The 55,387-nt window shown below is 70.6% G+C and carries 55 protein-coding genes and 2 pseudogenes (2 of these 57 only partly in view); 35 read left to right on the top strand and 22 right to left on the bottom strand.

All coding sequences use genetic code 11. From position 1 onward, the window contains the following. Positions 1-2,269 carry the 3' portion of a DUF5682 family protein gene (locus ACIQ7M_RS18565; protein WP_403645261.1) on the top strand. The gene continues 1,436 nt to the left of window position 1, outside the view, so only the last 2,269 of its 3,705 coding nucleotides appear in the window; its start codon lies beyond the left edge, outside the window; it ends in the stop codon at positions 2,267-2,269. After that, on the top strand, positions 2,266-4,332 hold the full coding sequence (locus ACIQ7M_RS18560) for a hypothetical protein (protein ID WP_403645258.1): 2,067 nt from the start codon (positions 2,266-2,268) through the stop codon (positions 4,330-4,332). The genes ACIQ7M_RS18565 and ACIQ7M_RS18560 overlap by 4 nt, the downstream gene beginning before the upstream one ends. Here the strand turns inward: ACIQ7M_RS18560 and ACIQ7M_RS18555 are convergent, their stop codons facing one another. The 3 genes from ACIQ7M_RS18555 to ACIQ7M_RS18545 all read right to left on the bottom strand — a co-directional run bounded on the left by ACIQ7M_RS18555 (position 4,333) and on the right by ACIQ7M_RS18545 (position 7,690). After that, positions 4,333-4,782 (bottom strand): response regulator, encoded by a 450-nt coding sequence (locus tag ACIQ7M_RS18555; protein WP_355771838.1) that lies wholly within the window; start codon positions 4,780-4,782, stop codon positions 4,333-4,335. Next, complete coding sequence (locus tag ACIQ7M_RS18550) at positions 4,779-6,389, bottom strand: ATP-binding protein (RefSeq protein WP_403645255.1); 1,611 nt, start codon at positions 6,387-6,389, stop codon at positions 4,779-4,781. Before ACIQ7M_RS18550 ends, ACIQ7M_RS18555 begins: the two co-directional genes overlap by 4 nt. A gap of 83 nt (positions 6,390-6,472) precedes the next feature. Continuing rightward, the gene (locus ACIQ7M_RS18545; RefSeq protein WP_403645252.1) at positions 6,473-7,690 is read right to left on the bottom strand and encodes a PP2C family protein-serine/threonine phosphatase; all 1,218 of its coding nucleotides are present in this window, start codon (positions 7,688-7,690) and stop codon (positions 6,473-6,475) included. A 165-nt stretch (positions 7,691-7,855) separates the two neighbouring features. Between ACIQ7M_RS18545 and ACIQ7M_RS18540 the strand changes: the two genes are divergently transcribed. The 4 genes from ACIQ7M_RS18540 to ACIQ7M_RS18525 all read left to right on the top strand — a co-directional run bounded on the left by ACIQ7M_RS18540 (position 7,856) and on the right by ACIQ7M_RS18525 (position 11,064). Continuing rightward, a complete protein-coding gene (locus ACIQ7M_RS18540; protein WP_355771830.1) occupies positions 7,856-8,488 on the top strand; it encodes a TOPRIM nucleotidyl transferase/hydrolase domain-containing protein in 633 nt (210 codons plus the stop codon). 34 nt (positions 8,489-8,522) lie between these two features. Next, entirely contained in the window at positions 8,523-9,488 is a 966-nt protein-coding gene (locus tag ACIQ7M_RS18535) for an NAD(P)H-dependent flavin oxidoreductase (protein ID WP_403645249.1), read from the top strand. A gap of 333 nt (positions 9,489-9,821) precedes the next feature. Next, positions 9,822-10,427, top strand: coding sequence for a hypothetical protein (locus ACIQ7M_RS18530; RefSeq protein ID WP_355771825.1), 606 nt, complete (start codon positions 9,822-9,824; stop codon positions 10,425-10,427). A 100-nt stretch (positions 10,428-10,527) separates the two neighbouring features. Beyond that, positions 10,528-11,064 carry a 2'-5' RNA ligase family protein gene (locus ACIQ7M_RS18525; RefSeq protein WP_403645245.1) on the top strand — a complete coding sequence of 179 codons (537 nt, stop codon included), beginning with the start codon at positions 10,528-10,530 and terminating at the stop codon, positions 11,062-11,064. 43 nt (positions 11,065-11,107) lie between these two features. Here the strand turns inward: ACIQ7M_RS18525 and ACIQ7M_RS18520 are convergent, their stop codons facing one another. Then, complete coding sequence (locus tag ACIQ7M_RS18520; RefSeq protein WP_403645242.1) at positions 11,108-11,539, bottom strand: hypothetical protein; 432 nt, start codon at positions 11,537-11,539, stop codon at positions 11,108-11,110. A gap of 512 nt (positions 11,540-12,051) precedes the next feature. Here ACIQ7M_RS18520 and ACIQ7M_RS18515 point away from each other — a divergent pair. The 3 genes from ACIQ7M_RS18515 (at position 12,052) to ACIQ7M_RS18505 (ending at position 14,955) form a co-directional block, all read left to right on the top strand. Further along, positions 12,052-12,525 carry a carboxymuconolactone decarboxylase family protein gene (locus ACIQ7M_RS18515; protein ID WP_355771817.1) on the top strand — a complete coding sequence of 158 codons (474 nt, stop codon included), beginning with the start codon at positions 12,052-12,054 and terminating at the stop codon, positions 12,523-12,525. A gap of 70 nt (positions 12,526-12,595) precedes the next feature. After that, positions 12,596-13,519, top strand: coding sequence for an RNA polymerase sigma-70 factor (locus ACIQ7M_RS18510; RefSeq protein ID WP_403645239.1), 924 nt, complete (start codon positions 12,596-12,598; stop codon positions 13,517-13,519). A 149-nt stretch (positions 13,520-13,668) separates the two neighbouring features. Further along, positions 13,669-14,955: an MFS transporter gene (locus ACIQ7M_RS18505; protein WP_403645236.1), complete on the top strand. Its 1,287-nt coding sequence runs from the start codon at positions 13,669-13,671 to the stop codon at positions 14,953-14,955. Here ACIQ7M_RS18505 and ACIQ7M_RS18500 read toward each other — a convergent pair. Then, positions 14,950-15,795: a hypothetical protein gene (locus ACIQ7M_RS18500; protein ID WP_403645233.1), complete on the bottom strand. Its 846-nt coding sequence runs from the start codon at positions 15,793-15,795 to the stop codon at positions 14,950-14,952. The two genes, ACIQ7M_RS18505 and ACIQ7M_RS18500, sit on opposite strands and share 6 nt — an antisense overlap. A gap of 379 nt (positions 15,796-16,174) precedes the next feature. Between ACIQ7M_RS18500 and ACIQ7M_RS18495 the strand changes: the two genes are divergently transcribed. Beyond that, positions 16,175-16,432, top strand: coding sequence for a hypothetical protein (locus ACIQ7M_RS18495; protein ID WP_389842481.1), 258 nt, complete (start codon positions 16,175-16,177; stop codon positions 16,430-16,432). A gap of 144 nt (positions 16,433-16,576) precedes the next feature. Here ACIQ7M_RS18495 and ACIQ7M_RS18490 read toward each other — a convergent pair whose 3' ends face one another. After that, on the bottom strand, positions 16,577-17,512 hold the full coding sequence (locus ACIQ7M_RS18490) for an alpha/beta hydrolase family protein (protein WP_403645230.1): 936 nt from the start codon (positions 17,510-17,512) through the stop codon (positions 16,577-16,579). Between the two features lie 393 nt (positions 17,513-17,905). Here ACIQ7M_RS18490 and ACIQ7M_RS18485 point away from each other — a divergent pair, with 393 nt between their 5' ends. Then, positions 17,906-18,463, top strand: a complete 558-nt coding sequence (locus ACIQ7M_RS18485; protein ID WP_403645226.1) for a pyridoxamine 5'-phosphate oxidase family protein — start codon at positions 17,906-17,908, stop codon at positions 18,461-18,463. Between the two features lie 34 nt (positions 18,464-18,497). Here ACIQ7M_RS18485 and ACIQ7M_RS18480 read toward each other — a convergent pair whose 3' ends face one another. After that, the gene (locus ACIQ7M_RS18480) at positions 18,498-18,707 is read right to left on the bottom strand and encodes a hypothetical protein (RefSeq protein ID WP_403645223.1); all 210 of its coding nucleotides are present in this window, start codon (positions 18,705-18,707) and stop codon (positions 18,498-18,500) included. 56 nt (positions 18,708-18,763) lie between these two features. Next, positions 18,764-19,975 carry an RNA-guided endonuclease InsQ/TnpB family protein gene (locus ACIQ7M_RS18475; RefSeq protein WP_403645913.1) on the bottom strand — a complete coding sequence of 404 codons (1,212 nt, stop codon included), beginning with the start codon at positions 19,973-19,975 and terminating at the stop codon, positions 18,764-18,766. A gap of 92 nt (positions 19,976-20,067) precedes the next feature. Here ACIQ7M_RS18475 and tnpA point away from each other — a divergent pair. Continuing rightward, positions 20,068-20,489, top strand: a pseudogene (gene tnpA / locus ACIQ7M_RS18470) (IS200/IS605 family transposase); the annotation flags it as partial. 102 nt (positions 20,490-20,591) lie between these two features. Here the strand turns inward: tnpA and ACIQ7M_RS18465 are convergent. The 3 genes from ACIQ7M_RS18465 to ACIQ7M_RS18455 form a co-directional block, all read right to left on the bottom strand. After that, the gene (locus ACIQ7M_RS18465; protein ID WP_403645220.1) at positions 20,592-21,155 is read right to left on the bottom strand and encodes a PQQ-binding-like beta-propeller repeat protein; all 564 of its coding nucleotides are present in this window, start codon (positions 21,153-21,155) and stop codon (positions 20,592-20,594) included. Positions 21,156-21,176: 21 nt separating this feature from the next. Further along, positions 21,177-22,091: a MerR family transcriptional regulator gene (locus ACIQ7M_RS18460; RefSeq protein ID WP_403645217.1), complete on the bottom strand. Its 915-nt coding sequence runs from the start codon at positions 22,089-22,091 to the stop codon at positions 21,177-21,179. Positions 22,092-22,385: 294 nt separating this feature from the next. After that, the gene (locus tag ACIQ7M_RS18455) at positions 22,386-23,201 is read right to left on the bottom strand and encodes a DUF427 domain-containing protein (RefSeq protein ID WP_403645214.1); all 816 of its coding nucleotides are present in this window, start codon (positions 23,199-23,201) and stop codon (positions 22,386-22,388) included. Positions 23,202-23,599: 398 nt separating this feature from the next. On the opposite strand from ACIQ7M_RS18455, the gene ACIQ7M_RS18450 reads away from it, so the two are divergent. From ACIQ7M_RS18450 to ACIQ7M_RS18425, 6 genes are all read left to right on the top strand, one after another. Then, the gene (locus ACIQ7M_RS18450; protein ID WP_386976754.1) at positions 23,600-24,139 is read left to right on the top strand and encodes a toxin-antitoxin system, toxin component; all 540 of its coding nucleotides are present in this window, start codon (positions 23,600-23,602) and stop codon (positions 24,137-24,139) included. Positions 24,140-24,142: 3 nt separating this feature from the next. Next, positions 24,143-25,354 (top strand): MAB_1171c family putative transporter, encoded by a 1,212-nt coding sequence (locus ACIQ7M_RS18445; RefSeq protein WP_403645211.1) that lies wholly within the window; start codon positions 24,143-24,145, stop codon positions 25,352-25,354. A 79-nt stretch (positions 25,355-25,433) separates the two neighbouring features. After that, positions 25,434-26,669 (top strand): hypothetical protein, encoded by a 1,236-nt coding sequence (locus ACIQ7M_RS18440; RefSeq protein WP_403645208.1) that lies wholly within the window; start codon positions 25,434-25,436, stop codon positions 26,667-26,669. Positions 26,670-26,772: 103 nt separating this feature from the next. Beyond that, positions 26,773-28,170 (top strand): FAD-dependent oxidoreductase, encoded by a 1,398-nt coding sequence (locus ACIQ7M_RS18435; protein WP_403645205.1) that lies wholly within the window; start codon positions 26,773-26,775, stop codon positions 28,168-28,170. Positions 28,171-28,196: 26 nt separating this feature from the next. After that, positions 28,197-28,763: a GNAT family N-acetyltransferase gene (locus tag ACIQ7M_RS18430; RefSeq protein WP_403645910.1), complete on the top strand. Its 567-nt coding sequence runs from the start codon at positions 28,197-28,199 to the stop codon at positions 28,761-28,763. A 113-nt stretch (positions 28,764-28,876) separates the two neighbouring features. Beyond that, positions 28,877-29,290, top strand: a complete 414-nt coding sequence (locus tag ACIQ7M_RS18425; RefSeq protein WP_403645202.1) for a pyridoxamine 5'-phosphate oxidase family protein — start codon at positions 28,877-28,879, stop codon at positions 29,288-29,290. Between the two features lie 159 nt (positions 29,291-29,449). Here ACIQ7M_RS18425 and ACIQ7M_RS18420 read toward each other — a convergent pair whose 3' ends face one another. Together ACIQ7M_RS18420 and ACIQ7M_RS18415 are read right to left on the bottom strand one after the other, a co-directional pair. Then, on the bottom strand, positions 29,450-30,280 hold the full coding sequence (locus ACIQ7M_RS18420) for a transglutaminase-like domain-containing protein (protein WP_403645199.1): 831 nt from the start codon (positions 30,278-30,280) through the stop codon (positions 29,450-29,452). Positions 30,281-30,375: 95 nt separating this feature from the next. Next, positions 30,376-31,455 (bottom strand): DUF6215 domain-containing protein, encoded by a 1,080-nt coding sequence (locus tag ACIQ7M_RS18415; protein WP_403645196.1) that lies wholly within the window; start codon positions 31,453-31,455, stop codon positions 30,376-30,378. 175 nt (positions 31,456-31,630) lie between these two features. Here ACIQ7M_RS18415 and ACIQ7M_RS18410 point away from each other — a divergent pair, with 175 nt between their 5' ends. The 3 genes from ACIQ7M_RS18410 (at position 31,631) to ACIQ7M_RS18400 (ending at position 33,300) form a co-directional block, all read left to right on the top strand. Continuing rightward, entirely contained in the window at positions 31,631-32,071 is a 441-nt protein-coding gene (locus tag ACIQ7M_RS18410; protein ID WP_403645193.1) for a VOC family protein, read from the top strand. A gap of 194 nt (positions 32,072-32,265) precedes the next feature. Then, a complete protein-coding gene (locus tag ACIQ7M_RS18405; RefSeq protein WP_403645190.1) occupies positions 32,266-32,628 on the top strand; it encodes a MazG-like family protein in 363 nt (120 codons plus the stop codon). A gap of 150 nt (positions 32,629-32,778) precedes the next feature. Continuing rightward, positions 32,779-33,300: an SMI1/KNR4 family protein gene (locus ACIQ7M_RS18400; protein ID WP_403645907.1), complete on the top strand. Its 522-nt coding sequence runs from the start codon at positions 32,779-32,781 to the stop codon at positions 33,298-33,300. 91 nt (positions 33,301-33,391) lie between these two features. Here the strand turns inward: ACIQ7M_RS18400 and ACIQ7M_RS18395 are convergent, their stop codons facing one another. After that, entirely contained in the window at positions 33,392-35,014 is a 1,623-nt protein-coding gene (locus tag ACIQ7M_RS18395) for a glycoside hydrolase family 76 protein (protein WP_403645904.1), read from the bottom strand. A 594-nt stretch (positions 35,015-35,608) separates the two neighbouring features. On the opposite strand from ACIQ7M_RS18395, the gene ACIQ7M_RS18390 reads away from it, so the two are divergent. From ACIQ7M_RS18390 to ACIQ7M_RS18360, 7 genes and pseudogenes are all read left to right on the top strand, one after another. Beyond that, positions 35,609-35,833, top strand: coding sequence for a hypothetical protein (locus ACIQ7M_RS18390; RefSeq protein ID WP_403645188.1), 225 nt, complete (start codon positions 35,609-35,611; stop codon positions 35,831-35,833). A 337-nt stretch (positions 35,834-36,170) separates the two neighbouring features. Beyond that, positions 36,171-36,635 carry a hypothetical protein gene (locus tag ACIQ7M_RS18385; protein ID WP_403645185.1) on the top strand — a complete coding sequence of 155 codons (465 nt, stop codon included), beginning with the start codon at positions 36,171-36,173 and terminating at the stop codon, positions 36,633-36,635. 85 nt (positions 36,636-36,720) lie between these two features. Continuing rightward, entirely contained in the window at positions 36,721-36,993 is a 273-nt protein-coding gene (locus ACIQ7M_RS18380; RefSeq protein WP_403645182.1) for a hypothetical protein, read from the top strand. A gap of 142 nt (positions 36,994-37,135) precedes the next feature. Then, positions 37,136-37,249, top strand: a pseudogene (locus ACIQ7M_RS18375) (S1 RNA-binding domain-containing protein); the annotation flags it as partial. Positions 37,250-37,388: 139 nt separating this feature from the next. After that, positions 37,389-37,901: a GNAT family N-acetyltransferase gene (locus tag ACIQ7M_RS18370; protein ID WP_403645179.1), complete on the top strand. Its 513-nt coding sequence runs from the start codon at positions 37,389-37,391 to the stop codon at positions 37,899-37,901. Positions 37,902-37,977: 76 nt separating this feature from the next. Further along, positions 37,978-39,750: a serine/threonine-protein kinase gene (locus tag ACIQ7M_RS18365; RefSeq protein ID WP_403645176.1), complete on the top strand. Its 1,773-nt coding sequence runs from the start codon at positions 37,978-37,980 to the stop codon at positions 39,748-39,750. A gap of 129 nt (positions 39,751-39,879) precedes the next feature. Next, positions 39,880-40,239, top strand: coding sequence for a hypothetical protein (locus ACIQ7M_RS18360; RefSeq protein ID WP_403645173.1), 360 nt, complete (start codon positions 39,880-39,882; stop codon positions 40,237-40,239). 56 nt (positions 40,240-40,295) lie between these two features. Here ACIQ7M_RS18360 and ACIQ7M_RS18355 read toward each other — a convergent pair whose 3' ends face one another. Both ACIQ7M_RS18355 and ACIQ7M_RS18350 read right to left on the bottom strand, forming a co-directional pair. After that, positions 40,296-41,279, bottom strand: a complete 984-nt coding sequence (locus ACIQ7M_RS18355; protein WP_403645170.1) for a phosphotransferase family protein — start codon at positions 41,277-41,279, stop codon at positions 40,296-40,298. Between the two features lie 105 nt (positions 41,280-41,384). Next, positions 41,385-42,521 (bottom strand): FAD-dependent oxidoreductase, encoded by a 1,137-nt coding sequence (locus tag ACIQ7M_RS18350; RefSeq protein WP_403645167.1) that lies wholly within the window; start codon positions 42,519-42,521, stop codon positions 41,385-41,387. Positions 42,522-42,776: 255 nt separating this feature from the next. On the opposite strand from ACIQ7M_RS18350, the gene ACIQ7M_RS18345 reads away from it, so the two are divergent. Next, on the top strand, positions 42,777-43,403 hold the full coding sequence (locus ACIQ7M_RS18345; protein ID WP_403645164.1) for a TetR/AcrR family transcriptional regulator: 627 nt from the start codon (positions 42,777-42,779) through the stop codon (positions 43,401-43,403). Positions 43,404-43,459: 56 nt separating this feature from the next. Here ACIQ7M_RS18345 and ACIQ7M_RS18340 read toward each other — a convergent pair whose 3' ends face one another. Continuing rightward, positions 43,460-44,200, bottom strand: a complete 741-nt coding sequence (locus ACIQ7M_RS18340; RefSeq protein WP_403645161.1) for an alpha/beta fold hydrolase — start codon at positions 44,198-44,200, stop codon at positions 43,460-43,462. 169 nt (positions 44,201-44,369) lie between these two features. Between ACIQ7M_RS18340 and ACIQ7M_RS18335 the strand changes: the two genes are divergently transcribed. Beyond that, complete coding sequence (locus tag ACIQ7M_RS18335; protein WP_403645158.1) at positions 44,370-45,227, top strand: GNAT family N-acetyltransferase; 858 nt, start codon at positions 44,370-44,372, stop codon at positions 45,225-45,227. Positions 45,228-45,310: 83 nt separating this feature from the next. On the opposite strand, the gene ACIQ7M_RS18330 is transcribed toward ACIQ7M_RS18335, so the two are convergent. Beyond that, complete coding sequence (locus ACIQ7M_RS18330; protein ID WP_403645155.1) at positions 45,311-45,829, bottom strand: adenylate kinase; 519 nt, start codon at positions 45,827-45,829, stop codon at positions 45,311-45,313. Between the two features lie 173 nt (positions 45,830-46,002). Further along, entirely contained in the window at positions 46,003-47,397 is a 1,395-nt protein-coding gene (locus ACIQ7M_RS18325; protein ID WP_403645152.1) for an MFS transporter, read from the bottom strand. 464 nt (positions 47,398-47,861) lie between these two features. On the opposite strand from ACIQ7M_RS18325, the gene ACIQ7M_RS18320 reads away from it, so the two are divergent. Then, a complete protein-coding gene (locus ACIQ7M_RS18320; RefSeq protein WP_355775566.1) occupies positions 47,862-48,233 on the top strand; it encodes a hypothetical protein in 372 nt (123 codons plus the stop codon). A 194-nt stretch (positions 48,234-48,427) separates the two neighbouring features. Further along, positions 48,428-49,462, top strand: coding sequence for a helix-turn-helix transcriptional regulator (locus ACIQ7M_RS18315; RefSeq protein ID WP_403645148.1), 1,035 nt, complete (start codon positions 48,428-48,430; stop codon positions 49,460-49,462). Positions 49,463-49,489: 27 nt separating this feature from the next. Here the strand turns inward: ACIQ7M_RS18315 and ACIQ7M_RS18310 are convergent, their stop codons facing one another. Further along, positions 49,490-50,857, bottom strand: a complete 1,368-nt coding sequence (locus ACIQ7M_RS18310) for an MFS transporter (RefSeq protein ID WP_403645145.1) — start codon at positions 50,855-50,857, stop codon at positions 49,490-49,492. A gap of 372 nt (positions 50,858-51,229) precedes the next feature. On the opposite strand from ACIQ7M_RS18310, the gene ACIQ7M_RS18305 reads away from it, so the two are divergent. Further along, positions 51,230-52,171, top strand: coding sequence for a helix-turn-helix domain-containing protein (locus tag ACIQ7M_RS18305; protein ID WP_403645142.1), 942 nt, complete (start codon positions 51,230-51,232; stop codon positions 52,169-52,171). Positions 52,172-52,231: 60 nt separating this feature from the next. Here the strand turns inward: ACIQ7M_RS18305 and ACIQ7M_RS18300 are convergent, their stop codons facing one another. After that, positions 52,232-53,128 carry an arginase family protein gene (locus tag ACIQ7M_RS18300; RefSeq protein WP_403645139.1) on the bottom strand — a complete coding sequence of 299 codons (897 nt, stop codon included), beginning with the start codon at positions 53,126-53,128 and terminating at the stop codon, positions 52,232-52,234. A 258-nt stretch (positions 53,129-53,386) separates the two neighbouring features. Here ACIQ7M_RS18300 and ACIQ7M_RS18295 point away from each other — a divergent pair, with 258 nt between their 5' ends. Beyond that, entirely contained in the window at positions 53,387-53,743 is a 357-nt protein-coding gene (locus ACIQ7M_RS18295; protein ID WP_389843225.1) for a PRC-barrel domain-containing protein, read from the top strand. A gap of 28 nt (positions 53,744-53,771) precedes the next feature. Further along, positions 53,772-53,945, top strand: coding sequence for a hypothetical protein (locus ACIQ7M_RS18290; RefSeq protein WP_389842599.1), 174 nt, complete (start codon positions 53,772-53,774; stop codon positions 53,943-53,945). A gap of 76 nt (positions 53,946-54,021) precedes the next feature. Here the strand turns inward: ACIQ7M_RS18290 and ACIQ7M_RS18285 are convergent, their stop codons facing one another. Then, positions 54,022-55,387 carry the 3' portion of a pyridoxal phosphate-dependent decarboxylase family protein gene (locus tag ACIQ7M_RS18285; protein WP_403645135.1) on the bottom strand. It continues 137 nt past the right edge of the window, so the window shows 1,366 of its 1,503 coding nt (coding positions 138-1,503); the start codon falls outside the window, past its right edge; its stop codon occupies positions 54,022-54,024.

Genomic DNA, 55,387 nt, shown 5'->3' with positions numbered 1-55,387 from the left:
CTACGGCGAGACCGTGGCGGTGGCCGGTACGGGCGACGCGTCCGCCCTCACCACCCGCTGGCGGGTGTCATGGGCGCCGGCCGTACCCGTACGGCTGGACCTGGCCGGGATGCGGGGGGTGACTCCGGCCCTGGCCGCCGAGGGCACCCTGCGGGAGACCTTCCGCCGGGAGTCCGCCGACGGCGGGCCCACCTGTGCCCTTGTCCTCACGGCGCTCGGCGCCGCCGCCCGCTGCGATCTGCCCGCGCTCGTGTCGGAGCGGCTCGCCGATGCCGCCGAACTGTTCCCCGCCGCGGCCACGCTTCCCGAACTCCTCGCCGCGCTCGACCTGTTGGAGGCCCTGTACCGCCGCCATCTGCCCGGGACCGGTCCGGAATCCCGGCAGGCCGCCGCCGAACTGGCCACCGATCTGCTGGAGTCGGCGGTACGTACGCTGCCCGGACTGGCGGGAAGTGACCGTCCGGAGGACACGGCCGCGCTGATCGAACTGGCCTCGCGTGCCGGTGAACACCGCCTCGGACTGCGCATGGACGACGCACTCGCCACCCTCGCCCGCACCGGCTCCCCGCTCGTCCAGGGCGCCGCGCTGGCCGCCCGGGTGCTGCTCGACCTCGACGACGCCACCGTGCTCGGCGCGCGGACCGCGGGCTGGATCGACACGGCCACCGGTCCGGAGGCACGGCACGCGCTGGGCCGTCGGCTCGGCGGGCTGCTCAGCGGCGCGGCCGCCTTGCTCCAGTCGGCGCCGACGGCCCTCGACCCGCTGCTCGACCGCGTCGACACGCTCGCAGACCAGGACTTCCTGGACCGGCTGCCCGCCCTGCGCGGAGGCTTCGACACGCTCACTCCCGCCGGGCGTGACCGGCTCCTGCACACCGTGACCGAGCGGCTCGGCGACCGTCCCGACCTGTCGCTCACCGCCTCACCGCACCTCCTGGCGCTGTGGACGGCCGCGGACGCGGCAGGACTCGCGGCCCTCCACGCACTGGGCCTGCCCGCCGACACCGGCCGCGCCGAACCGGATGACTCCGGGATCCGCGCGGTCCCCGGCCGGCCCGGGGCGGAGCCCACCGCGTCCGCACCCACCGCACCGCCGCACTCGGCGACCGCCGCAACCACCACGACACCGTCCTCCCCTGTCCGGATCACGCCCGCCGACCGCTGGCGGCTGCTTCTGGGCCGCGAGACCGACAAGCTCCCGCGGAACGCCCGCCGCTACGCCCACGCGCTCGACGAGCTGTACGGGACCGGCCGCGGCGAGGGCTCCTGCGACCTCGGCAGGGAAGGCGGTCCCTCCGGCCAGGGCGGCGGCCGGGAGGCGTCCTTCCCGACGGCCCGCGAGTGGTCCGAGGAACTGGAGGCGCTGTTCGGGGCTCAGGTCCGGGAAGAGGTGCTGGCCCGCGCCGCCGACCAGGGCCGCAGCGACGTACTGGCCGAACTCGACCCCGCCTCGGTCCGCCCCTCGGTCGACCTGCTGACCTCGGTGCTGTCCCTCGCCGGCGGGATGCCCGAGAAACAATTGGCCCGTCTGCGCCCGCTCGTACGCCGTCTGGTCGACGAACTGGCCAAGGAGCTCGCGACCCGGATGCGCCCGGCCCTCACCGGGCTCGCCACGCCCCGCCCCACCAGGCGGCCCGGTGGCCGGCTCGACCTGCCGCGCACCCTTCGGGCCAACCTCGCCCACACCCACCGCACGGCCGACGGACGAACCGTGGTGGTGCCCGAGCGGCCCGTGTTCAGCACCCGCTCGCGCAAGGAGGCGGACTGGCGCCTGATCCTCGTGGTCGACGTGTCCGGGTCGATGGAGGCCTCCGTCATCTGGTCGGCCCTGACGGCGGCCGTGCTGGGTGGCGTGCCCACCCTGTCCACGCACTTCCTCGCGTTCTCGACGGACGTGATCGACCTGACGGACCGGGTCGACGACCCGCTGTCGCTGCTGCTGGAAGTACGGGTCGGCGGCGGCACCCACATCGCGGCCGGGCTCCGCCACGCCCGCTCCCTGGTCACCGTGCCCAGCCGGACCCTCGTGGCCGTGGTGAGCGACTTCGAGGAGGGGTACCCGCTGGGCGGACTCCTCGGCGAGGTACGGGCCCTGGCGAGCTCCGGGGTGCACCTGATGGGATGCGCCGCTCTGGACGACACCGGCACCCCGCGCTACTCGGTGCCCGTCGCGCAGCAACTCGTCGCGGCCGGCATGCCCGTCGCCGCGCTCAGTCCCCTCGCCCTCGCCCGCTGGGTGGGCGACCGTCTCCGCGGAGAAACCCGTTGAACCCCGAACTGCCTCCGGTGGCGCCCGACGTGGTCGCCTCCGCCGTGGAGGGCCTGACCAGCAGGCTGCGCAAGAAGCTGGACGCCACGATCGCGTCGTACGCGGCCCTGCCGGTCGTCACCGACGGCGCGGTCCGGCGTGTCCGGTGCGGTGAGGACACGGAGGTCGCTCTCACTCCCGGCGCGTCCGGCTCCGTCACGGACGCGGACCAGGTGGTGTGCAGCTGCCTGCTCGCACCCCGGTGCCTGCACCGGGCGGCCGTCCTCGGCGCATGTCCGCTGGCCGATCCGGAAGCCGAGGCGGAGACCGCGGGTGCCGGCGGGGGCCTTGAGGACTCCGGGACGATCGCCGAAGCCGCCCTCGACGCCGCGCCCATCCTCCATTCCGGAGCATCTCCCGTCCGCGGTCCCGGAGCCCCTCGCACCACCGCTCCCGGTGCCCCTTCGACCACTGCTCCCGGCGATTCGCGCATCGCAGATACCGGTGCGTCGCGCACCGGTGATTCCGCGGCGTCGCCCACGGGCGTCTCCTCCGTGTCGCCCATCACCGAGGCAGTCGTCGAAGCCGGGGAGGTGGTCGCGCTCACCGAGGCGCAGCGGGCCGCCGCGTCCGAACTGTGGAGGGCGGCCGCGGCGCTGCTCGGTGCCGGGGTGCCCGCCGCGGGCGCTGTCCCTCAGGCCGAGTTGCTGAGGGCCGCGCACACGGCGAGGCTCGCCGGTCTGCACCGCGCCGAGGCGGCCGCGCTGCGGGTCGTACGAGGACTGCGTGGCGCGCGGGCCCACCAGGACGGCCACCGGCTGGCCGACCTCGTCGCACAGCTGCGGGAACTGCTGCTCACCACGGCCCTGTTGGGCGCGCAGGCCCCGGGGCCCGCGCTGATCGGCACCGCCCGCCGCGCCTACCGGCCGGGCGGCAGCCTGCGGGTCCACGGAGTCTGCAGTGAGCCGGTCATCTCCGCCACAGGCTACGGCGGCGTCGTCACCCATGTCGTCTCCGACGACGGCCGCTGGTACTCGGTCGCCGACGTCAAGCCCGGCGGACCCGCTCGCGCCCAGGGCGCGGCCACCGCGACCGTGGCGCTCGGTTCGGGAAACCTCGACCACGCCCAGCTCTCCCGCGGCGGGCTGCTGATCTCCGGCGCCACGGTGTCCTCGGACGGCCGTCTCGGCTCCGGGAAGGGGGTCCGGGCGACTCCGCTCACGGGTGGGTCGTGGACCTCGGGTCCGCTCGCCGCGCTGTTCGGGCGTCCGCTCGCCGAGGCCGTCGCCGAGCGGCTCGGCGCGGCGCCGGACGCCGACCCGGAGCACACCGAGCAGGCGGCCCGGGAGCTGGTCGGCTGTGACCTGGTCCTCGTCGGCGCGGTCGGGGATCACTTGATCGCCCGGGAGCTGCCCGCCGGACGGCCGGACACGGAGGGCGTCCTGATGCGGCTGGCCCCGGCCGCCGACCACCCGGGGCTCACCCACACGGCCAACTTCCGCCGGCTCGCTTCCCGGCCGGGGCTGCGGTTGCGGGTCGTCGGCCGTCTGGACCCGGACCGCGCCGCCACACTCCGCCCGCTGGCCGTGGCCCCGCTGCCGGGAACCGGGGCGACCCTTCGGCTGCCCGCGGAGTGGCAGGGTCACGCCGACCTGGGCTACAACCGGCTGGAGGGCTCCCACTTCCCGCCACCGGATGTCGTAGGCGCCCCCTCCCTGCCCGCTGGGGAGGCAGGGAGCGACGTCGCGCCGGATCCGCTGGCGCAGGCACCGCTGTGGCGGCTGCGGCGGCTGGTCGAGGTCGCCGTGTCGGGCGGCCGAAGAGCCGTCGCGGAGCCTGCTCGCGACGGCGATCTGCGCGGGGACGGGGCGGCCTTGCGGCGCGGTGGTTTCCCGACGGCCGCGGACCTGGCGGCCGGCCTCACCGCGGAGGCCGACCGGCGCACCCGTGACGTCTTCGGCCGCACCGGCGGGGGCGATCCGGACCGCTACGCGCGGGCCTGGCTGGCCGCGGCCGTCTACCTGGCGGGCGTCGAACGGGCCTTGGTGCAGGCCACCTGGCAGCCGACGGCAGCCGGTTCCTGATCAGCCGTTCTGGCGTGGCAGGCGCACCACCTGAACGAAGAAGTCGTCGATCTGGCGGACGGCCGCGATGAACTGGTCCAGGTCGACGGGCTTGGTGACGTAGGCGTTGGCGTGCAGTTTGTAGCTGCGCAGGATGTCCTCCTCCGCGGCCGAGGTGGTGAGGACGACGACCGGGATGTGGGACAGGGACGGGTCCGACTTGATCTTCTCCAGGACCTGACGGCCGTCGTACTTGGGCAGGTTGAGGTCGAGGAGGATCAGGTCGGGCCGGGGTGCGTCGGCGTGGGCGGCGCGCCGGTAGAGGAAGTCGAGTGCCTCCTCTCCGTCGCGCACCACGTGCAGGGTGTTGCCGATCTTGTTGTCCTCGAACGCCTCCCGGGTCATGAGCTCGTCGCCCGGGTCGTCCTCGACGAGGAGGACGTCGATGGGGGTGCCGGCGGGAGTTGTCATATCAGGGCCTTGTCCTCGGTGCTGTCGTGAAGGGCGTCCGCCGTGTCGGTGGACGGGAGGGTGAAGCAGAAGCGCGTGCCGTCGGTGTGGGTGGTGTCGATCCAGATGCGGCCGCCGTGGTATTCGACGATCTTCTTGCACAGCGCGAGGCCGATGCCGGTTCCACCGTAGGCATCGCGGGCGTGCAGCCGCTGGAAGATGACGAAGACCTTCTCCTCGAACTCGGCGGGGATCCCGATGCCGTTGTCGGTGACGCAGAAACGCCAGGCGTCGGAGTCCTCCGGGTCTCGCGCGCAGGTGATGCGGATGTGCGGAGGGCGGTCGGGGTGGCGGAACTTGATGGCGTTGCCGACCAGGTTCTGCCAGAGCATCGTGGCCAGGGTCGGATCCCCGACGACCCGGGGCAGTTCGTCCGGCCGGTCGACGCGCGCGCCGCTGTCGGTGACCGAACTGTCCAGGTTGGCCAGCGCCTTGCTGAGGGCCTGGTCCAGATCGAGCGGGAGGCGTGCGTCGTTGACGCGGCCGACACGGGAGAAGGTGAGCAGGTCGTTGATGAGGATCTGCATGCGTTTGGCGCCGTCGACGGCGAAGTCGATGTACTGCCGTGCGCGGTCGTCCAGTTGGTCGCCGTAGCGCTTCTCCAGGAGCTGGCAGAACGAGGCGACTTTCCGCAGCGGTTCCTGAAGGTCGTGGGAGGCCACGTAGGCGAACTGTTCGAGTTCGGCGTTGGAGCGGCGGAGCTCCACGGCCTGCGCGTCCAGGTCGGCGGTCTGCCGGGCCAGGATCTCCCGCTGCTCGCGGGACGATCCCAGCTCGGCGACGATGCGCTGGCGCATGTTCTCGACGTCGCCCGCCACGGCGGTGAGGTCGGTGGGCCCGCCGCCGGTGATGACGTGGTCGAAGTCGCCCTGTGCCACCCGGCGCGTGGCGATCCGCAGATCGTCCAGCGGGCGTGTGACGAGGGCGCGGATCAGGACCGTCAGCACCACTCCGGTCAGCAGGAACACCACGACCATCGCGACGAGCACCGCGTCGCGGACCTTCCGTGAGGACTCCAACTGGTCCTGGCCCTCGTCGACCGCCGCCGCCAGGCCGGCGATCTGCTTGGCCGACGCCCCGCGGATACGGTCGAAGGACTTCTTGCCGCGTTCGGCGGTAGCCGTGTCGATCGTGCGCGGCTCGCCCGGGGTGATGCCGTCGACGAGGGGTTCCGCGTAGGTGCGCCGCCAGTCGTCCGCCCGCTTCTCGACCCTCTCCAGGTCGCCGAGCAGTTCGGAGCGGTCACCGATGAGGGCACGCAGCCGGGTGACGGCATGCGCCTCGTCCTTCTGGCCCTGTGCGTAAGGATCCAGGAACTGCCGGTCCGCCGCGATGGCGTAGCCGCGGATCCCCGTCTCCTGGTTCACCAGGGCCGCCTGCAGCCGGTACGCCTCCGTCTGCGCGGGTTTGACGTCCAGCAGCAGATGGTCGGTGACGGAGGCCGTCCGCTGGAGCAGCCCGGCGCCGACCACGGCGCCCACGATCACCACCAGCGACATGAGCGCCAGTACCAGCCTGATCCAGCCCTGTACCGTCAGCCGACGTCCGGCCCATCGTGCGCCGGTCATGTTCCGTGCCCCATCCTCGAAGTCACTGTTCTCATGCTCGCTGTTCACCCGCTTGCTGTTCACGCGCTCGCCGTTCAACCGCGTCAGCCCCAGCGCAGATAGAGCACGGCGACGTCGTCGGCCAGGCCGCCCTGCGTCTCGGCCAGTGCCTCGGCCCGGTCGATGAGCCCGTCGACGAACGCGGCCGGGGGCAGGCCGGCCAGCTCACGGGCCATCGCGAGCAGTCCCTCCTCGCCCAGCCGCTCCGTGCCGCGGCCGACGCGCCCCTCGAAGAGGCCGTCGGTGAACAGCACCATCGCCGTGCCCTCGGGGAGCGCCACTTCCTCCACGGGCCAGCGGGCGCCGCCCGGAATGATGCCGAGCGCCGGGCCGCCCGGGACCTCCACCCACTCGACGCCGTCGGTCCCGCACAGCAGGACGCCGTGATGACCAGCGCGCATCATCCGGACGCTCCGCCCGCCGGGGCCGACACTGAGGATGATCAGCGTGGCGAAGACTCCGCTCTTGGCCCGCTCGGCCAGGAGGATCTCCTCGAGCCGGCCCACCTGGTCGGCTCCGGTCACGTTGCTGAGCACCAGGGTGCGCCAGGCTATGCGCAGCGCGACCCCGAGGGCGGCCTCGTCCGGACCGTGCCCGGAGACGTCACCGATCAGGGCGTGCACGGTTCCGTCGGCGCTCTGCACGATGTCGTAGAAGTCGCCGCCCAGCAGCGCGTGCGCCCGGCCGGGGCGGTAGCGGGTCACGACCTCGACACCGTCGCCGCGCAGCAGCGGGCGGGGCAGGAGTCCGCGTTCCAGACGGGCGTTCTCCTGGGCCTGCATCTGGCTCGCCTGCAACGCCACGGCGTCCCGTTCGGCCTGCTTGCGCTGGATCGCGTAGCGGACCGCCCGTCCGAACAGTCCGGGCTCGACCCGGCCCTTGACCAGGTAGTCCTGCGCGCCGGCGGCCACCGCCGCCAGACCGGTCCCTTCCTCGGCGAGTCCGGTGAGGACCACGACGGCGACGTGTTCGGCGCGCTCGCGCACCCTCGACACCGCTTCCAGGCCCTGCGCGTCCGGGAGGTGCAGATCGAGCAGTACGCAGTCGGGGACCTCGGACGCGAGCACGTCGCAGGCCTCGGCCATGGAGCGCACCCAGCGCAGGCGCATCCCGAGCGCGCTGTCGGCGACCATCTCCTCCACGAGCAGCGCGTCGCCCGGGTCGTCCTCGACCAGGAGCACCGACGGCTCTTCCGTCCCCCAGGCCGCCGCGCGCTCCAGTTCGGGAGAAGCCACGCCGGCAGCCCCGGGCTGCGACGTCATCATTGAATGAACCCCCACACCCGCCACCACTCCGCCGCTTCATGACGGACAACTCCGCGAGCATACTCACGCTCGCACGAACGTACGTGAGGCGGACTTCACGGTCGGCGCACCGCCGCCGGAAATTCGTTGCCCTGTCGGGCGGGAGGGGCTCAGACTCGGCGCATGACCGACATGGGGGCGTTCCGGGAGACAGTCACCGCCTGGGCGGCCGGTGGCCCCGGTGACCTCGCGCACGAGTCGGCCGCGGTGCTGTCCGTGAAGACGGTGGTCCTGCTCGAAGGGCCGAGCGATCTCGCGGCGGTCGAGGCCCTCGCCGAAAGCCGCGGCCGGGACCTGGAGGCCGAAGGAGTCTGCGTCCTGGCGATGAACGGCGCCATGAGCGTGGGACGCTTCGCCCGCCTCCTCGGCCCGGCGGGCCTGGGCCTGCGCCTCACGGGGCTGTGCGACGAGGCGGAGCGGGGCTACTACGCCCGGGCCCTGGAACAGGACGTCACGGAAGGCACCGGGCCACGGCGACGCGGGTTCTTCGTCTGCGCGGCCGATCTGGAGGACGAACTGATCCGCGCGCTGGGCGTGCCGCGGGTCGAGGAGTTGATCCGGGCGGAGGGCGATCTACGGGCACTGCGGACCTTCCTCCGCCAGCCCGCCCAGCGCGGCCGTTCCCCGCATCAGCAGGTGCGGCGCTTCCTCGGCACGAAGAAGGGCCGCAAGATCCACTACGGCCGCGTCCTCGTCGAGGCGCTCACGCCCGACCGCGTACCCGCCCCGCTCGACGACTTGCTCGCCGACGTGTGACTGTTCCGTAGGGCGCATGGGGATGATGGCCGTCATGGCCTTGTCGACCGCGTTCACGACGTTGTTCGGAGTCGAGCATCCCATCGCCCTGGCTCCCATGGGTGGATCGGCCGGAGGCGCGCTGGCGGCGGCCGTCTCCCGTGGGGGCGGGCTCGGTCTGCTGGGCGCCGGCGGGGGTGACCCGGACTGGTTGACGCGTGAGCTGCCGATCGTCGCGGGGGCCGGGAGACCGTGGGGTGTCGGTTTCCAGACCTGGGCGGTGGGTCCGGGGGTGATCGAGCAGGCGCTGGAGTACGGTCCGGCGGCCGTGATGTTCTCCTTCGGCGATCCCGGCCCGTACACCGAACGGGTCCGCCGGGCCGGCGCGGCCGTGATCGTCCAGGTCACCGATCTCGACGAGGCCGGACGGGCCTTGGACCTCGGGGCCGACGTCGTCGTGGCGCAGGGTACGGAGAGCGGCGGGCACGGCGGCCGGCACGGGCGGTCCACGCTTCCCTTCGTACCGGTCGTCGTGGACCTGGCCCAGGGTGTACCGGTGCTCGCGGCCGGTGGGATCGCGGACGGCCGGGGTCTCGCGGCGGTCCTGGCCCTGGGCGCCGCCGGGGCGGTGATCGGCACCCGCTTCCAGGCCACGGCCGAGGCCCTCGTCGATCCCTCGACCGCCAAGGCGCTCCTCGTCGGACGCGGTCAGGACACCGAGAGAAACCGCATCCTGGACATCGCGCGGAACTCCCGATGGCCGTCGAAGTACACGGCCCGCACCCTGGGCCACCCGTACCTCGACCGATGGCGGGGCCGGGAGGCGGAGCTCGCGGCGGACCCCGGGGCGGCACGCCTGGCGTATCAGGCCGAGGTCGCGAACGGGGACGTGCCCGCGCTGCCGGTCTGGGCGGGCGAGGGCGTCGACCTCGTCACCGATCTGCCGCCCGCGGCCGAGCTTGTCGCCACCCTCGCGTCCGAGGCCGGGCAGGCTCTGGCCCGAGCGGGACGCATGACCTGACCGAGGTGGCGCTTCGGCCGGAGTGCCCGCCACCGCCGCCGGGGCTCTTCCTCCCTCCCCCAGGCACCACGCCATGCACGACTTCACTAAAGACGGGAAGTCGTACTGACGGAATGTCACCATTGCCGCGGAAACCCGTTCGGGCCCCGCCTCTCCGACCCCCGTCGCCCCCGCCCTCCGTCGATCTCCGCCCCATCGCCCATGTCCTCCGTCGACCTGACCTCTGCCCCCGTCGCCCACATCCTCCGTCGATCTCTGCCCCCGTCGATCCCCGGCACAGTGCCACCGCTCGTCCCCCGCTCGCTCCCCCATCGCCGGAACAGGAGCACGCCCATGCGCCTCTACGCCCAGACCCCAGCGCGCCGGACCCGTCAGGTGGTCGCCGACCTGATCGCCGTGGCCCTGATCGCCGTCGCGGTGAAGTTCGCCCTGGTGGTCCACCACGCGATCATGCTGCTGGCCGAGCCGGGCCGACAGGCCCAGAGCGCGGGCGACAGCCTTTCCGACGGTCTCGACGACGCCGGCGACGCGGCTTCGAAGGTGCCACTCGTCGGGAACACCCTGAAGAAGCCGCTCCGGTCAGCCGCCGACGCGGCCACCGGCCTCTCCGACGCCGGGCAGTCGCTGGAGGACCTGGTGGGCCGGGTGGCCCTGCTGGCCGCGATCGCCCTGATCGTGCTCTCCGTGGCCTTCGTCCTGGTGCTGTGGCTTCCGCCGCGCGTGCGCTGGATCCGCCGCAGTGCCACCACCCTCCGTCTCCTGGACGCTCCCGGCGGCGCGGACCTGCTCGCGCTGCGCGCCCTGACCGGACCGCAGCGGGCACTCACCGCGATCCCCACCCCACCGGGCGGCCTTGCCGACGCCTGGCGACGCGGCGACCAGCGGGTCATCGCGGACCTGTCCAGGCTGACACTCAGGCAGGCGGGCTTGCGGTCGTGACGACAGCGGCAGCGGCAGCGGCAGCGGCAGCGGCAGCGGTGCCGAACGTCAACTTTGAAAATCGGTCGCGGACCTCCTCGTCCGCGGATAGACAGGGGCGATGACAGGCAACGACTCCAGCACCCATCAAGTTCCCCGGTCCGGGCTGGTGGTGACGGTTCCCGAGGCGGAGACCGCTGTTCGAGCGTGGCGGGACCGGCTGGATCCGACCGTCGCCTCGGGTATGCCGGCCCATGTCACCGTGCTCTTCCCCTTTCTCCCCCAGAACCGCATCGACGGCGACACCTTGGCCGCCATCGCCGATGTGATGAGGCGTCACAAGCCGTTCGAGGCGCGGTTCGAGCAGTGCGGGCGGTTCCCGGGGATTCTGTATCTCGCCCCGGAACCGGCCACCTCGTTCCGCGCGCTCACCGAGGCCGTCGTGGACCGGTGGCCCGAAACACCGCCGTTCGGCGGCCAGTTCGCCGAGATCGTGCCGCATCTGACCATCGCCCAGGGGCAGAACGACACCGACCTGGACGAGGCCGAGGCCGACCTTCAAAAGCGGCTCCCCGTCGTCACCAGCGTGGCGTCGGTCGATCTCATGGTCCATGACGGATCGCGATGGCGGCAGCGGGCGTCGTTCGCACTGGGGTGATCCGGGAAGGGGCAACCGGCCCGAGGGAACGCGGCGGGCGCGCTCAGTGGCCGAACGGTGGCTCGAAGCAACCCGTTTCTGGGTAGGGGCCGTTGGCGGACACCTGGTAGTTGGTCTTCTGCACGAAGGCCGTGACGCAGGCGTCCTCGTGGACGCGCAGGCCCACCCGCGCACCCTCGTGCGTGACCTCCCTGCCGTTCTCGAAACGGGCTTCCAGCGGCTTGACCAGCAGTGACCCGCCGAGCAACTTCCCCTTGGGATCGAAGCGTTGCTCGTTGTAGCCCAGCTTGAGCATCGCGGCTCGGACCGACTTCGGGTCCCATGTCCTCTTCTGCCACAGCCGCTTGAGCACGGGCTCGATACGCGCGGCCTCCCGCTGGGCGTCCAGGGCGCTCGCCGCCGACATCTCCCCCGAGATCCGGGAGCCGTTGTTCTCCCGGTAGTGCGGGGCTCCGTCGTTGGCTCCCGGTTCCACGTATGGAGACCCCGCCGAAGCCGTCGGAGTGGCTTCCGTGCTCGGCCGGGCGGTGGTCCCGCCGGACGCACCCGACGTGACCCGCTCCGTTCCGCATGCCGCGAGCGACACGGCCGCGAAGACGGCCAGAACCGCCGCCAGGGCACACTTTCCGCCCCGCCGGGGCCGCCGTCCGCTCGCGCCTGACGCACCGTTGACCACACATGCCTCCCGTACCTCTGCGTCCCCGCCCAAGATCGGGCCCAGGCTACGAGCCGCTCCGCCGGCCGTCGTGAGTATCCGTACTCAATTCGCCTCGGGGCACGAGATGTCCACCTCCTCCTCCCGCAGGTCCGCCTCGACGCCGTCGGCCGGCACACCGGTCAGTCCGTGCACCGGTCCGCCCAGGGTCGAAGTGACGCGGGTCGATGTGACGCGGGTCGATGTGACGCGGGTCGCATCCGTTCGTGTCACAGGTGGGCGGGCTGTCTCGTCTCGGGGGTGCAGCCACTGACGAACACGAGGAGTCCACGATGGAAGCGCGACTGAACTACTTCGCCGACCCGACCGCCGGCAAGGCCCTCAAGTACCTGATGTCGGCCGGGAAGGCGCTGAAGGGCTCGGCGTTGCCGGCCGCCACGCAGGAGCTGGTGTCGTTGCGGGTGAGCCAGATCAACGGATGTGCCGTCTGCATCGACATGCACACCAAGGAGGCAGCGGCCGCCGGTGAGACCTCGGTACGGCTGAACCTGGTCGCGGCCTGGCGGGAGGCCACGGTCTTCACGGAGGCCGAGCGCGCCGCGCTGGAGCTGGCGGAGGAAGGCACCAGGGTCGCGGACGCCGCCCAAGGGGTCGGTGACGAGGTGTGGGCACGCGCCGTCAAGCACTACGACCAGGAACAGCTCACGGCCCTGGTGATGCTGGTTTCCTTCATGAACACGGCGAACCGGCTGAACATCATCGCCCGGCAGCCGGCCGGCGACTACGAGCCGGGACAGTTCCACTGAACGAGATCGAACGAGCTGGAACGAGATCGGCGACCCGGGCTGGGCAGGAACGAGGGAAAGGGAAACCGGCGTGAACACGGCCGAGGAGTTCGAGGAGCTGCGAGGGCTGCTGTTCTCGATCGCCTACCGGATCCTGGGCAGCGTGAGCGAGGCCGAGGACGCCGTGCAGGAGACCTGGCTCCGCTTCGACCGCTCCACCACCCTGCCCACCTCGGCCAAGGCCTTCTTGTCGGCCACGGTGACGCGGGTCTCGATCGACGTACTGCGCTCGGCGCGCGTACGGCGGGAACAGTACGTGGGACCGTGGCTGCCCGAGCCGCTGCTGAATGATCCGTACGAGGATCCGGAGCGCTCGGCGGAACTGGCCGACTCCGTGTCGATGGCGGCCCTGCTCCTGCTGGAACGGCTCAGCCCGCTGGAGCGGTCGGTGTTCGTGCTGCGTGAGGTGTTCGCCTTCGGGTTCGACGAGATCGCGACGGCGGTGGGACGTTCGGAGACGGCGTGCCGGCAGTTGCTGGTGCGGGCACGCCGCCACATGAAGGCCGGCCGGCCGCGGTTCGAAGCGGACCGCCAGGAGCGGCAGGAACTGGCGGAGCGCTTCTTCGACGCGCTGAGGGACGGTGACGTGGACGCCCTGCGGAACCTGTTGGCCGCCGACGTCCAGATGGTCGGGGACGGCGGGGGCAACGCCCCGAATCTGGCCCGGGCCGTCGTCGGCGCGGAGAACGTGGCCCGGCTCCTGGCGTCCGTCTTCCCGGTGATGTCCCGGATCGACATCACGTTCGAGCCGCACGAGGTCAACGGCCAGCCCGGCGCGGTCTTCCGCGCCCCGGACGGCAAGATCCTGCACACACTCGCCCTCGACGTGCTCGACGGCCGGATCCAGGCCATCCGCTCGGTGCTCAACCCGGAGAAGCTCGGCCACCTGGGTCCGGTCGCCGACGCCTGGGCCGTCCACCGCGAGGTGAAACAAGCACGCCGCCGGGCGGACTGACACCGCCGGTCCGTCCGGCGGGGCGGCATGCCGCGGAACCGGCCCGGTCCGAGGGGCGCGGCGGTCGGGGTGAAAACGATTCGCCCCGGCCGGCGGCCGGCGGTTACCCTGCGCGACGTGAACGACCCCCGCGCATCCTGCCGTCCCTCATGAGCCTGGCCCGAACCCTGATCGACGTCCGGCCACTGCGTACGTCCCCGGTCTTCCGGCGTCTGCTGATCGGCCGGACCGTGTCCGTGCTCGGCAGCTTCATGACCATGGTCACCGTCATGTACCAGGTCTGGGACATGACGCACAGCACGGTCTGGACCGGCGCGGTTGGGCTGGCGCAGGCGCTGCCGATGGTGGTCTTCGGACTGTTCGCCGGTTCCTGGGCGGACCGTGGCGACCGACGGCGGATCTACCTGTACGCGAACGTCGGTCAGGCGGCCGTCTCGCTGCTGCTGGCGGTGCAGGGCTTCACCGGGCACGTCCCGGTGGCGGGCGTGCTCGCCCTGGTCGCCGCGCAGTCCGGCTGCTCGGCGGTCGGTGCTCCCGCGGCGGGAGTGTTCGTGCCGAGGCTGCTGCCGAAGGAACAGGTGGCGGCCGGGCTGGCGCTCCAGCAGATCAGCGGTCAGGCCATGATGCTCGCCGGTCCGGCCCTCGGTGGCATCCTGCTCGGCTGGACGGGCATCGGAACGTGCTACCTCATCGACGCCCTGTCCTTCGGAGTCTCCTTCTACGGGGCGTTCGGGCTGCCCGCGCTGCCGCCCGAGGGCGAACCGTCGAGGGCCGGGCTGCACGGGGTGCTGGACGGACTCCGTTTCCTGGCCGGGCACCGGGCGGTGCGCGGCGCACTGATCACCGACCTGGCAGCCACCGTGCTCTCGATGCCGACGAGCCTCTTCCCGCTGGTCAACGCCGAACGGTTCGGCGGCAGTCCGCGCACCCTCGGTCTGTTCCTGTCCGTGCTCGCCGTGGGCGGCATCGCCGCGTCCGCGCTGTCCGGGACGATCACGCGGCTGGGGCGTCCTGGGCCGGTGATGCTCTGCGGGGCCGGGTTGTGGGGTGCGGCCCTCGCGGCCTTCGGTCTGGTGCGTGACCCGTGGGCCGGACTCGCGCTGCTGGTCCTGGCGGGCGCCGCCGACGCCCTCTCGGTGATCGCCCGCAGCACGATCGTCCAGACCCACACCCCGGACGCCCTGCTGGGCCGGGTGACGGCGGCCGAGACGATCGTCGGCCAGGCGGGACCCAACCTCGGCAACCTGCGCGGCGGCGTCGTCGCGGGCTGGACCTCGGGGGCCACCGCCCTGGTCAGCGGCGGCCTCCTGTGCTTGTTCGCGGTGCTCTGGGTCGGTGCGAAGACCCCGGAACTGCGCGGTGGATCCGTGCCCGATCGCGGCCCCGGTGCCACGCCGCTCAAGCCCGCGGACATCCCCGTACCGGACGGATCATGACCGGCGGGGCCGCTTGTCGACCGGCGGGAACGCGAGACCGGTCGGCGTGTTGAGACCGGAGACGGGCAGCGTGACCTGGCCACCGCCGGTCTCGCCGACCCGTACCACCCGGTTGTTGAACCCGTCGGCCACGTACAGGCCGCCGCGGCCGTCCAGGGCCAGACCCAGCGGATCGCTCAGGCCGGTGGTCGGCACCGTGCTCTGCGTACCGCTGCCCGCAGCCACCTTGACGACGCGGTTGTTGCCGCTGTCCGAGATGTAGAGGTCCCCGGCGGCATTCAGGGCGAGGCCGGTCGGCTGGGACAGGCCGGCCGTGGGGACGGTGGTCTGGCCGCTGCCGTCCGCGGCGATCCTGACGACGCGGTCGTTGACGAAGTCGGAGATGTACAGGTCACCGCCGGTGCCCAGAGCCAGTCCCCAGGGATGGAGCAGTCCCGTGGTGGGGACGGTGGTCTGCCCGCTGCCGTCGGAGGGGACCTTCACGACGCGGTCGTTGAAACTGTCGGCGATGTAGAGCGTGCCCTGGGCGTCGACGGCGAGGCCCAGCGGACGGGAGAGGCCGACGGTCGGGACGGTGGACTGCGCGCCGCCCTTCTCCTCCAGCTTCACCACCCTGTTGTTGCCCGTGTCGGAGACGTAGAGATCGCGGGCGGCGTCCCACGCCAGACCGGTCGGACGCACGAGACCGTCGATGGGCACCGTCGTCTGGCCGTCGCCCATCGCCGCGACCCGCACCACACGGTTGTTGCCGTAGTCGGAGACGAACAGCGGGGGTCTGGCCGGTGAGGGCCCGTTCTCCTGGGACGCGCCCGCCGGTCCGGTGGGCAGTGCGCAGAGCACGAGGACTCCCGTGACCGCCGCCAGCCGCCGGACCCACCCGGCGCGGCCGTCGGCCGGTCCGGACTTGCGTGTTCGTGCTTGCGTCGCCCTGTTCCTCACGATTCGCCCATCTGTTCTCGACGGCCGGCGTGTCGCCCGGCCGTCCGCGGACACGGTGATCGATGCCTTCCCCCGTCGCGCCGCGCATCCCACCACCGTCGCCCGCTCGGCCGACCGCCGGTTGCGAGGAACCGCGGACCCCCGGGTGCGAGGAGCCGAAGACCGCCGGGCGCGAGGAGCGACGAACCACCGGGTACGAGGGGCCACAGACCGCCGGGGTGCAAAGAACTGCCGTGCGCCTGCGCGACGGGCACCGGGCGAGGCGCTTGAATACCGGAGCGTGACTACCGAATCTCAGCGTTTCACCGTCCTGCTGGTCCCCGAGTACGTCGAGCACACGGACGCCACCTCCGCCCAGGAGGCGGCCGTGCGGTCGGCTGACGTCGAGGCGACCGGCGAAACCGGCGAGACGGGCTACCCGCGCTACGCGGGCGAGGGCATCGTGGCCGACATCGACCCCCGTACGCGCACGGTCGAGGCGGTTCTGGTCGACGGCTCGGAGCTGGACTACGGACTGAACGCCATCGTCTCCCCCTGATCCGGGCCTCGCTGAAGCAGAATCCGGCCCGGAAGACGGCTCGCCCGCCCCATGACCTCCCCGCCATGGCCGCCACCGCGAGGCGGGCCGCGAACCTTCGCAGGCGACGCGGGCCCGTCTCGCGGTGTGCGGCGCCGGTACGCGTCAGGGCTTGGCGGTGTACGCGACCCCCGCCAGATGCTGGGCCGCGGAGCCCCATACCTGGTCGTACATCGAGGTGTCGCCTCCGAGGGTGTAGAGCAGGTAGGCGGTGGTGACGCCCTGGGTCAGCTTCTGCTGTGCCGCGCGGGTGATGGCGCCGCTGTCGCAGCCGAAGCCGGACCTGTCCTCGAATCCGCAGTGGAAACCGCCCGTGATGACGCGCAGTTGGGCGGGAGCCCGCTTGGCGTCGTACATCTTCTGCTGGTTGTCGGCCACGCCCGCGATCGTGTCAGCGCTGCCGCCGACATATTGGGCCGGCACCGTCAGCATTCCCGAAGCCGTGACGGCCGACGGATTGGTCTCCGCCGCGGCGAGCGTGGACACGCTCTTGACGGCCGGATTGCGGCCGGCGGCGAGCAGTGCGGCGCCGCCGCCCATGGAGTGACCGGAGACTCCGAGATGATCGGTGTCGACGGCTCCCGCGAAACGGGAACCACTCGTGGTGTTCTGGCTGGTCAGCCAGGTGAGGGCGGCGTTCAGGTCGTCGGCGAAGGCGGAGTGGCTGGGGAACAGGCCGCCTTGTGATGTGGGCGTGACGGTGATGAAGCCCCAGGACGCGTAGTGCTTGAGCAGGCTTTCGTACTGGGTGATTCCCTGGAAGAAGCCGTGTCCGAAGGCAAGGCCGGGGTGCGCGCCGGATGCGACGGGAGCGTTGGATCCGGCTGTGCTGCCGGGGTACCACACGCGGGCGCTGTACGAGCGGCCGGAAGCCGCCACGGTCACATCGGAGTAGGCCACGGCGTAGGGCCCGGTGACGGAAGGGTCTGCGGCCACCGCGGAGTTCACGGCCGGAAGCGCGCCCGCTGTCGGCACGACGAAGAAGACGGCTGCCACACTGAGCGAGAACGCGATCACTATGCGTAACAATTGACGGAGCACGGGATCCCCTCATTCTGGATGTGGTTGCGTGCAAGGGAAGCGGCACCTTCGGCGGCGCCCGGGGGCCCGGTGGCTCTGTCGGTGCCGGTCGGACGCGGCAGGCGTGGTCACCGTCGAAGGAGACCGAGTCGGGGCAGGGTCACACGCGGCGGGGCGCTCCCGAGTATGACCGGGCGGTCATGTGACCACCCGGTCATCGTGGGGCGTACCGTGGAAACTGTCAACGCGTCTGGCACAAAGGGCCGTTCACACCCCGACGGTGGGCCTCCGCAGTCCAGGAAGGGATGCCCGGGTGGGGCCACCGGGATCCGGAGCGGGCGACCGAACCGCGGCCACGCGATGAGTTCGGGGCGGCCGAGCAGTCGTTGTCAGGAAGAGGAAGGGAGTTCCGTCATGCCGACACAGGAACCCGTGAAGCACCCCGCCACCGAGCTCGACGCCCGCTACAGCTCCGCGCTCCGTCCCCGCCCGGGAGCCGCGGACGTCACGGCCACCGAATGGGCCGAGGCCCAGCGCACGATGGAGGCCGCCGAGATCTTCTGGGTGTCGACCGTGCGGCCCGACGGCCGGTTGCACGTCACCCCCGTGATCGCCGCCTGGCACGCAGGGGTGTTGTACTTCTCCACCGGCCCGGGAGAGCAGAAGGCGAAGAACCTCGCTCACAACAGTCACTGCGCCCTGACCACCGGCGGGAACTCGCTCACCGAAGGGCTCGACCTCGTGATCGAGGGCGAGGCCTCACCGGTCGCCGATCCGGCCGTCCTGGAAGAGGTGATCACCGCGTACGAAGCACAATACGGCTCGCACATCACCTCGCCGGAGGGCACCTTCCACGGGATCGGGAACGCGTTCCGCAAGGGGGATGCGGTGGTGTACGCGGTCGCCCCGGCCACCGCGTACGGCTTCGGCCGGGACGACGGGGTCTACACGCACACACGGTGGGCGTTCTGATCCCCCTTCTCGTCGGCCCATCGGCTCGGGTCGCTCAGGTCACGATCCATACGTCGTCCGACGACTCGAGCCACCCGACGCGGACGGCACCGTCACCGGCCCCCTCGACCGCGAGGTCGGTCAGCGAGAAGTCGTCCGGCACGGTCAGATGCGGCATACGCAGCCTGTGGAGCAGCTTTCCGCTGTGGGCGTCCAGGACGAGCAGGTCAGCCTGGAGATCCCGGTCCTCGTACTCTTCGAGCACGGTCGAGTTCTCCACCACTTGAAGTGCTCTCCCGCCTGAAGCCGGGAGATTCCTGCTTACCTCGCGGCAGCGGGCTTGACGCGCTTCGCGCGCCTGACGACTGCCCTCCCGGCAGCCGGGACGAGCGCGAGGCCCATCCGGTACAGGTGCAAGATGTTCCGGGCTGCGTTGTGGTCGGCGTTGCCCGACCAGCCGCAGTCCGGACTCCTGCACACGAACACGGCCTGGCTCTCCCGGCTCCCGGGCGTGATGAAACCGCATGCTGAGCAGCGCCGGGATGTGTTCGGGGCCGGGACCTTGTTCAGAGTGCCGCCGAACCGGGCAGTCTTGTACGCCAGCATGGTGACTGAACGACCCCACGCCTCGCCGCTGATGGAGCGGTTCAGCCCAGATTTCCGGACAACGTTCTTCCCCGGCTCTTCGACCGTTCCCTTGGCGGACTTGACCATGTTCGTGATGCTGAGTGCTTCGACCACGACGGTGCCATATGTGCGGGCGATGACGGTGGTCGTCTGGTGCTGCCAGTCCAAGGCCCGGCGCTTGGCTTTCGCGCGCAGTCCTGCGATCTGGTCATAGGTGCGGTGCAGCCGGCGGCTGGTGCGCTCGCCCGGCTTGCGGTGCTGCTTACGCTGCGCGGCACGCTGCTCCAAGTGCAGGAGCTTGGCCTTCTCCTTGCCGGTCAGCCATGCGTCGTGCTCGTACGTTTCGCCGTCCGAGAGGGCTATGGGCACGGTGACGCCCACGTCGATGCCGACGTCCGGTCCCTGGTGGGGATCGGGCTTGACCTGAAGGGTCTGAACACGGAAGGCGATGTGCCAGCCGAGCGCGTCCTTGATCAGTCGTGCCCCGGTGATCCGGTTCTCCGCGCCTGCACGCTTGCCTACGGGCAGGTCTTTGCTCCACCGGAAGCGGACCCGGCCCACCTTGGGAATGTTGACCATGCCCCAGCGGCGGTGCACGCGGGTGATGTTCAGGTCCCGGCCCTGCGGGATGTCCACGGACATCGCCGTGCGGAACCGGCCCTTGAAGTTCGGGGCGTCGGCGCGACCCTCCCAGCAGTTCTTCCACGCCCGGAAGTACGTCTTGAGTACCGCTTGCGCGGCCTGGGCGGGGAGGACGGCGAGAAAGTCGATGTCCTCGCGGGCCTGTCGGATCGCGGCGTCCGCGTGCGCGAGTGTCCGCTTCTCCTTCGGCATCATCTGCCACCACGCGTGCAGCAGGTTCCACATCGTGCGGGCCGCGTGTGCCTGGTCGTCTGTCTTCAACATCCCGGCAGGCGACAGCGCGAGCCGGGCACGGTGCCCGAACTGCCGCTTGATCAGGGTGTTGTGACTCACAATCGAGAGCCTACCGTTGGTTTATGTCACCGCGCTGGAACCCTCATCCCGATGTCAGAACCGGTCGCCATGTTGTCTACAACCTGCACGTTCACTGGTTTTTGTCGCGAAGTACCGGCGGAAGGCGTTCACCGACGCCATGCTGACCCGCACAGAAGAGATCATGCGGGAGGTCTGCGCCGACTTCGAGGCCGAGCTGAAGCAGTTCAACGGCGAACAGGACCACGTCCACCTGCTCGTGCACTACCCGCCCAAGGTCCAGCTCTCCAAGCTGGTCAACTCCCTCAAGGGCGTCAGCTCCCGCAGACTCCGCCAGGAGTACGACAGCCACGTCCGCCCGTACCTGTGGGGTGGACACGTCTGGTCCGGCTCCTACTCCGCAGGATCATGCGGCGGGGCACCCCTGACCGTCGTCAAGCAGTACATCGAAAACCAGCAGCGCCCCGTCTGGCCGTCACCCCGAAGGCGCAGAGCACTCCGGCGCTTCGCGCCTCCGGGCCAAGGATGGCCTTCACCCCCACCCTGAAGGGCGGAGCACTGGCCAAGATCAGAGGTAGACCCGTCCGTCGGCGATGCTGAGCGATCCGAACGAATGGCCCGCCGCGGCTCGGCGTTCCCAGGCACGCTTGCCGACCTGTGTGTCGTAGGCCGTCAGGACGGTGCTGTGGGCGCTGTCCCGAGGTTCGTCTCCGGCGTCGTTGATGATGACGCCGTCCTGTGCCGACGTGGGAGCCCAGTCGTCGCTGGTGAATTCGGCCCGCGGTTCGGCACCTAGGTCCTGGAAGCCGTGCTGTGCGAAGTCGGTGCGCCACCGTACGCTCCCGGTGCGCAGATCGATGCCCACCATCCTCCCGTCGTCGAACCAGGCCACCACCGTGTCGGCCGACACCTCGACCGATGGCATGTCGGCGTCGTCGTCGCGCCGTTCGTAGCGCCAGTACTCCTTGCCAGTACGGCCATCAGGAACATCCTGACGCGCCGCTCCGCCACCGGGTCCGGTTCCCTCAGCAGACCCAACTCTCGTGCCACCCGCGCTCCCCCGCCGTGAACCGGCGGAACCCCGCGATCCGTCGGCCCGGTGATCTTCTCGCCCCGCCTCCGCACAGGACAAGGGACGGAACAGGAGGGACGCTCAGCCCGCCTCGCGGGTGACCTGGTCGTCCAGTGCGGCGCGGAGCCAGTCGTGGATGGCGCCGGGGGTCGGTTCGGGCGAGGCGGTGATCTCGGCGGTGAGATTCCAGTAGTGGTCGATACGGGGGTCCGCGGCCAGTCGCGCGCTGAGCCCGCGGCGGAACGCGGGCGTGTCCCGCGTGTCACGGGAACGGGCGTAGGCGGCGACGAAGCAGTCGAGCGCCTCGCCCGCTCGTGGTGACGGCTCCGCGCGCACCTGCGGTGACGCCAGCGCGTACGCCTCGACGAGACCGTCGTAGAGCACGGCCGGACGGCCTCCGTCGGGCTGGTGCGCCGCGGGCTGTCCGTTGTCCGTGCCGGGGCACGGGGCGGTGACGAAGGCGTGCAGCCGGGTGAAGGCCAGTACCTGGGCCGGTGTCGGACCTTCCGGGAGGTGCGGGACGGAGTGTTCGACGATCGCGGAGACGAGCCGGGCCGGGAGCCGCGGCGGCAGCCAGCGCCGCCAGAAGCGGGCCAGCGGTGCGGTGCTGGGCGGGACGGACACGGTGCCGATCAGCCGCAGGCGGGCGGCGCGTTCCTCGGGGGCACAGTCCTGGAGCAGTTGGAGTGCCGCTTCCCGCCAGCGCAGGGCTGTGAGCCGTGAGCCGATCTGCCGCAGTTGCCCCGCGACGACCTCCTCCAGCGTGTCGTCCTGGTCGAGGATCCGCTCCACGTCGGGAACCGGCAGGTCGAGGGTGCGCAGCGAGCGGATCAGGCGCAGCCGGTCGAGCGCCTCGGGGCCGTAACGGCGGTGGCCGCCGGAGCTGCGGGCGCCTTCGGGCAGCAGGCCCCGGTCCGAGTAGAAGCGGACGGTCTTGACGGTGACTCCGGCGCGCTCGGCGAGCTCTCCGATGCTCCACGGGGTGTCGGGGGACACGGACTTGAACCTCCCTCAGGGGGAGTTCCTACCGTACCGGCGAGCACGGAGCGCCGGTACGTCCGGCCTGTGGAACCCGGGCCGCTGTCGAGGTGATCGACGTACCCCTCGGCCGGCACGGTTTCGAGACGACCGGTCGTTCCGAGCAGGCCCGCCGTGCCGTGGAGCACGCGACGCGGTCCGTTCTTGGCCACCTGCGAGACTGATCGATCGCCGCTCCCGCCGGGGGCGATGACGGCAGTAGTCGTCACGGCCCTGGGTCGAACGATCCGCGTCCGTTCGTGAACCGCCGCCTCACCTCCGCGTCTGCTCCGAGAGCGCTCGGGTGAAGGGGGTGACGGGGCGCTCCAGGGTTTCGCCGTCGACGGTGATGTCGACCGCCTCGTTGTAGAAGGACAGGAGATCCTTGATGGGGCCCACGGCCGGCAGCGGATCCGGGTAGCTCCAGAGGATGTTCGCCGGGGCGGCGGCTCCGCTCCGCGACGACCAGTAGTCGGCCCGGCCCTTGTAGGGGCAGCCGGTGTGGTGACCGGTCGGGACGAACAGGTCCATGCGGACGTCCTCGCGCGGGATGTAGAACCGCGTCGGCAGTGCCGTCTCGAAGAGCAGGACCGGGCGGACCGTGTCGGCGACGAGCGTGCCGTCGATCTCGACCCGCACATGACGGCTGCTCGCCATGGCGTCCACCCGTTTGTGCGGGTCGCGCGGGTGGATGAAGATCTCTTCCTCCTCCTCGTACCAGTGGTCCAGGCCTCGGCCGACGCGGCTGAACCACTCGAAAGCGATGTGTCCGGCCAGGTCGGCGGCGGGGAACGTCCAGGCCGCGTTCTCCAGGAGCTCGCCGTCGAGGTCAAGGTCGTAGAAGATCCGTGATCCGGTGTGCGTCCCCGTCGCGGGGTTCTTCGCCGGGCGGAGCAGGTCCTCGCGGACCTCCTCGCGCGGGAACGCGTACAACGGGACCGGCACGGCCGGCTCCCACACGAGGACGGGGTGCCTGCTGTCGACGACGGTCACCTCCCCGCGCCGGGCGCGCACCCAGCGGTCGCTGGGTTCCCACAGAAGTCCCTCAGGGGTGGTCCGGACGGCTCGCTCGGCGGGGAATGTGGTCATGACCGGTTCTCCTTCGGATCTCCCGGGCGGTGACTCGGCGAGGTGGGCACGGTCGTCCTCGTCCCTCGCGACCGTCCGGGGGCCGGACATCCGCGGGCGCCTGTCCGCTACGGCCGCCGGAGCCGTTCCGGCTACCTGGACGACGGCTGAATCCAGTCATCCGGACCAGCACTCACGGGTCTGCTTTTATCGGACTTGTTCAGCATCATATGCCCCATCGCGGGGCCGCCTTCGGATGGTTGCGCGTGCACGGCAAGCGCGGGTTTGGCATATTGCGTACGGAGGCTGACCGTGCCGTCGGCCCGGATCGGCACCGACCTGAACAGAGCGAAGAACGCTGACACGAAGCCGCAGGCTTCTCGCACTTCCTGGGGAGAACAGTGCGCAAGGTAAGGGTCATGCGTCGTCTCGTCGACGAGCTGGTCGCCGGTGTCGGACTGCCGGTCCCCTCGGAGCCCGACGCCCTGTTCGACGCCTTGATCCGCCAGGTCGGCGCGCGGACGGGACGCGAACTCATCGTCCTCCGCAAGGAGTTCCCGCATCGGACGGCCAGTGGCCTCTGGCTCGATCTGCCCGACCGCGACATCATCGTGATCGACGAGCGTGCGACCCCGCTCCATCAACTGGCGATCTTCTTCCACGAGGTCTGGCATCTGCTCGACGGCGCGTGCGGCAACCACGCCCTCGGCCAGTCCGTGGCCACCCGGATGCTGGCCGCCCGCCCGGATCTGCCCGAGCTGGACGAGACCGTGCGCAGGGTGGCGGCGCGCACCGAGTTCAAGCACAGTGAGGAGAGGGCCGCCGAGATGTTCGGCCTGCTGGCGGCCACGCGGTTCCGCGTCTGGCTGGAGAGCGAGCCCGGCAGCGTGCCGACGGATCGCGGTGACATCGCCGGACGCATCAACGCGTCGCTGGGAAACCGTCGCCGGCAGGTCTGACTCGTGGACTCCTTCGACTACTACGTACCCGCCGCCGCCCTGTGGATCTGCTTCGCCGTGAAGCTTCCGGATCTACGGAGGGCCTGGCGTGACCCGCTCGTCCGGTCGGTCTGCGTCGTCATCGCCGTGGGAGGCGCGGGATTCTTCTTCGCGGCGCCCCCCACGATCGCCGCCGTGAACGACATCAGCGGGGTCCCCAACGCCTCCAGTCTGCTCGTGTACATCATCATCAGCGGATTCAGCGCCTCCTGCCTGCTGCTGATCGTCCACTGGCGCGGTGGCTCGCCCGAGCACGTACGGCGGGTCTCGCGCTACTGGCTCCTCGGGTACACGCTGGTCGTCGCCGCCCTGGTCGTTCTGTTCGGCCTGGGTGACACCCCGGTGGAACGTCGAACCGACTTCGACACGTACTACGCGTCAGCGCCCTACATCGGCGAGATGATCATGCTGTACCTGCTGGCGCACATGACCGCCGCCCTCGTCACCACCATGATGTGCTGGCGCTGGGCTCTCCAGGTCCACGGCTGGCTGCGTGCCGGGCTGTGGATCCTGTGCGTCGGCTGGCTGCTGAACCTCTCCTTCAGCAGCCTCAAGCTGGCCGCGGTGGCCGCTCACCGGACCGGCCGGGACTGGGACGTGCTCAGCACCACCTTCTCTCCCCTCGTCTCGGCCATGGCCGCCCCGTTCGCCATCGTCGGATTCCTGCTGCCCCTGGTGGGGCCCTGGGCGGTCACCACCGGACGGACGCTCGTCGCCTACGTACGGCTCGGGCCACTGTGGGACGAACTCAGCGGCGCCAGCCCCGGTACGTCCCTGGCCGCGCCCATCCGCTGGTACGCCTCGCCCCAGGTCCACCTGACCCGGCGCGAGGCAGGCATCCAGGACGGGCTGAGCCTCGTACGTCCGCAGCTCGACGACGACGTCCGCGCACGCGCGCAGTCGGCCGCCGAAGCCGCGGGCGGTACCGGCCCGGAAGCCGCTCTCATCGGTCAGGCGGCGATGATCCGCGCGGCCTCGCAGGCCACACGCCAGGGCCGCACCCGTGCACCGCGCGTTCCCGGGGACTCGGCAGTCCCGACCGCGCGTGGCGCTCTCGTGGGGGTGTCCCGCGCCCTGCGCAGCTCACCCGTCGTGGCCGCGGTCCGCACGGATTCGACGGTGTCCCCCCGCCCTGCCGTCAAACACGTCGAGGATGGCGAGAAATCACCCACATGAGTTCATCCGCCGCTCCAGCCCCGGGGCCCGAGGCCGCCGTGAGCCCGCACGTGGGCCATGCCCGAAAAGGCCGTGAGCGATGAACGGCAGCGGCTTGGTGTTCTACGTCCCCGGCGCCGTCCTGCTGATGGCCGTCGCGATCAAAGTCCCCTCGCTGAGGGGAACATGGCGCGACCCTGTGATGATGCCCAGCAGCGCGCTCCTGCTGATCGGCTCCGCCGTCTGCCTGTTCTCCGCGCCCCCGACGATCACCGCGGTCAACGCGTTCACCGGGATATCCAACTTCTCCGGACCGCTGGTGTACTGCGGCATGTCCGCGCTGAGCGCCTCCTACCTCGTCCTGATGATCGCGTGGCGGGGCGGGCCCCTCCCGCGACTCAAGCGGCGGATGCTCCTGGTCATGGCCCTCTACGCATCGGTGATCGTCGGGATCGTCGTGCTCTTCGGACTGGCCGACGCGCCGGTCGAGCGGACACGGGACCTGGACACCTACTACGCCAGCACCCCGTACATGCGCGAAATGATCCTGCTGTATCTGGCGTTTCACACGCTCGCCACCGTCATCCTGACGGGCATGTGTCTCGGCTGGCTCCGGATGGTCTCCGGAATCACGCACACGGGCCTGACCCTGATCGTCATCGGCAGTTGCTTCGACCTTTCCTACCAGGCAGCCAAATACGCTTCCTTGGGAGCCCGTTGGACCGGCCGGGACTGGGACTATCTCAGCACCGAGGTGTCGCCGCCGCTGGTCGCGCTCGCCGGTGTCCTGGTCGCCACCGGCTTCGCGCTGCCCCGCCTCGGCCCGCCCCTGGCGGACAACGCGCGTGCCTGGAACCGCTACCGGCTCCAGAAGCCGCTCTGGGCGGAACTGCGCGAGCTGCGCGGTTCCGCGACGGCGGAGTTCCGCTGGTGGACCTCGCCCGTGGTGCGGCTGACCCAGCAGGAGATCACGATCCTGGACGGCATCCTGGCCTGCGGGCCCTTCCTGGACATGGAGATCCGTGACGCCGCCTACGCCGAGGCACTTCGCCAGTCGGCCGCGTCGGCGGAGTCCGGCCCCGCACGGCAGACGGTGCTGGAGGACGCGAGGGTGGTGGCGGACGCCGCCATGCTGGCCGCCGCCCGCGTCCATGTGACGGGTCGTCACAGCTCGTACCGCACACCCGAAGTGAGTCTGCTCGAAACCGTGGAGCGACCTCACACCAGGGTCAGGCTCGCCCGGGCCATCGAGACCTCGCCCATCGTCGCGGCAGCCCGTCGGCGCGCGGCGCTGCGGGACGTACGCCAGGACCGATCCAAACCGCCCTGGTCGTGAAGGTACGTTGTTCCCCCCGCAGTTCGAACTCCGTGCCCCTGACAGCGACTGTCCGTCAGGGGCCGTCACGGCCGGACGGCCGTCAGAAAGGGTGCTTCCGCCAATGCCCGAGAGAACGTCCGGTCGTCGGCCTGCCGCTCTCGTGATCGGAGGAGGGATGACCGGCATGCTCGCGGCGACCGTACTCTCCGGCCACGCGGACGTCACGGTCATCGAGTCCGACGTCCTGCCCCGCCTGCCCGCCCCTCGCAAGGGACTGCCTCAGGCCCGCCATGCGCACCTGCTGTGGTCGGGTGGGGTGCGCGCTCTGGAGGATCTGCTGCCCGGCGTCACGGATCAGCTCGTCACGCTCGGCGCCCGCCGCGTGCCGATCATGTCGGGCATGGTCAGCAAGGCGCCCTCCGGGCAGTGGTTCAGGCGGTTCGAGAACGCCCACCACGTCAACCTCGTGTGCAGCCGCGACCTGCTCGACTCGACGATCCGCGCCGAAGTCCTCCGGCAGCCCGGTGTGACCGTGCGCGAGCGGACCGAACTCCTCGCCCTCGAAGGCGACGCCGACCAGGTGACCGGGGTACGTGTACGCGACGCCGACGGAGAGGAGACCCTCTCGGCCGACCTGGTCATAGACGCCACCGGACGCGCGAGCCGGGCACCGGTCTGGCTGACCGACCTCGGCCTGCCGCCGGTCCAGGAGAAGGTCGTCGACGCCGGGGTCGGCTACGCCAGCCGGATCTACCGGGCTCCGGCCCCCACGGGCGAGGAGTTCCCCATCGTCAACGTGCAGGCGGACCCCACGCGGCCGCCCGGCCGGGGCGGCATCATCCTCCCCATCGAGGAAGGCCGGTGGCTCGTCACCCTCTCCGGCAGCAGGGGAGGCCGGCCCAGCCGCGACAACGCCGAGTTCGTGTCCTTCGCCCGCTCCCTCCCCCATCCCGTCATCGGAGACCTCCTCGCCCAGGCGGAGCCGCTCACTGACGTCGTCACCACCCGCAGTACGGCCAACAAACGGCGCTACTTCGAGAAGTTGCCCAGGTGGCCGGCCGGCTTCGCCGTTCTGGGGGATGCCATCGCCGGATACAACCCGGTGTACGGACACGGCCTGACGGCGGCCGCGCAGAGCGTCCTGGAGCTCAGGAAGGTGCTCGCGAGGCGTGGCATCGGCTCCCCGGAGACGGCCAGGCTCATCCAGCGTCGCGCGGCACGCCCCGTGGGGCAGGCCTGGGATCTCGCCGTGGGCCAGGACGCCCTCTACCCGGGTGCCACGGACGAGGCGCCGAGCAGGCTGGAACGGGCCGCCACCACGTTCATCGACCGCGCCGTCGACGCCGGCGCACGCAACCCGCACGCCCTGCGGGCACTCCTGGACGTCATGAGCATGGAGCGGCCCCCGGCCCGGCTCCTCGCACCCGACATGCTCTTTCGTGTCTTCCTCGGCCGGAAGAAGCCCCTGCTGGACGGTCCTCCGCTGACGGAGGGCGAACGGAAGGCCGCAGGTCTGTGACCACTCCGCTCGACAGTGTGACGATCATGACTGACTGGGATCTTCGTCCGGCGTCGCTTCGAGACGTCGAAGCGGTGGTCGAGTTGCGTGCGGTGGTGATGCGGCCGGATCTGGAGCGGCTCGGGCGCTATGACCCGCATCGCGTGCGCCGGCGACTGCGGGACGTGTTCGACCCGGCCCACACCTGGGTGATCGAGGTCGGTGGCGCGTTCGCCGGGTCCGTGGCCCTGCGGCCGGCGGAGGACGCGCGATGGTTCGAGCACTTCTACCTGGCGCCGCATCTTCAGGGGCGCGGTATCGGCTCCGGCGTGCTGAGCGAGCTGCTGGAGCGGTGCGACCGCGCCGGTGCCCGGGTCCGGTTGAACGTACTGCGGGGCAGTCCGGCCCGGCGGCTGTACGAGCGGTACGGGTTCACCGTCGAGGCGGAGGACCCGGTGGACGTGTTCATGGTGCGCGAGCCGTTGCCGGTGGCTGAGCAGGGGCCAGTGGCCAAGCCCGGGCCAGTGGCCTATCCCCCACGGGTGGGTGGGGCCGAGCCGGTGGGCGATCCCCCACGGGTGGGTGGTCCCGGGCCGGTGGGCGAGGCCGGCTGACGAGGGCGGGAGCGGGGTGCCGGGCCGTCCGGCACAGGGCAGGCCCTTCGGCTCCCCCTCAGTAGGGCCGACCGGCCCTATTCGGTCTCTGTGCGGGGAGGGACGATGGCTGGATGTCCCAGGAAGACACGTTTCACGAACTCGACCGGCAGGAGTGCCTCCGCCTCCTGGCGAAGGTCCCGGTCGGCCGCGTGGTGTACACCCGGCAGGCCCTGCCCGCGGTCCTCCCGGTCAACTTCTGTCTGGACACGGACGACTCCGTCGTGTTGTGCACCTCGTCGGACTCGGAGCTCGTCCGCGCGATCGACCGCGTGGTGGTCGCCTTCGAGGCGGACGAGTTCGACGCCCAGACCCGGTCCGGGTGGAGTGTGGTCGTCACCGGCCGTGCCACCGTGGTGACCGACCGCGCGGAGCACGAACGGCTGGCGCAGGTCGGCCCGACCTCCTGGATGCCGCTGCGGAGCGCGGTCTTCGTCAGGATCGAGTCCGAGATGGCCACCGGACGTGAGCTGAGGGGACCCGCCTGACGCGGTCGCCGCCGACCGGACCGTGGCTCCCCCTCGGTCCACAGCCCCGGCACCCGCCTCTGAACCCGGTACGGGCCCAGCGCCTGCGCGGTGTGCGCGGCCGCCTTCGGTGCTGTCGGTGCCGTCAGCGCCTTCGGTGCCGTAGCCGAAGCGGGGGGATCACTTGATCATGTGCTGTGGAACCGCGAGCTCCTCGTCGGCGAACAGATCGGTCAGAGCGGCTGGATCTTCGGCGACACATGCCGCGGCGGCCTTGTCGATGAGCCGGTCGTAGTCGGGTCCCGTCTTGCCCTCGTAGGCCTCGGTCATCCGGCCCCACTCGTCCCAGGGCAGCATTTCCAGCTTGCGGAGCGCGGCGAGGTCGCGGACCGCGTTGCCGCTGATCTCGGCGGGCCCCCAGGCGTGATCGGTGCCGGACACCCCGAACCGCTGTGGATCGATCAGGCCCTCACGGTGCCGTATCCACGCTTCGCCGCCCGTGAGGAACTCGCTCGGCGCGAGGTCTTCCGGGCGCTCGGCGAAACCGTGCCCCAGATGTTCGGTGTCGACGCGCACCCAGCGCCGTTCGTCCGCGTTCCAGTACTCGGTGATCCAGTGGTCGAGTCCACGTCCCTCCTGGAAGCACATGCCGAAGCCGCACCTGGCCCGGGAGGGGATGTTCCGGGCCCGCAGGATCGCGCAGGCGAGGGTGGCGAAGTGACGGCACGTCCCCACCACCCTTGTCTCCGGTGTCCGGGCAAGGTGCAGGGGAGCGGGGTCAAGCGCCGTCAATGTGGCGACCAGTTCGCTCACCGTCCGGATGTTCTTCTCCGCGAGCCGCTCTGAGGAAAAACCGAGGGCGGCGGCATCGGTCGGCTGGATGACCAGGCTCTGTACCGCGGCGCACATTGCGACTGGATCGTCCGGCAGGCCCCCGATGAGCCCGAGTTGGCCGGAGGCGAGGAGAGTGAGCGGACCGGGCCGGGAGTAGTCGAACGTGTCATCGGTCATGACGGTGGATCGTAGAGGGCCGGTGTGACACCAGGACCGGACGGTGTCGCCCGGCCTGGTGCGCACATCCGTGGTTCAGCCGAATCGCCGGCGTGTCATCGGGCGGGTCGTTCGGGGATCTTCGGAAGGACCTTCTCGGCGATGGAGAGGAGAGCGGTGTCGCTCGGGAGCGCACCGGACTCGCTCCACACCGTGATCTCGCAGTAGCCGCCTCGGTCACCACGGTCCAGGGCCACGGACAGCGTCCTCTCCAGGGGACCTTGACCGACCGGTCCGCCGGATCCTCCGTCCCCGCCCAGATTGATCTCGATCTTCATGGTGTGGTCCGTGGAGAAAACCGCGGACCGACCGCGAACCTTGACCGTCTTGACGTCGCTCTCGTCCCCGTACTTCATCAGCTTCACGTACTGGTCGATCGACAGGTCGTTGTAAGTGGCCGAGACATTCACGGTGTACGTGTCGAAGTCGATCCGGGCCTCCGGCTGGGCGACCTTCCCATCGGTCAGAGGCGCGGTGTTGTCGCTGCCGGAGGCCGAGGTCGCCTTCTCACCAGGCGTTCCAAGGAGCATGGCCAGGTCCGGCCGGAGGACCGCGTTGCACAGCTCCTCACCGGTCACGGGCTGGGGTTTCTTGTTGTAGACCTTCGGCGGTTCTTCGTGGGTCTCGTCCGAACACGAGGCAGGCGGCGTAGCGTTGACCTCTTCGGACGGCATGAAGCGCGGACCCAGCCAGAGGATCGCCCCGAGTGCGCCGAAGAGGGCCACGGCGCCGACGGCCTGGGCCCATGCGTTGTGGTCCTTCTTCGAAGCGCCCGCGCCGGGACGCGAACCGGTTCCGGCCTGAGCCTGAGGCAGGGGCTGGGGCAGGGGCTGGGGGTGGACGGCGGCTTGGGACAGCGCGGCCTGGGGCTGGACCTGAGCGTGTGCGACAGCATCGACCGTCGCCCCACCCGCGGAGACCGCCGGGCTCGGGTTCCGGCGTGCGCGCAGGGCCCGGACCACCCCGCGGACACTTATCGCGGCGAACAAGAGGAACACCGAGCCGAGACCCGCCGCGACCAGATCCCGCTCGGTCACGGCGAGATACATGATGCGTACGCCGAAAACGGAGCAGACCACGATGAGCAGGGGTTCGCGGACCCAGAACGGCAGGAGACGGATGAGGAAACCGAGCATCCGGCGATTTCATCAGGCCAAGATCAGATTCGCCATGACGGAGGCCACAATTCCGGGCATGTACAGGACCAACGAAGCGAGAGAGGCCAAAGGGCGGCACGGACCGGCTCGTACGATCCCGGTGCAGGCGGGTCGACCCCGTGCTGCCCCACTTCGGTTCGTTAGGCTCAGAGTCATGGCTATTCAGCGGATGGACAACGTCGCCATCGTCGTCGACGACCTGGACGCGGCTGTCGCCTTCTTCACCGAGCTCGGCATGGAGCTGGAAGGCGAGGCGCAGATCGAGGGCCTCTTCGCGGACCGCACCGTCGGACTCGACGGCGTCCGGAGCGACATCGCGGTCATGCGGACCCCGGACGGCCACAGCAAGCTGGAGCTGACCAAGTACCACACCCCCGCGGTATCCGACGCCGAGCCCCGGAACCCGCCGCCCAACACGCTGGGCCTGCATCGCGTCATGTTCGCCGTCGACGACATCGACGACACCATCGCCCGTCTGCGCGCCCACGGCGCCGAACTCCTCGGCGAGGTGGCGCAGTACGAGAACGTCTTCCGGCTCTGCTACCTCCGGGGCCCCGCGGGCATCATCGTCGCCCTGGCCGAACAGATCGGCTGACGCGACCTGCCTCGGCCCTCTGTCCGAGCGAGGCCTTGTCCGAGCAGGTCTTGTCCGAGCGAGGCGGCCCGCGGGTGATCCGCCGGACCGCACCAGATCCTTGACCTTGTCGGTGCGTTCGCCGCCGAGCTCTCACCGCCGAACCCGACCACCCGGGGGCGCCGACCCGCACCCCCTGAAGGAGACACCACGCCGTGGACGGCACCGTCTGGGACACCATCGAACAACTCGCCCGCCGCTTCGAGGAACACGACACCGCGCTGGGCCTGAACCAGGCGGAGCAGTGGAGCCTGCAAGTGCTCAAGATCGCGGAGGAGACCGGGGAGGCGTCCCAGGCCGTCATCGGAGCCCGTGGCACCAACCCCCGCAAGGGGACCACTTCGTGGGACGACGCTCACGCCGAAGTGGCGGATGTGGTCATCACGGCCCTGGTCGCCCTCGCCCGTATGCGCCCGGACGACGCCCCGGAGTACCTTGCCCGGCATCTGGCCGCCAAATCGGCCAAGTTCCTCTCCCCCGGTCCCGTGGCGGTCCCGGCTCCGACGGACCCGGCATGACGGACCGACGAACAGACATACCGCACCACCGGTCGCCCGCAGTACGAGGCGGCCACGACATGACGACCGACTGGACCGCGGAGGCCAGACGTATCGCTCGCGGAAGGCGCTTCGACGAGCTCAGCGCTCCAGCCGCGGGGCCGGCCGCCGCTGTCCGAAGCGGAGATCCGTGCCGCGGAGGCGGAGTTGGGCATCACGTTCCCGGACCAGTACCGCGCGTATCTGCTCCGGCAGAGCGCCGGCAGTACGGTGAACCGCCTGCGCCGATCCGCGGCGGGATGGGGCTGGCACGGGGACTCGAGCACCAACTACGCCCTGCTCACCTCCGACTTCCCGCATCCCGACTCCTATCGTGCCTACGAGGATGAGCTGGACGAACGCGAGCCGCAGGCCCAGGACTTCCCGGATCACGACGCCTACCAGGCGGCCTGGGACCAATGGGACGCCGAGTACGAGGTGTTCCAGGAGCGCAAGACGTCCGGCGCCGTCTTCATCCAGGAGAACGGCTGTGGTTTCTCGACCCTGCTCGTCGTCACCGGTCCGCACCGGGGCTCACTGTGGTTCGACGGCCGGGCCACGTGCGACCAGATCCTTCCTCTGAAACTGGACGGCCGCCCCGTGTCGTTCACGGACTGGCCGGCCCATCACTCGATGGATCTGGTCCAGTGGTGACCACGGCCGACCCGGCACCGGGCGGAGCCGGGCCTGTCGGTGCGTCGCGGCAGGCCCGTGCTCCGCGCGCGGCGGCTCCTCGAACGCGTCGTCAGCCCGTGGCGGCGGTGAGTGCTCCCAGCGCGCTCGCCTGGGTGCGCCAGTCGGCCTGGTTGGGGAGGGTGCCGGCCCAGCGTTCACCAAGGGCGTTGAGAGGGGTACGGTCCTGCGCCCACAGTGTGTCCGCCTGCTTCTGGACGTAGCTCTGGTAGGTGCTGGAACCGGTGGCCTTCGCGAGATCGGCGAAGTTTCGCATGAAGATGCCCTTGAACTGCTTCTGATTGTCGTCGCAGGAGGCCGAACCGACGTCGCAGGACTCGGTGAGCACTCCGTCCCGGGTGAGCGTCGGGCTGCTGATCGCGGCGTCGGCCAGAGCCCGCGCGGTGGCCAGCAGCGCACCGTCCCCGGTCGACTTCCACAGCTCGGTGAAGGCCCCGATGGCCAGCCCCTGGTTGTAACTCCACACGGTGCCACCGTTGTTCGCGCAGGCTGAGGTCAGTCCGTCGTTCACCAGACCGGAGGAGTTGATCATCCCGCTCGACCTGTACCAGGCGGCGGCGGTCCTTGCCCGCTGGAGCCATACCGTGTCACCAGGGATGCGCTGGTGCAGCGCGGTGGTCAGCCAGAGGTACTGGCCGTTCGTGACGGCGTTCTTGTAGGTGCGTTCCCGGTCCCACCACACGCCGCCTCCGCAGGTGCCGGTGTCCCAGTACTGCTGGACGTAGCCGGCGATGGTCACGGCCTCGTCGAGATAGCGGGAGTTGCCCGTGGAGTCGTACGCGTCGATCCAGGCGATGGCCCACCAGCCCGAGTCGTCGATGGAGCGGCTGATGAAGTGCCCCTCGATCGCGTCCGAACTGCGCGCACCAGCGGCGAAGGCGCCCTTGTTCTGGTCGAAGGTGCGCGCCACGGCCCAGTCGTAGTCGTGCGTGCCGGTCGTCCTGGCGAAGTCGACGAGCGAGGTGAGCGTGGCGGCGGAGTTCCACCAACTGCTGGGCCACCAGCCGTTGTAGGGGTCGTACGAGGACATGAGCGCGTCCGCCGCGGCGCGTGCCCGGGTCGGCGCGGGCCTGACCCACGCGGTGCAGCTTCCGTCCTGGTGGCCGGCCTCGCGGCCGCACGCGCGGACGGCACCGCCGTAGAGGAGGCCGCGCGGATCGCGGGTGGCGTACATCGTCGTACGGGTGCCGGCGGAGCCCTGCGGGACGGCGGTGCGGCCGAGGGAGGATCCGTCCGGCCAGGTCGCGCCGCCGTTCCAGGAGCGGTCGAGCCAGATCTCGTCGCCGCCCGCACCGGATTCGATGCTCGCCCAGGCCATGGAGTTCTTCTGGTCGACGTGCAGGCGGATCGTACGGCCGTAGAGGGTGGTGGACGGCACCGGCTGGCTGTCGCCGGCCGCCTGGCCCGCGTCGGTGCGGTCGCAGAGCGTGTCGCAGACGGTCGGATGGGCCCAGTCGGTGCAGCCGACGGCGGCGGCGTCGCCGCAGGCCCGGACCAGTCCGCGTCGGTGGTTGCGGGGATCGGTGATGTTGTACATCAGCGTCCTGGTGCCGGTCCAGGTTCCCGGTACGGCCGCCTTGCCCAGCAGTCCGTCCCAGGTCGCACCGCCGTCCCAGGAACGGTCGAGCCACACGGAGTCGCCGGTCACGCCGCCGTCGATGCTGGCCCACGCCATGTCGTCCGCGTCGGAGACGTGCAGTTCGAGGCGGCGGCCGTTGAGGCTCTTGTTCGGTACCGGAAAGCTCTCCTGTCGCGCCAGCGAGGGGTCCAGCGTGTCGCAGGCCAGTACGCACACCTGGGTGGCGGCCGCCACGGGCGACGCGGCCGGAAGGAGCGCCGCGCACGCGAGAACGGCCGCGAAGAGGAAGCTGAGGAACCGTGGTCCGACAACGATGTCGGCGCTGCGCAAGGTCACCGGAACTCGCCTCGATTTCACGATGGGGGACGCCGAGCGGCGGGCATGACCGAGGCCGACGGCCCTGCGTCGAGCCGTACGGGCGGCGGTCGAACCTGGTCCGTACCTTCTCCAGGGCAGTGAATCGACTTGTCGCGCCCCTGTCAACGCCACCAACAAGGCTTTCCTGTAGGCCGATTCATGGCGCCGACGGACCTGGTCAGCCGTCCCCTGGAATACGTGGGCCGGTTGCGTGGGAGATCCGCACTCGGGGCGACGCCTTGTATAACGACCTGCCTCTCACTCAACGGCAGGCCCGACTGGACCGGGTCAACGGGCAGTTGAACCACTTCTACGGCCCTCTGTACCCGGCTGATGGAGTCCAACAGCCGGGTCTACGACACCTGCTCGGCGATGTACGCCCGCGAGGACGGCCGGGACCCGTTCGACCACGACATACCACCAACCGTGGAGGAGCTCGCCCAGTGGCGCACTTGGGCCACGAGCGTGTTCATCCCGAACATCCGGGCGATGCGGGACGTCGTCGTCACCAGGGGTGCGGGAGTACACCCGCGACCGGTTCACACGGCTGAAGAGTGAGCAGGCCAGACTCCTGGGAAACACCGCCCGACGGCCGTCCCGGCCAGGAGCGCGCGAGCCCGTTCGCGTATCGGTCCCACCCGGTCCGCGCAGCGGATGACGACCAGCGCCGGCAGGGCGGACCGCCAAGTCGAGATGGAGCCAGGAGTCCGGCTCCGTCACGGCGTTTCGTCGTTTTCTGTCGGCCCGCTGCCGGCGAATGGGAGGGAACGGTCAATTCCGCGACTGTGAACCGGACAAACAGCGGAAAGTTCGCGCCACGGATCTTGTGTGGCCCCTGTGAACCAATGAGGGTGGTCGATGGTGCGACGCACATTCGATTTCTCTTGGGGGAAGAATGAAGGCGCGTTTTATCGTCCCGCTTCTCGCGGCGGGGGTCCTGCTGGTGCCGGCTGCTGCAGCGTCGGCTGCTCCGAGCGGCAGCACGGGAAGGGCCGTCGCGAAGACTGCCGCTTTTCCCGTGTGGTGCACGTTCCAGGGTGAGAAACCGTTCCAAGTCACCCATGGCGGCCCGCTGTACGCACAGGGCCACTACTCGGGTTGTTCAACTCCGGCACCCGACCAGTGCCGGGTCCAGGTCGATCTTCAGATGTACGTGCGCGACGGGTACTGGCGCGCGGTGAAGCACAAGGACAGCGGGTGGTCGAGGTGCAGCGGGCGCTTCACCACTCCAGGGCTCACGTGCGTGCATGATGGGGAGAAGGAGACGTACAACACTCAGGTGACCTTGCAGGTCGAGTACCACGGACGCTTCAGCGAAGCCGGAATCGCAGACACGAGCAACACCGTGATCGACTGTTGAAGTCCGTTCACCCGTAACGGCCTGCCGGATCGATTCGGTAGGCCGTTACCGCTTCGGTCGGGCAAATGAAAGTGAGACAAGCGGCATGCACGTTCATTTTGAAGCAGTAGACCCAGAGAAAATGATCAGGTTCTGGGGCGGCATTCCGGGTTGGGGTGGGTACAGCGTCGGCGAAGCGGAATCTCCGGCCGTGCTACCGGTCGTCACCGTGCTTGTCGGAACGATCGCCGAACAGGTTCAGATACTGATCGCCAAGGGCGCCTCTCTCGTGGAACCTCACGATTGCATGCACGCCCTGATGACGGATCCGGAAGGCAACAGGTTTATGGTGGTGATCGATCCCGATCACGAAGCATGATGTTCTCCAGCGTGGATGTGGCCCGGCGTACGGCACTCGCCCTTCAAGGGCGCCGGGTGGACGATCCGGTGTGGGCGCCTTCAGCGTCGTTCCGATGTCGAGGCCGACGGAACCTGCTGGCCAATCCAGGTCGCTTCCCCGGCAGCACGTCGATCACCCCTCCAAGGTCGTCCGTGTCGGTCAGCGGATCTCGGCCGTCATCCTTGACGTGGATCTGGTGAGAGAGCGCGTATCGCTGTCCCTCAAGGCGCTGGAGCACTGACGCCGCTCAGGATTCACGCCGCCGATGCGGGTCGGTGACCCCGGCTGCCGACGTACCTCGCGGTCGTCCGACGCCTCACCCGACACGACCCGCGTCGAGCAACGTACGGCCGGTCGCACTAGGGTCGTCGGGCATGACCGTGCTGCGTGGCGCTTCCGTCGCCCTCCGGCCCACCGTCCCCGAGGACATCCCCGCCTTGGCCGCCATCCGGGGCACTCCGGAAGTACGTGAGCGATGGAGGGGCGGGGACGATCTCGAGGCGGACCTCGCGACCGATCTCCAGGACCCGGACACCCGATGCCTGACGGTGGACCACGACCGGCGGATCATCGGCATGATCCAGTGGTACGCCGAGGAGGAGCCGGACTACCGGCACGCCGGCATCGACCTCTTCCTCGACCCCGCGGTGCACGGCAGAGGCCTGGGCACCGACGCCGTACGGACGCTGGCCTGCCATCTCATCGATGTCCAAGGCCATCACCGCCTGATCATCGACCCGGCGGCCGACAACACCGCGGCGATCCGCTGCTACACCAAGGTCGGCTTCCGCCCGGTCGGCATCATGCGGCGCTACGAACGTGGCCTGGACGGCAGTTGGCACGACGGGCTTCTGATGGACCTGCTGGCCGACGAGGTGGTGCGCTGACCGTCATCGGGCGCCGACCGGGCTGTACAGGCGCCCGCGACCCACGATAGCGTCGCACTGACGATAATTCTCGTCAGTGCGACGCTACTTGGTGCGCCGTCATGTGGTGCGGCGCTACCTGTTCCGAGGGGGAGCCATGACACAGGCACTGCTCGCCGGGCGGTACCGGCTCAAGGACGTGCTGGGGCGCGGCGGCATGGGGGTCGTCTGGCGTGCGGAGGACGAGCGGATCGGCCGGACGGTCGCGCTGAAGGTGCTGCCGTCCGCGTACGGTGTGCCGGCCGCGCAGGAACGGCTCGCGTCGGAGGCGAGAGCGCTCGGGCGGATATGGGACCCGCGGGTGGTGGCCGTACTCGACTACGGTCAGGACGCGGACGGCACGGTGTTCGTCGTCATGGAACTGGTCGCCGGTCACACCCTGGACCGGGCCGCCGCCGGCGCGTCGGTGCCCTTGATCCTGGACTGGGCCGGACAGATCTGCCGCGCCCTGGAGGTCACACACGCCGCCGGACTGCTGCACCGTGACATCAAGCCCGGCAACGTGATGGTCACCCCCACGGGGACCGTCAAGCTCCTGGACTTCGGCATCGCCCGGTTCGTCAGGGAGCCGGACGAGGCGCACCCGCTCACCCTCGCGGGCCAGGCGGTCGGAACGCCCGCCTACATGGCACCCGAACAACTCGGCGCACCCGGAACGACCGACGGCAGGGCCGATCTGTACGCGCTGGGCTGTGTGCTGTACGAACTGCTGACCGGTGCCCGCCCCGACTGCGGCGGCCCCCACGAGAGGAAGCTGCCGCCCCCGCCGTCCCTCCACTCCCGCGAGCCGCTGCCCCCCGAGGTCGACGGACTCGTCCTCGCGCTTCTCGCCCCGGAACGGACGGACCGGCCCGCCGACGCGGGAACGGCCTGTGCCATGGTCGGGGCCGCGATGGACGCGTGGAGCAGGACGAATGGCCCGGCCGCCCTCGGGGCCGCCGCCCTCGCATGGCCCGGCGAGAGCGGCGGTGGTCCTGGAGGCACGCCCGGCGCCCCGGCACCGTACGACCCGACCGTCCTCCTGGATGTCACGGCGCCCTCCCCCGCACAGGGCGGCCCAGCGACCCGGACGCGCGTCATGCCGGTGTCCATGTCCGGCCTCGACCGCGTTCGCGAACTGGCCGACTGGCAGCGTGGGCATCCGGAGGCCTGCCGCGACCCGCGCACACCCGCCGTCAAGGAACTGCGGCACCTCGTCGAGGATCTGGTCTACCTCCCGGCAGGTCTGCTGGCCCACATCGACCTCTCCGGCCTGAACCTCGACAGTGCCGTCCTCATCCAGGGGAGACTGGCCGGGGCCCGGCTGACAGGTACTCAACTCTCCTTCGCCCTCATGCCGTTCGCCGATCTGCGCGAGGCGCACCTCGCCGGTGCGGACCTCGCCGGCACCTATCTCGGCTCGGCGAACCTGGCGGGCGCCGACCTGTCGAACGCCCAGCTCTACACGACCCATCTCACCGAAGCGAACCTGGCTGGGGCCCAACTGACAGAGGCCAACCTCGTGTCCGCGGTGCTGTCCGACGCAGGCCTGAAGGGCGCCGACCTGCGCGGCGCGGTCCTGCACGGCGCCTCGCTCCGCGAAGCCCGGTTGAGGGGCGCCGATCTGTCGGGCGCCGACCTGCGGGGCACGGACCTCGCGGGCGCAGACCTGAGCGGCGTGCACTGGTCCGTCGAGACGTGCTGGCCGTTCCCGTCGACCGCGCTGCGGAAGCTGTCGTACTCCTCGCAGGAACCGGGCGGATTCGTCCTGCCCGACCCCTGCACGTCGTGGAAGCTGCGGAGGCTGCTGGACGGGGACGACGGCCTGTAGTTCTCGATGGAGTGCCGGTGCCCCCGTACGCCTCGGCCGCAAACCTGTGGGCGCCGGCAGTGGCCCTCTGTCATTCTGCGTGCCATGTCCGCGCGCCATCGAAGGCTGCCTCGACATCGTTCCTGGCCCTTGAACACCACCGATATCAACGAATGCTTCGGCCCGTACATGAGCCGCGTGTCGGACCTGCGTTTCCTCACAGGGCAGGACAGTGAGCCCATCGTCCTGGGAGTGGCATGGGTGGCTCCGCTCCCGCGCACCTACGGCCGCGGCATCCACCCGGACACGGTCGGCTTCCGTATAGACGTCCACCCGGTGGACGCCACTGAACGTGCTGCCACACGCGCCGTCCTGAAAGCCCGTGCCCTCCCCCAACTCCACGCATGGATCACACAGGCCGTCGCCGCCGACGAGACCTGGCAACTGACGCCACACCAGCACTACTGGCGACTCGTCGACGGCCGTCTCACCCATCGCGACGAAAAGTGAAGCAAGTCCGGACAGCACTCGTCCTCCGCCGTGCGGGTGGGGTGATGGGGCGGAGATTACGCGTAGCGCTCGAGCACGGCGTCGACGTATTCCTCCAGCCTGCCGGCCAGAAGGGCGGGGGTCAGATCCGTGCGGCCGAGTTCGCGCCAGGGGACGGCGACCTTCTCCGCGTCCGGGGCGAAGGCCAGGGCGTCGATGAGCCGCCAGTACAGATGGGCGTCTCGCCCTTCGGCAAGTCGCCCTCCCGCGGCGAGGTACCGGTCCGCGAAGCTCATACCCAGGGGAACACCGTGCAGCAGGGCCAGGGCAGTTGAGCAGTCGGCCACGTCGAGGTCGGCCGGCCCCCATGAGGTCTCCACCCAGTCGACCACACCGCTCAGCCGCACGTCCTTCCCCTCACCTTCGAAGAGGACGTTGCCCGGGTGGAAGTCCCGGTGCAGGAAACAAGGTTGGTGATGCGGGGGATCCTTCCTGATGACATCCACGGCCCGCTGCCACGACTCCGGCCGCACCGAGGACTCGGGGAGCGTCACCCGCTCCGGTGAGGTCCAGGCCTGCCAAGTCCGCGGCCTCGCCTCCGCGGAGACCTCGGTCCGATGAATACGCAGCAATTGCGCGGCCAGCAGATCGGCCCGGAGCTCGGCGCCCCGATCGTCCAGACGGACGGACCCGGGAAGCGACGACATCAGCAAGGACGGATAGTCGCAGTACGTGCCGGACGCGTCCACGTCCACGAGTTCGGCCGCGGGCACCCCCGTCTCCCCGAGCAGGCGCAGGATCTCGGCTTCGCGGGACAGCAGGCCGTTCGCGTGCCGAACCCAGAAGGGCTTCTCGAACGAGCGCAACACCAAATCTCGTTGACCGTCCGGCCCGGAGATCCGGATCCTGCGCATGTGCGAGGTCCACCCGCCGCGCAGGCGCTCGGCACCCGCTATCCGCTCCCCCGGGTCGAGTCGCTCCTCCACCCACGACCGCGTGGCGCCCCACCCTCGCGCCTCACGTCCGTCTCCGGCTCGGCTACTGCCCTCGTCCTGGATCACGACGGGAAGGCTATCGGCACCGTGGACGGCGCATTCTTGCGCATACCATCCATGGAGAGGTCACGGACCGTACGGCGGCAGGGCGTTCGGCGGTGGGGCGTTCGGTCAGTGGGTGTCGTCCTCGTCGGGGTCGTGCGGTTCGTCGGAGAGCAGGTCGTCGGCGTGGCCGTCGAGTGCGTGCTGCATGTCGGTGGAGCGGGGCAGCATGGTCTTCTCGTAGGCCCGGACGGCATCGCCGATGGTCTCGTGGTGGGCGAGGGCCAGGGCGAGTTCGCAGGCGTCGAGCATGGCGAGGTTGACGCCGACGCCGAGCGGGGGCATCAGATGGGCGGCGTCCCCGAGCAGGGTGACGGTGGGGTCGTGTTCCCAGGTGTGGGGGACGGGAAGCGCGTACAGAGGTCGGTCGACGTAGAGGCCCTCGTTGTCGCGGAGCATCTGCCTCAGCCGGGGAGACCAGGCCCGGTAGCGGTCGAGGAGGATGTCCCGGATGCCGTCGGTGTCCTCGGCGTTGAGGCCGGCTGCGGTGATCCAGTCGGCGGGGACGCGCTGGATGACGTAGACGCGGATGTGGCCGCCGCTGCTGCGCTGGGCGAACAGCCCGCGCTCGCCGTCGGCTGCCGCGGCGCTGCCCTGGCCGACGAGCCCGGCGATGTCGGGGTGCCGGTCGTCGACGTCGTGGAACCACGCTTCGAGGAAGCTGATTCCGGTGTACCGGGGGCTGGCGTCGGAGAGGACGCGGCGCACCTTGGACCAGGCACCGTCGGCTCCGATGACGAGATCGGCCTCGACACTCGTGCCGTCGGTGAAGTGCAGTACGCGGGGTCCCTGGGAGGGTCCGTCGACGGAACGCAGGGTGTGGCCCCAACGCACGGTGTGGGGCTGGAGCGAGTTCAGGAGAAGGTCGCGTAGCTGTCCGCGGTCGATCTCGGGCTTGAAGCGCTCGCCATCCTCGGGAACGTGATGGAAGCCGATCGTGCCTGCCGCGTGGTCCAGCCGGCGCATTTCCTGCCCTTCGGCGCGGGCGAGGCGGAGGAAGTCGTCCAGCAGGCCGGCCTCACGAAGGGCGATCTGGCCGTTGTCCTCGTGCAGGTCGAGCGTGCCGCCCTGGTCCCGTGCCTCCGGGCCGGTTTCACGGTCGTGGACGGTGGCGTCGATGCCGTACTGCTGGAGGATGCGGGCGCAGGTCAGACCGCCTGGACCGGCTCCGATGACGGCGATTCGGGGGGTGGGTCGGGTGTTCATGGTGGTGCTCCGTTCATGGGAGTGGGGATCGGCCGTGGACATGGCTGATCGCTCCGTTCGGACAGGAGGGAGTGACCGGACGGGCGGGAAGTGAGGTGCGGGTGTCGGGGCCGGGCACTGCCTCGCGGCCACCACAACAGAAAAGCACACCGGATCAATAAGTGCAACGACTCAACTTTTTGACCGAGACAATTAGTGGTGTAGATTAGCCCTATGCCCGAAGCCGCCTCCGCCTCTGCTTCCGGATCCCCCTCCGTGTCCGAAGCCACCCCCGGGTCCGAAGCCACCCGCCAGAGCGATGACGCCCCTGCCCCCATCGGGCGTCGCGAGCGCAAGAAGGCGGCCACCCGCCAGGCCATCGCCGACGCCGCCCTGCGCCTGTTCCTCGAGCGCGGCTACGACGACGTCGGCATCCGCGAGATCGCCGACGCCGCGGACGTGTCGACCACCACGCTGTTCAAGCACTTCCCCGTCAAAGAGGCGCTGGTCTTCGACGAGGAGGCCGATCAGGAGGCAGGCCTCCTCGCCGCCGTACGCGAGCGGCCCCCCGGCCTGTCCATCCCGAACGCCCTGCGCGAGCACGCGCTGCACCACCGCAGAGGGGGCGCCGACAGCGATCCCCGCTTCACGACCTTCCTCGACCTGGTGAACAGTACCCCGGCCCTCCGCGACTACCACCAGGCCATGTGGCTACGCCACACCGCCGCGCTCGCAGAGGCGATCGCCGAGGAGAGCGGCCTCCCCGCGGGCGATCCGGCCTGTACGGCCCTGGCCCACTTCGCCCTCGAGGCACCGCACGCCGCCCGCGCCCACGACGACCCTCAGCAGGTCATCACGAGAGCGTTCGACCTGCTCGACAGCGGCTGGCGCGATCTCACCTGAGACGAGGTGCGGACGGCGTCAGCTCCATGGTCCCCACCGGAGCGGGATTTCTTCGCTCAGCCCTCGTACAGGCCGACGCCCCCGCCGGTCGCCGCGCGCGTCAGTACGTCTGCCAGCTCCACCGGGGTCGAGAGCATCGGGTAGTGGCCGGTGGGGAGTTCGAAGAAGGTGACATCAGGCTCGGCGAGCTTGGCGAACCGTGGCAGGCCGGTAGCGTGCAGTGTGCGGGCGAACTCCAGGCTGAGGCCGTTCGCGAGGCAGAAGACCCCGGTGGTCGGGAGCTTGAGCCAGGCGCCGCTCAGCTCGATCGGCTCGGTGACGGTCCGGACCGGCTGCGGGGTGGCCAGACGGTGGTAGCGCTCCAGCTCCGCCGGCGGGACGGCATGCGGCGCCGGGATCTCCTCGGGCACCGGGATGATGCCGTCGAGAGCGCGGTCGAGCAGGCCGAGCTGCGGCATCTGCGCCACCAGCGACTCACCCGGTTCCGGGAAGCCCGTGTCCACGAACACCACCCGGGCGACCTGTCCGGGACGCCGGTCGGCCGCCGCGAGGGCGGGGAAGATGCCGTAACTGTGCGCCACCAGCACGATCCCCGGGCCCTCCGCGTCCAGCAGAGCCGCGACGGCGTCGCTGTGCTCGCCCAGTCCGACGCCCGCGGGGTCCTCCCCTGCCCGCTCGGCCATGCCGGGCAGGGTGACCGGAAGCACCCGGTGCCCCCGCGCGGTCAGCTCGGCAGCCACGGCCTCCCAGGCCCAGCCACCCATGAAGAGTCCCGGGACCAGCAGAAACGTCGTCATGACAGACCTCTTTCGAAGCATCGTGTGCGATCGGTCAGGACGGTAGGACCTCCCCTTGGGGGAGACTCCAGCCGTTCCCGGCGCGGGCCCGGACGAGGTTCGCCCGACATCCCCCTCCGCATCTGCGCAAAGGGAAATGAGGTGGCGTCGGTGAGGCCCAGTTGTTTGGATGCCCGACGTGACTTCTGCCGACATTGACAAGCACCCTGAACGGCCCTTGCTGGACCGGCTCGAGGAGTACTACGACGCGGTGCCGCGCCACGGCGCCCGTGCCGAGGACATCGGGCCGCTCACCCTGTTCGTGCGGGAGGGACCGGGCTGGCCGTTCTACGCACGCCCCGCTCGGGGATGGTCAGGGCCGCTGGAGGCGGCCGACGTGCGAAAGGTCCGTGCCCGTCAGCGGGAACTGGGGATACCGGAGAGTTTCGAATGGGTCGCCGAGACCACGCCCACGCTGCGGGCGGCGGTCGAGGAGTCGGGACTCGTGGTCCACGAACATCCGCTGATGGTGCTCGACCCATCGGTTCCGCCAGCGCCGGTGGAATGCCCGTCCGGCACCGTGTCGGTACGGATCGTCGGCGCGGACGATCCGACGCTGCCCAGCGCCCTGGCCGTCCCTCACCTCGCCTTCGCCTGGCCCGGAACCCGCGTGGGTCTCGCGGGAACACCGCAGTTGGCGGAAGCGGTCGAAGCCTGCGTCGCCGACGGATCGGTCGAACGTGTCACGCGCCGCGTCCAGGCGGGTCTGACAGTGGTCGCCGCGGCTGTCGAACAGGGTGTGGCACTGTCCGCGGGCCAGCATCAACCTCTCACGGGAATCAGTGAGATCGTCGGTGTGGGAACGGTTCCCTCGGCTCGCCGTCGCGGACTCGCCGGCGCGGTCACCGCGGCCCTGGTGGCCGACGCCCGGTCACAGGGAGCGGACACCGTCTTCCTGTCGGCAGGTGACGACGACGTCGCGCGGATCTACGCCCGACTCGGCTTCCGCCAGATCGGTACGGCGCTGATCGCCGAACCGGCCCCATAGGTCGGGTCCGTCCGCCCCCCTGGGCACCACCACTCGTCGATCGCGGAGCTCGGAAGTGTGGGTGAGAAGGAGGTCACTGCACGTCAGAGGGTCGCGAGCCAGGCGGCGGTCTCGTCGGGGTGGGCGAACCGCACGGTGGCGAGCGGGGCGAAGCGGGGGTCACGGGTCCGGCGTTCGATCTCCTGGCGGCGGGACGTGTACTGGGACCAGGACCACCAGACGGGATGCTCCCGGCTCAGCCACCCCCGCCAGGTCTCCCGGTTGCCGCCGAAGAGGATCTCGCGACGAACGGAGCGCCGCAGGGAGCGGCGCACCACACGGGGCGCGACCACGCGCCTCGGGTAGTCGAGCCACACCACCGTGTCCGCCCTGCCCCACAGGAGATCGCGGACCTCCGGGTAGCCGAGGGAGTCCACCACCCAGCGGGGCTCCGCGCTGAGCCGCGCCACGTCCTCGGCGAACGAGCCGTTCACGGCCCAGCCGGGGCCGTCGTAGTGGAGCGCGTCCATCTCGTGGTACGCCGACTTCAGTCGCTCGCCGAGCGTGCGCGCGAGCGTGGACTTGCCCGCGCCCGTGACCCCCACCACCAAGATCCGCTCCACGGCGGCAGCTTATCCAGTGAGGATGAGCTGCGTACGTCCTCCCTCCGCCGGGGCGACGGGGGCCGGCCCACGCGTCCGCGCGGTGAGCGACGGTCCGCTCCGGTCCCGGGCGGCACGTGGGAGACGGCCCCCACTGCTGCCGGGACCGGGCCGCGGCTCGGCACCCGCCTTCCTCAAGCAGCGTCCGGAGCCGTCGCGGGCGACCGTGTCGTGCCGCCCGCGACGCTGCGGGCCCGCGTGATGCCCCATCCCACCGGTGCCGCGGTCAGCAGCGTGAGAGCGAGACCGGCCCAGGTGATCGCGTCGCGGAACTGCGTGGTCTGGTGAGTGCTCCAGTGCGACGTGGCGATGTCGCCGGTGAAGAGTGCCGCGAGGATGGTCCCGCCGACGGCGATACCGATGCCGGTGGTGACTTCGCCCGCGGTGTCCACCAACGCCGAACCGATGGTGGTGCGGTTGGCCGGGAGGCCGCGCATGACGTTGGTCCCGGCGACGACACCCACGACGCGCATACCGGCGGCGACGAGCATGAGCGCCAGGGCGATCCACCCGTAGCCGAAGCGGCCCAGGAGCCCGTAGACGGCGAGCCCGCATACGACGGCGCCCGCGCTGAGCCAGGCGGCCCTGTCGAGGCCGACGCGTGTGACCAGCGGGCCGATGAGCGCACCGCCCGCGATGAGCACGACGACCTGCGGCAGCATGCCCAGGGCCGCCTGGGCGGGTGTCCAGCCCAGGTCGAGCTGGAGCTGCAGGGTCACCAGATAGCCGAGTCCGGCGGTCGCGAGGCTCGCGGCGGCCTTGAAGGCCAGTCCGCTCGACACGAGGGGGCGGGCGACGAGTTCGAGGTCGAGCAGCGGATGGCGGGCGACGCGCTGACGGACGACGAACAGCACGGCCGTCAGGGCGGCCGCCGCCGTGGTCAGCCACGGGAGAAGCGACGCGGTACCTGCGTCGACGAACAGCGTGGGGGCGACGAGCGTCAGCACGATCGCGGCCGTGCCGAGCAGGGCACCCGTACCGTCGATCGGGTCCCTGTGCAGTTCGTCCGCCTTGTCGGCGGGGATGCCGCGCCGGATGCCGATGAACGCGAGTGCGGCGATCGGCACGTTCACCAGCAGCAGCATCTGCCACGGAGCGAACGCGAGGACGAAGCCGCCGGCCGTGGGCCCGATCGCGAGCCCGACCAGTCCGACGGTCGAGATCAGCGTGGTCGCTCGGACGCGGAGCGCGTCCTCGTCGAACAGGCGGAAGGCCAGCGCGAGGGAACCCGGTGTCGTCATCGCGGCCGCGACGCCCATGGCCGCCCGGACGGCGATGAGTTGCTCCGCCGTCGTGACGAACGCGGTGGCCAGACTTGCCCCACCCAGCAGCACCAGGCCGACCAGCATGACCTTGCGGCGGCCGACCCGGTCGGCCAGCGCGCCGAGGGCCAGCATCAGCCCGCCGAACACGACGGCGTACACGCCCGTGACCCACTGCAGAACAGTCGTCGACGCCGACAACTCACGGCCGATGGTCGGCAACGCGACGTTGAGGATCGAGTTGTCGAGCATCTCGAACAGGAACACCGCTGACAGGCCTGCGAGGGCTGTCCCCGCTTCACGGAGGGAACGTGGCGGGACTTCACGGGGGGAACGTGGTGAGCGAGAGGCTCCGGTGGGAGCACCGGCCTTCTCGACGGCTCCGGGACGACGGACATTCACTGCGCACTCCTTCGATGTGAAGAAGTGGCGGCCCGTCCGGTACCGCGTATGCGCGTGTGTCCCCCGCTCCGTCGACTGGCGTCGATGTCCTGCGGTGAACACACGTTTCTACTTCCAGTGCTCCGACAGTACACCCCCGCCCGGACATCACCTCGCCGCTCGGTTCGGGCCGGCTTCGGGCCGACAGGTCACCGGCGTCCTCTTGTCACCCCCCTGTTTCTGGGGGATTCACTCGGCCTACCGGCCAGGGCATCGTCCTCGGTGTGCTCCGGACCACGGGGCATTCGCCCGGCACCTCAAAGCCGGACAACCATCAGGGGGAAATGATGATGAAGAGAGTCCTTCCGCGTCGTAGCGCCGTCGTCGCGGCGCTGAGCGCCGGCGTGCTGTTCCTTGGGGTCGGCAGCGCGTCCGCCGCGAACGCGCTGATCCACGTGGGTGACAGTGCGGGCGTCTTCAAGACCCCGCACACCCGCAACGGCAAGGTGGGGGTGCCGGACCTGAGGTTCGGAGACTCCATCGTCGCCGACTGCTGGGACCGCGGTGACAACATCAGCAACCGCGGGAACGTCTGGTACCACACGGTGTCCGAGCGGTACACCGCCACCACCGGCCAGGAAATCTTCGTCACGGGGTGGACCTACGGGGCGTACGTGGACAGCAACGAGGCGTTCCACGACGGGGCCGTTCCGGAGTGCTGACGGAATGAACACGGTCGCCCGGTCCTTGACCACTCGGGACCGGGCGACCGCGCGAAAGAATCGGAAAGGACGGGAATAGAAAGTTCCAATTCCGATTTCTCAGTGGCTGCCGCATACACGCCAAGGAGTGTCGCCTCTCGGCCAACGTGCCGTGAATCCGTGTCCGTCGAGCCACGCGGATTCACACTCCTTCCATGAATCCGGACGTGGAACAAACAGCCCGCACTCTCGCGCCCGCGGTGACGGAGGCCACGACAATCCCTGAACTGGGTTCGGCGATCTCACGGCACATCGCGCAACTCGTACCGCACGACGGATACATGCTGCGAGGAGTCGACCCGATCACGGGTGCGGCATGTTTCCTCACGAAGGAACATGGTTATGCGGCGGACTTCTATCGCGAACTGGAATCCGCGGAAATCCTCGGCCACGGGCAGCACACCTTGACCGCCCTGGTCGGACGGGGCCGCCCTGTGGCGGTCCTCGCATCCGACCCACCGGGCGAACGGCACCGTGTCCGGCACCAGGAGATCATGAACACGACCGACGTCGGCAGCGAGATGCGGGTCGCCCTGGCACTCAAAGGGATGACCTGGGGTCTGCTGGTACTGCTGAGAGCAAGAGGCGGCAGACCCTTCTCGACGGCCGACGCGGTGAACGCCGGCAGACTGGCCGGCCTCATGGCGAAGGCGCTGAAGCAGTATGTCGCCGGCCGTTTCCTGCGTCCCGTTCGCAGCGCGCCCCCACCCGGAATTGTGGTGATCGACGGCAGCGACACGATAAGGGCGGTGACCCGAACCGGTCATGAATGGGTGAGCAAACTCGTACAGGACGCCGAGACCGCCGACGAGAGCGAGATATTCGCGCACGTCTGGAACATAGCCCTCATGGCACGGCAGCCCGACCGTCAAGCACTGAGCCGTATCCCCGGCCCTGACGGCTGGATCGTGCTGGAGGCCCAGCGGCTCGACGATTCGGACCTCGGCGGTGTCGCGGTGACCATCCAATCCGCCTCCTCCGACGTACTGCTGCCCGCCGCGGCCGTTCTGTACGGGATCACCTCGCGGGAACAGGAGGTGATCCGGCGGGCTCTCGACGGACTGGCCGTCAAGCAGATCGCGCGCAGCCTGAATCTTTCTCCGCACACCGTCAACGATCATTTCAAAGCGATCTATCGAAAGACGGGGGTCAATAGTCGTGAGGAACTCTTGTCGAGCCTTTCGCGATGATCCGGCCGTCCCCCTATCCAACTCCGCTCAGTCGCGGGGCAGGAGGAGGCGGGACAGCGCGGCGGTGGCGATGAGGAGGGCGGCGACGGCGAGCAGGCCGATGCGCATGCCCGGCAGGGAGAAGTCCGTGCCGGAGCCGGAGAGCAGGCCGCCGAAGAGGGCGACGGCGAGCGCGCCGCCGGTCTGGCGGAAGGAGTTGAGCAGCCCCGACGCCGTCCCCGCGCGTTCTCCCGGGACGGCGTCCATCAGCAGCGCGGTCAACGCGGGCACCACGAGTGCCCCGCCGATGCTCAGCGGCAGCAGCAGGACCAGTACCCGCCAGACGGGGGTGTGCGCGGCGAGCGGCAGCATGGCCAGCATCGCTCCCGTGAAAATCAGCTGACCGGAGACGATCACCGGCCGGCGTCCGACGCGCTCAGCCAGTCGCGGTGAGACGAGGTTGGTCGCCGTCACCACCGCGGACATCGGGACGAACATCAACCCCGCCTCGATCGCCGACATTCCGCGCAACTGCTGGTAATACAGGCCGAGAAGGAAGATCCCGCCGTAGAAGGCGGCGTTGACGGCGAAGCCGACCGCCAGCGGGACGGCCACCCGGCGGTCCGTCAGCAAGCCCAGTGGGACCATGGGCCGTCGGTGCCGGGCCTCCACCATGACGAAGGCGCACCCGGAGGCCACGGCGAGCGCGGCGGCGGCCGCCACAGGGCCGCTGGTCCAGCCCAGGTGGCCGCCCTCGATCACCGCGAAGGCCAGCCCGGCGAGGGCCAGTACGGCGGTGACCTGTCCACCGGCGTCCATCGCGGCGGGCCTGCGCGCGGAACGCGGCACCCGGACCAGCAGGCCCAGAATCACCGCCCCTACAGGGAGGTTGAGGAGGAAGACCGCTCGCCAGCCGGCCGAGTCGGTGAGCAGCCCGCCCAGCACCGGCCCCGCGGCCATCGCCACCGAACCGCCGACGGTCCACAGCGCGATGGCGCGGGCGCGCGCCCGGGCGTCGTCGTACGCCTGGCGGATCAGTGCCAGCGAGGCCGGCATCACGATCGCGGCGGCGGCGCCCTGCGCCACACGCGCGGCGACCAGTACGCCGATGCCGGGCGCCAGGGCGCAGCCGAGGGAGGCGAGGGTGAACAGGGCCACGCCCCAGGCGTAGGCGCGACGGGCGCCCGCACGGTCGGCGAGCGCGCCGGCGGAGATCATCAGGGCCGCGAACATCAGGGTGTACGCGTCCACCACCCATTGCAGTCCGGTCATCCCACCGCTGAGGGACGTGCCGATGGCGGGCAGGGCGATGTTGACGGCCGAGACGTCGATGGTGATCACCGTGAAGCCGAGCAGCGCGGCGATCAGGGCGACGCCGCCGCGCGGCGCCGCGGTGGCCGTACCGACGGCCGGCATCGCTGGTCGGGACCCGTGCGGCCTGTCTCGGCGGAGAGTGGACGTCGACGCTCGCGGATCGTGGCCGCGGGCGGTCGCGGCGGCCGCCGAAGGGACGAGGGCCGCTGACGGGCCAGGGGTGCGCATGATGAACTCCTCGGCAGACAAAGGGAATCGACGGTGGTCGGGGAGAGTCGGCGGGCGGCTCCGGACCGCCGGGGCCGCGGTCCTGTGCCTCGCACGCCCTGGGCCCCGGCGGACGGGCCGCCCGCTTCGCAGTCAACTCTCCGCCTCCGCACGGCGATCCGGCAGACCGGCCTGTTCCCGGGGTGCGGTGTTCCAGGGTCTGACAGGGCCCCCCACGTTCCCCGTCGGCCTGCCAGAATGGGCCGAATGGCAGCGACGGACGCACGGGGCACCGAACTCGGCAGATATCTGAAGGCCCGCAGGGCGCAGGTCCGGCCGGAGGACGTCGGCCTGCCGGCCGGCGCGGGGCTGCGCCGCACTCCCGGACTGCGCCGGGAGGAGCTGGCCGCGCTGGCCGGAGTGAGCGTCGACTACTACATCCGCCTGGAGCGCGGCCGGGAGACCAATCCCTCCCCCGCCGTCGTGGACGGCCTCGGCCGTGCCCTGCGGCTGCGCGGCGACGGTTACGAACGCCTCCACGAGTTGGTGGAGTTGGCGTCCGGGCGGGTCGGCGAGCTGCCCGCCTCCGCCGATCACGCGGTTCGTGACTCGGTGGTGCGGATGCTGGAGTCGGTGCGTCCGCTCCCCGCCTACGTGGTGAGCCGCTACAACCGTGTGCTGGCCGCGAATCCGCCCGGCCGGCGCCTGCTGCCCGGACTCTGGGACTGGCCCCAGGAGCAGCGCAATCTGACCCGGTACCTCTTTCTCCACCCGGTCGGCCGGACGCTCTACGAGCCGTGGGAGGAGACGGTCGCGCTCTCGGTGGCTCATCTGCGGGCGGTCGCCGGAGCGGACCCTGATGACCCCGAGCTGACCACCCTCGTCGGTGAACTGGTCCTGAAGTCACCGGAGTTCGCCCGGCTCTGGGAGCGGTACGACGTCTGCGAACGCGGGGGCGGGCAGAAGTCCTTCCGGCATCCGAAGGTCGGAGCGATGACGCTGACCTACGAGGTCATGCGTCTGGCCCGGACGGGCGGTCAGCGGATGGTGGTCTACCAGGCGGCCCCCGGCACCCTGGACGAGAGCGCCATGCTGCGCCTCGACTCCGCGGACACGCGACCGAGGTCGGCGCGCTCGGAGCATCCGGAGCCGGCCGACGAACCGTGCCCCGCCGGCACACTGTCCCCGGCCCACGCCTCGGCCGGCTGAGCCTGCCTCCGCGCGGCCTCGGCTCCGGGGAACATGGGCCGTGCGGGGGCCCGTTCCCGGTCAGGCGCCGGTGAAGGCCGTCTGGAGGAGGTCGGCGAGGAGGGCCGCGCAGGTGCCGTCCGGGTCGAGATCGGGGTCGTAGATGGTGAGGTTGAACCCGACGCACCGCTTCGATCGCAGCAACGGCCCCAGCAGCGCGGCGAGTTCGTCGGGCAGGAGTCCGCCGGGGTCGGGGCTGTCGACGGCGGGCATGACGGACGGGTCCAGTACGTCCGCGTCCAGGTGAACCCAGAACCCCTCCGTCACGGGGACTTCGAGTGTCCGCAGCACCGCGCCCGCCAGTTCCTCGGTGCCCCACTCCCGGATCTCGCCGACCGTCGCGTTCATGATCTTCAGCTCGGTGAGTTCGGCCCGCTCGTCGTCGTAGTCCCGGATGCCGAGGACCCGTACGTCCTCGTCCTTGACGTACGGTCGCAGCCCTTCGAGGTCCGTCAGGTCCCGCTGGCCGCGGCCGGTCGCGAGGGCCAGTTCCTCGCCGCCGGCGGCGCCGACACGATCGGAGTTGCCCGGGTGCCGGAAGTCCGCGGATCCGTCGATGACGACGAGTCCGTACCGCCCGATCCGGCGGAGGGCGAGCGAGGCGCCGAGCTGGATGGAACAGTCCCCGCCCAGGACGACCGGGAAGTCACCCGCCCGGACATGGTGCTCGACGCGGTCCGCGAGCTTGCGGCTGTACGTGGCGATCGCCTCGGCGTTGAACACGCCGTCGCCCTCTCTCCAGCCGCCGCGGTCGTAGCGGGGCGGCACGACGACTCCGCCCTCGTACGCCCCGAGCCGCTGCACCAGCCGTTGTTCGCGCAGCGCGCCCGCGAGCTTGTAACACCCGGGCACGGTGCCCTCGTCGGGCGGCCGGAGACCGAGGTTGGACGGGGCGTCTATGACCACGAGACGGCGCATCGGGCCATTCTGACCGCACCGGGCGGGCATCGACCAGTGGTTCCCGGGGGCGGCCCCGGCCCCCGCGCTCCGCGTGGTGCTGTCACCGGGCCTCAACCGGCCGACAGGAGAACCCTCCGACGAGGCCGATTCCTGAGGGAACCGGTTTCGCCGGGAGAAACGTCCGGGACCGCCGGGCCGCCGAGCATCAAAGCCGCTGGGCATCAGACCCGCGATCGGGGGTACCCCCGCAGAGAACCCCCGCACCGGAGGAGCATGATGTTCGAGGCAGGCGACATCCGAGAATGGCGTGGTCACGACGTGGTGGACCCCGACGGGCACAAAATCGGCACCCTGGAGTCCGTCTACGTCGACACGGCCACCGACGACCCCTCCTTCGCCACCGTGACCGTGGGCCTGCCCACGCGCCGGCGCCTCGTGTTCGTACCCCTGGACCGCGCGACCGTCGGACCCGGCTACCTGAGGGTCGCCCATGACCGGAGTCTGGTGAGGAGCGCCCCGTCCATCGACACGGACGGCGTACTGCCCGCGACGGACGAGCCGGAGGTCTTCGCGCACTACGAGCTCAAGTACACGCCGGGCCTCCAGGGCGAGCGCCGTCTCGCCCGTCGCTGATCCGCCCCGAGAGCTGCCGGGAGAACCGATGAGCCTGTTCCTGTTCCTGATCCTCGTGGCCGTCGTGCTGGGCATCATCGGAGTCGCCGCCCACGGCCTGTTCTACCTGCTGGTCATCGGCGTCGTCGTCCTCCTGGCCGATCTCCTCTACGCCGGCCTGCGCCTGCGCCGCGGCGGCCGGAAGCAGCGCGTCGCGCGGTGAGCGCGACACCCGCCCCGGCCGACGCGAACCGGTCGCCGAGGCGCGACGGACACCCGCGTCGCCCCGGCCCGGCGGGTCACCCGCCCAGGTACGGGCTGTAGAGCGCGGACAGGAATCGGGTGACGATGACCTCGCGGGTCGTCGCCGGGAGGGCGTCCAGGAGGCGGTTGACCGGGGCCATGCGGGCCGCGTTGTCGCCGCTCATGTCGACACCCGCCGCCGGGAGCAGCGCCGCGAAGGACGCGTTGTCGAGTTCGGTCAGGTCCACCTGTCCGAGCAGGTCCACGATGTCCGCGGGCGGTGCCGGGGGTCCGAGCGGACGGACGACGTCGACGCACTCGCGCAGGACGGCGAGCAGTTCCTCGACCCCGCGCTCACTGACTCCGGTGAGCGTCAGATGCAGGTTGGCCGGCAGGCCGTCGAGGCTGAGCTGCGGCTGGAGGAAGAAGCCCCGGGCGCGGGTCTCGTCGGCGAGGGCGAAGAGGTCGAGCGGGATCTCGGCCGCCGGGTCGGTGCCGATCGCGACCAGGGTGGCCTCGGGGGTGCCGAGAACGGCGAGGCCGTCGATCTCCTCGACCCCGGCGATCAGCCTGCGGGTCGCGGACAGGGCGGCGCGGCCCAGTTCACGGTAGCCGTCGGCTCCGAGGGCCTGCAGGGTGGCCCAGGCCCCGGCGAGCGGACCGGCTCCCTTGCTGCTCTGGATCGTGGAGTTGACGACGCTGTAGCCGGGCCAGGTGGCGCACGCGTAGTAGGCGTCGAGGCGCAGCGCCTCGTCGCGGAACAGCAGGACGGAGGCGCCCTTGGGGGCGTAGCCGAACTTGTGCAGGTCGCAGGAGAGGGAGGTGACGCCGGGGACGGAGAGGTCGAAGGGCGGCACGGGCGCTCCGGCCTCGGCGAGCCAGGGCAGCAGCCAGCCCCCGACGCACGCGTCGACGTGGCAGGGGATGCCGCGGGCGGCGGCGTCGGCGGCTATCTCGGCCACGGGGTCGATGACGCCGTGGGCGTACGACGGGGCGGAGGCGACGACGAGGACCGTGTTCTCGTTGCAGAGTTCGGCCATCGCGGCCGGGTCGGCGCGGTAGGTCACTGGGTCGACGGGCGCGCTGCGCACGGTGACCCGGAGGTAGCTGCCGGCCTTGTGGAACGCGGCGTGGGCGGTGACGGGGACGACGATCTCCGGGGCGAGGACGTCCGGGCGGGCGTCCCGGGCGGCCTTGACCGCGAGGATGATCGACTCGGTGCCGCCGCTGGTGAAGATGCCGGGGGTGGTGTCGTCGCCGCCGAGGCGGGCGGCGGTCGCGCCGACGACCTGGCGTTCGAGCGTGACGATGCTGGGGAACGCGGTGGGGTCCAGACCGTTGACCTCCATCATCGTGAGGTAGGCCTGTTCGGCGGCCTCGCGTACCTCGGGGCGGCCGCTGTCGTAGACGTAGGCGGTGGTG

It is taken from the genome of Streptomyces sp. NPDC096324 (assembly GCF_044763015.1).
Lineage (GTDB): Bacteria > Actinomycetota > Actinomycetes > Streptomycetales > Streptomycetaceae > Streptomyces.
This window is presented reverse-complemented; position numbering and strand designations above follow the sequence as displayed.

What these genes read in the sequence shown, in the direction of transcription:
- ACIQ7M_RS18450 (WP_386976754.1), top strand. Translation starts at nt 23,600, where the DNA reads ATGCGTCGTCTCGTCGACGAGCTGGTCGCCGGTGTCGGACTGCCGGTC.
- ACIQ7M_RS18385 (WP_403645185.1), top strand. Translation starts at nt 36,171, where the DNA reads ATGAAGGCGCGTTTTATCGTCCCGCTTCTCGCGGCGGGGGTCCTGCTG.
- ACIQ7M_RS18430 (WP_403645910.1), top strand. Translation starts at nt 28,197, where the DNA reads ATGACTGACTGGGATCTTCGTCCGGCGTCGCTTCGAGACGTCGAAGCG.
- ACIQ7M_RS18530 (WP_355771825.1), top strand. Translation starts at nt 9,822, where the DNA reads ATGCGCCTCTACGCCCAGACCCCAGCGCGCCGGACCCGTCAGGTGGTC.
- ACIQ7M_RS18550 (WP_403645255.1), bottom strand. Translation starts at nt 6,389, where the DNA reads ATGACCGGCGCACGATGGGCCGGACGTCGGCTGACGGTACAGGGCTGG.
- ACIQ7M_RS18555 (WP_355771838.1), bottom strand. Translation starts at nt 4,782, where the DNA reads ATGACAACTCCCGCCGGCACCCCCATCGACGTCCTCCTCGTCGAGGAC.
- ACIQ7M_RS18505 (WP_403645236.1), top strand. Translation starts at nt 13,669, where the DNA reads ATGAGCCTGGCCCGAACCCTGATCGACGTCCGGCCACTGCGTACGTCC.
- ACIQ7M_RS18485 (WP_403645226.1), top strand. Translation starts at nt 17,906, where the DNA reads ATGCCGACACAGGAACCCGTGAAGCACCCCGCCACCGAGCTCGACGCC.
- ACIQ7M_RS18420 (WP_403645199.1), bottom strand. Translation starts at nt 30,280, where the DNA reads ATGACCGATGACACGTTCGACTACTCCCGGCCCGGTCCGCTCACTCTC.
- ACIQ7M_RS18300 (WP_403645139.1), bottom strand. Translation starts at nt 53,128, where the DNA reads ATGCGCCGTCTCGTGGTCATAGACGCCCCGTCCAACCTCGGTCTCCGG.
- ACIQ7M_RS18475 (WP_403645913.1), bottom strand. Translation starts at nt 19,975, where the DNA reads ATGTTGAAGACAGACGACCAGGCACACGCGGCCCGCACGATGTGGAAC.
- ACIQ7M_RS18335 (WP_403645158.1), top strand. Translation starts at nt 44,370, where the DNA reads ATGCCCGACGTGACTTCTGCCGACATTGACAAGCACCCTGAACGGCCC.
- ACIQ7M_RS18515 (WP_355771817.1), top strand. Translation starts at nt 12,052, where the DNA reads ATGGAAGCGCGACTGAACTACTTCGCCGACCCGACCGCCGGCAAGGCC.
- ACIQ7M_RS18440 (WP_403645208.1), top strand. Translation starts at nt 25,434, where the DNA reads ATGAACGGCAGCGGCTTGGTGTTCTACGTCCCCGGCGCCGTCCTGCTG.
- ACIQ7M_RS18425 (WP_403645202.1), top strand. Translation starts at nt 28,877, where the DNA reads ATGTCCCAGGAAGACACGTTTCACGAACTCGACCGGCAGGAGTGCCTC.
- ACIQ7M_RS18305 (WP_403645142.1), top strand. Translation starts at nt 51,230, where the DNA reads ATGGCAGCGACGGACGCACGGGGCACCGAACTCGGCAGATATCTGAAG.
- ACIQ7M_RS18350 (WP_403645167.1), bottom strand. Translation starts at nt 42,521, where the DNA reads ATGAACACCCGACCCACCCCCCGAATCGCCGTCATCGGAGCCGGTCCA.
- ACIQ7M_RS18315 (WP_403645148.1), top strand. Translation starts at nt 48,428, where the DNA reads ATGAATCCGGACGTGGAACAAACAGCCCGCACTCTCGCGCCCGCGGTG.
- ACIQ7M_RS18380 (WP_403645182.1), top strand. Translation starts at nt 36,721, where the DNA reads ATGCACGTTCATTTTGAAGCAGTAGACCCAGAGAAAATGATCAGGTTC.
- ACIQ7M_RS18540 (WP_355771830.1), top strand. Translation starts at nt 7,856, where the DNA reads ATGACCGACATGGGGGCGTTCCGGGAGACAGTCACCGCCTGGGCGGCC.
- ACIQ7M_RS18370 (WP_403645179.1), top strand. Translation starts at nt 37,389, where the DNA reads ATGACCGTGCTGCGTGGCGCTTCCGTCGCCCTCCGGCCCACCGTCCCC.
- ACIQ7M_RS18535 (WP_403645249.1), top strand. Translation starts at nt 8,523, where the DNA reads ATGGCCTTGTCGACCGCGTTCACGACGTTGTTCGGAGTCGAGCATCCC.
- ACIQ7M_RS18455 (WP_403645214.1), bottom strand. Translation starts at nt 23,201, where the DNA reads ATGACCACATTCCCCGCCGAGCGAGCCGTCCGGACCACCCCTGAGGGA.
- ACIQ7M_RS18395 (WP_403645904.1), bottom strand. Translation starts at nt 35,014, where the DNA reads ATGGCGTGGGCCAGCATCGACGGCGGCGTGACCGGCGACTCCGTGTGG.
- ACIQ7M_RS18320 (WP_355775566.1), top strand. Translation starts at nt 47,862, where the DNA reads ATGAAGAGAGTCCTTCCGCGTCGTAGCGCCGTCGTCGCGGCGCTGAGC.
- ACIQ7M_RS18390 (WP_403645188.1), top strand. Translation starts at nt 35,609, where the DNA reads ATGGAGTCCAACAGCCGGGTCTACGACACCTGCTCGGCGATGTACGCC.
- ACIQ7M_RS18545 (WP_403645252.1), bottom strand. Translation starts at nt 7,690, where the DNA reads ATGACGTCGCAGCCCGGGGCTGCCGGCGTGGCTTCTCCCGAACTGGAG.
- ACIQ7M_RS18310 (WP_403645145.1), bottom strand. Translation starts at nt 50,857, where the DNA reads ATGCCGGCCGTCGGTACGGCCACCGCGGCGCCGCGCGGCGGCGTCGCC.
- ACIQ7M_RS18435 (WP_403645205.1), top strand. Translation starts at nt 26,773, where the DNA reads ATGCCCGAGAGAACGTCCGGTCGTCGGCCTGCCGCTCTCGTGATCGGA.
- ACIQ7M_RS18525 (WP_403645245.1), top strand. Translation starts at nt 10,528, where the DNA reads ATGACAGGCAACGACTCCAGCACCCATCAAGTTCCCCGGTCCGGGCTG.
- ACIQ7M_RS18415 (WP_403645196.1), bottom strand. Translation starts at nt 31,455, where the DNA reads ATGCTCGGTTTCCTCATCCGTCTCCTGCCGTTCTGGGTCCGCGAACCC.
- ACIQ7M_RS18410 (WP_403645193.1), top strand. Translation starts at nt 31,631, where the DNA reads ATGGCTATTCAGCGGATGGACAACGTCGCCATCGTCGTCGACGACCTG.
- ACIQ7M_RS18295 (WP_389843225.1), top strand. Translation starts at nt 53,387, where the DNA reads ATGTTCGAGGCAGGCGACATCCGAGAATGGCGTGGTCACGACGTGGTG.
- ACIQ7M_RS18290 (WP_389842599.1), top strand. Translation starts at nt 53,772, where the DNA reads ATGAGCCTGTTCCTGTTCCTGATCCTCGTGGCCGTCGTGCTGGGCATC.
- ACIQ7M_RS18340 (WP_403645161.1), bottom strand. Translation starts at nt 44,200, where the DNA reads ATGACGACGTTTCTGCTGGTCCCGGGACTCTTCATGGGTGGCTGGGCC.